We start from the raw sequence: 48,317 nt of genomic DNA on the forward strand, positions 1-48,317 counted from the left end.
TCGCAGCTAACCAGACCGAAGCCGACCACATATGCCTGCAGATCCCTCGACCCTCACCGCCTCAGAGCGCGCGCAATACTACGTCTCGAACCTGTTTCTGCGCGGGGTGATCGGGGTTGTGCGGCTGATCCCCTATCGCTGGCGCATCCCGACGATGGGCTGGCTGGTCAGCCGGGTGGCGCCTTTGGTCGGCTGGACCAAGCGGATCCGCGACAACCTGAAGCTGGTCATGCCCGATCTGCCCGAGGCCGAGGTGGCGCGGCTGTGCCGGGCCGTGCCCGACAACGTGGGTCGGGCGGCGATGGAATTCTATTCCGGCCGGGCCTTTGCCGAACGCGCGCGCCGCGCGCCGCTCAAGGGCCCCGGTGTTCCCCTGTTCGAGGCCGCCCGCGCCGAGGGGCGGCCGGTGATCCTGATCACCGGGCATTTCGGCAATTACGACGCCGCCCGCGCCAATCTGATCGGCCGCGGCCACCCGCTGGGCGCGCTCTATCGCCGAATGGCCAACCCCTATTTCAACGACCATTACGTCAAGGCGATGCTCAGCGTCGGCACCCCGATGTTCGAACAGGGCCGCCGCGGCATGATGGAGATGGTGCGCTATCTCAAGGGCGGCGGCGTCATCGCCATCGTCAGCGACCTGCATGCCCATGGCGGCGAGAATATCGACTTTTTCGGCGAACCCGCCGTCACCTCGCTGGTGCCGGCCGAGCTGGCGCTCAAGTACAACGCCGCGCTGATCCCGACCTATGCGATCCGCCGCCCCAACGGGCTGGATTTCGACATCGTGATGCACGATCCGATCCGCCACAGCGATCCGGTCACCATGATGCAGGCGGTCAACGACGATCTGGAAACCTTGGTGCGCGACCATATGGAACAGTGGTTCTGGATCCACCGCCGCTGGAAGCCCTATCTGCCGGAACGCGCCGAACAGGCCGCCGCCGCCGCCGACGAGGCCGCCCAGCCCAAGGGCTGATCCATCCGCCCCGATCGTTACTGGCGGCTCACCCGCGCGGCGCCGACGATCGGCCCGAACCCTTCGCGCTGCACCAGCACCGCCCCCGGCCGATCGCCATCCAGCACGCCCTGAAAGCTCGCCTCGGAAGTGCCGTCCCAGCGGCCCAGGATCTGCCAGCCGTCGACCACATTGACGTAATCGAGACTTTGCCCGGCGTTCTCGCCCCGGGCGATCTGCACGTGATGCACCGGGGTATAACGCACCAGTTGCACGTCATAGACGCCGGGGGGCAGCATGATCGGCCGCAGCCGCACCTGCACCGCGCCGGCGCTCGCCTCGGCGGTGATCGCCAGTTGCGCCGGCCGGTGCATATGGCCCATGATCAGCTCGGCCAGATCCATCGCATGGGCGCCGACGACATCCTCCTGCCCCATCACGATGATCTGCGGGGTATAGATCATCTTGCGCCCCGCAGTCCGGGCATAGCCCTTCTGCCGCGCGGTGAAGAGCGGTTCGGCAAAGGTGTCTTCCCAGCCGATGTAATCCCAGTAATCCACATGCAGCGCCAGCGGCAGCACATCCTCGCGCCCGGTGAGCTGCTGCAACAGCCTGTCGGCCGGCGGACAGGACGAACACCCCTGGGAGGTAAAGAGTTCCACCACCACGGGTCCGCTCTTCTCCTGCGCGCTCAAAGGCGCGGCAAAAGCAATCAAGAACGCGATCAGACTCGCGGTAAAGCGTATCATTGGCTCAGCAATTCCCCCTGTCGCTCTGTTAAGATGTAGCCATGCCGACGCGCAAGAACCAATCAATGTTTCTTGAAACCGCTGCGAGCTGGACGGCAGATCGAAAAAACTGTGTGCAATGGTATACAAAAACGCCGCAGCCCCGATGATCACTATTGAATGCCAGGGCCTCCTGATGCAGAACGCAGCCAGCGAATTCCCGTTTTCCACGACTCTCTGAGGGAGGCCAGAATGCCTATCACCGTCGGACAGGATACAGCCAAGACACGCAAGACGCTGAGCGTGAACGGTCAATCCATTTCTTATTACTCGATCCCCGCGGCGACCGAAGCCGGCCTGGGCGATTTCTCGAAGCTGCCGGCTTCGCTGAAGGTCGTTCTGGAAAACATGCTGCGGTTCGAAGACGGCGGCTTCACCGTCTCGGTCGATGACATCAAAGCCTTCGCCGAATGGGCGCAAAAAGGCGGCAAGAACCCGCGCGAGATCGCCTATCGCCCGGCCCGCGTGCTGATGCAGGACTTCACCGGCGTTCCCGCCGTGGTCGACCTCGCCGCCATGCGCGACGGCATCAAGGCCCTTGGCGGCGACGCCGAGAAGATCAACCCGCTGGTTCCCGTCGACCTGGTCATCGACCACTCGGTCATGATCGACGAATTCGGCAACCCGCGCGCCTTCCAGAAGAACGTGGACCTGGAATACGAGCGCAACATGGAGCGCTACCAGTTCCTGAAATGGGGCCAGGGCGCCTTTGAAAACTTCCGCGTGGTCCCGCCCGGCACCGGCATCTGCCACCAGGTGAACCTGGAATACCTGGCCCAGACCGTCTGGACCGACAAGGACCAGAACGGCGACATGGTCGCCTATCCCGACACTCTGGTCGGCACCGACAGCCACACCACCATGGTGAACGGCGCTGCCGTTCTGGGCTGGGGTGTGGGTGGCATCGAGGCCGAGGCCGCGATGCTGGGCCAGCCGATCTCGATGCTGATCCCCGAGGTCGTGGGCTTCAAGCTGACCGGCAAGATGGTCGAAGGCACCACCGGCACCGACCTGGTGCTGAAGGTCGTCGAAATGCTGCGCAAGCACGGCGTGGTCGGCAAATTCGTCGAATTCTACGGCCCGGGCCTCGACAACCTGCCGCTGGCGCAACGCGCCACCATCGCCAACATGGCCCCCGAATACGGCGCCACCTGCGGCTTCTTCCCGGTCGACGCCGAAACCCTGCGTTACCTGCGCCAGACCGGCCGCGACGAGGACCGTATCGCCCTGGTCGAAGCCTATGCCAAGGAAAACGGCTTCTGGCGCGCCGCCGATTACGCGCCGGTCTATTCCTCGACGCTGGAACTCGACATGGGCTCCATCGTGCCGGCGATCTCCGGCCCGAAACGCCCGCAGGACTATCTGCCGCTGACCACCGCCTCGCGTGCCTTCACGAAGGTCGTCGCCGACTACCGTGGCATCGACATCTCCGCCGCCGCCTCGGACATGGTCGAGGAAGGCAATGTCAACACCAAGCCGGTCGACATCTGCAAATCCGCCGCCGTCGATGGCGAGGACTACAAACTGCACGACGGCTCGGTGGTGATCGCCTCGATCACCTCCTGCACCAACACCTCGAACCCCTATGTACTGATCGGTGCCGGTCTGGTGGCGCGCAAGGCGCGCGCGCTGGGTCTGAACCGCAAGCCCTGGGTCAAGACCTCGCTGGCGCCGGGCTCGCAAGTGGTTCAGGAATACCTGGCCGCGGCCAACCTGCAGGACGATCTGGACGCCATCGGCTTCAACATCGTCGGTTTCGGCTGCACCACCTGCATCGGCAACTCCGGCCCGCTGCAACCGGAAATCTCGAAGGCGATCAACGACAACGATCTGATCGCCACCGCGGTGCTCTCGGGCAACCGCAACTTCGAAGGCCGGATCAGCCCCGATGTGCGCGCCAACTACCTGGCCTCGCCGCCGCTGGTGGTCGCCTATGCGCTGGCCGGTGACATGAACATCGACCTGACCACCGAACCGCTGGCGCAGACGCCGGAGGGCAAGGACGTCTATCTCAAGGACATCTGGCCGACCGACGCCGAAATCGCCGAGCTGGTGGAAAAGGTCGTCACCCGCGAGGCGTTCCAGGCGAAATACGCCGACGTCTTCAAGGGCGACGAGAAATGGCAGGGCGTGGAGACCTCGGAAGGGGAAACCTACGATTGGCCGGCACAGTCGACCTATATCCAGAACCCGCCCTACTTCCGCGGCATGTCCAAAGAACCGGGCGTGATCTCGAACATCACCTCGGCCCGCGTGCTGGCCGTGCTGGGCGACATGATCACCACCGACCACATCAGCCCCGCGGGCTCGTTCAAGCCGACCACCCCGGCCGGCAAGTACCTGACCGAGCGCCAGGTCGCGCCGAAGGACTTCAACAGCTACGGCTCGCGCCGCGGCAACCACGAAGTCATGATGCGCGGCACCTTCGCCAACATCCGCATCAAGAACGAGATGCTGGATGGTGTCGAGGGCGGCTATACCAAGGGCCCGAATGGTGAACAGACGACGATCTTCGACGCCTCGATGGAATATCAGGCGGCGGGCACGCCCCTGGTGATCTTCGGCGGCATCGAATACGGCGCCGGCTCCTCGCGGGACTGGGCGGCCAAGGGCACCAACCTCTTGGGCGTCAAGGGCGTGATCGCCGAGAGCTTTGAGCGGATCCACCGCTCGAACCTGATCGGCATGGGCGTCATTCCCTTCGAGTTCACCGCCGGCGACACCCGCAAGACGCTGGGCCTGACCGGCGACGAGGTGGTCACCATCGAAGGTCTCGAAGGCGACATCAAACCGCTGAGCTTGGTGCCCTGCACCATCGAGTACAAGGACGGCACCACCAAGACGATCCAGCTCAAGGCCCGGATCGATACCGAGGTGGAGATCGAATACCTGAAGAACGGCGGCGTGCTGCACTACGTGCTGCGCAACCTGGCCAAGTCGTAAGACCGGCCCGACAGGTCAGAAACAGGAAAGCCCCGCCATCTCGCGGGGCTTTTCACGTTCTGGGGCGCTGAGGTCTTCTTCTCGGCGCAAATACGGTCGGGGGTGAATTGGGCCAAAGGCCCAAGAGGGGGCAGACAGCCCCCTGTCCCTCTCCCCCTCAGCGCGCCGCCAGCTCCGCCTGCGCGCGGGTCTCATACTCCATGATCGGCACGGTGCCGACCTGCGCCACCACCCGCGCCACCCAGTCACGCACCACAGGCACATCCGGGGTGTACTCCGGCGCCGCCCATTGGAAGGCCGAGGCCATGATCAGATCTGCGATGGTGAAGCGATCCCCAAGCAGGAAGGGTGCCTCCCCCAACCCCGCCGCAATCTGCGCGCCGACCTCCGTCAGGCCGCGGAAGGTGGCGGTCATGGCCGGATGGTCCACCCCGGCCATGCTGCAGACCAGCGCCGGCTCCACCACGCCGCCGTAATAGACCATCCAGGACAGCAGCGCGCCGCGCCCGGGCTGCCCCGGTGCCACCCCAAGCGGATAGCCGAAAATCTCGTCGAGATAGAGCATGATGGCGGCGGATTCGCGCACCGCCTCACCGCTGTCGGTGATCAGATAGGGCACCTTGCCCTCGGGATGCGGATTGGCGGCATCGCGCGCGCCCGAGCCATCCAGGCGCGGAATGGTGACAAGGCGGATATCGACAGCATCGAGCTTGTCCATCAGCATCAGCTGGGTAATGACCCGGGTCGAACGGCTCATCGGGGAATGATAGAGGATCGGCATCGTCGTTTTCCTTGGCTAGTGTCGATGCCCCGGATATGGCAGATTCCTCCTGACAGAATCCGTCAAGAGCGATCCGTGATGCTGGCCCCATGGCAAAATCCGACCGTCTGTTCCGTCTGCTGCATCTGATCCGGGGCCTCAGCCCGCCGGTCACCGCCGCACGGCTGGCCGCGGCAATGGAGGTCTCGGAGCGCACCATCTACCGCGATATCGAGGCGCTGCGCGCGGCCGGCGCCCGGATCGAGGGGGCGGCGGGCCTGGGCTATACGATGACCGAGGATCCGGCGCTGCCGCCGCAAACCTTCACCCAGCTCGAGATCGAGGCGCTGGTGCTCGGCCTCTCCGAGGTCGAGGCGCGCGGCGATGCGGCCCTGGCCGGCGCCGCCGCCGACGCGCTGATCAAGATCACCGCCACCCTGCCCGAACGCCAGCAAAGGCAGGCGGTGCAGGCGATCAACCTGGTGCACCGCTTCGCCCAGCCCGCCGCCGCCGCCGTCGACATGACCCTCCTGCGCGAGGCAAGCTGGGCCGAGGAGGCGCTGGAGATCACCTATCGGGACAATGCCGGCGCGATCACCACGCGGTGCATCTACCCGCTGGCGCTGGCCTATCTCGACAATGTGGTGATGCTGCTGAGCTGGTGCTGCCTCAGGCAGGACTTCCGCCAGTTCAAGATCGGCTCGATCCTCGACGCCCGGCGCAGCGGCGACAGCTTCCGGCCGCGCCGGGTGCCGCTGCTGCGGCAGTTCGTGGCCCGGCTGCGCGCCCGGCACCACGAGATGGCACAGCGCGACTGACACCGTGGATCGCCGCCGTGAATGCCTCCGGGCGCCTCCGGCGGGCGCATTGGGAGCGAGCAAACTGAATGAGAAAGGCCGCATTGGTGACCGGTGGCGCGACAGGAGCCGGGCGCACCATCGTCGAGGATCTGGCCCGCGATCGCGCGGAGGCCTTCACCTGCCCCCCGCCCAGGGTGCGGCCGGGGCGCGATCTGGTGCGGGACGAGGCGGCCGAGGCGGCGGTCCCCGAAACGCTGGCGCGCAACGGGCGCTCCTGGATCTGAACCTGCTGCGCAGGGCAAGCTGACCGAGGAGGTGCCGGAGATCACCTATCGCGACAATCACGGTGTCGATATCTATCCGCTGGCGCCGGCCTATCTGGATCCCGTGGTGGCGCTGCCGTCTCGGACAGGACTTTCGCCAGTTCAAGGTCACCTCGATCCGTGCTGCCAGGCGCTGCGGCGAAAGCTTCCGACCCCGCCGGGTGCCGCTCTTGCGCGACTTCGTGGTCCGGCTGCGGGCGGGCCGTCAACCCGATGGCTGACGGCCCTGCTTCTTCTCGGCAGAAATACGGTCGGGGGTGAATTGGGCCAAAGGCCCAAGAGGGGGCAGACAGCCCCCTGTCCCCGCCCGTCGCCAGATGGAGCATTGACAGCCAGGCACCAAGTCGAAACGCTCGCCGCGACGGCGCTGCACGGGGAGAGACAGGATGCGGAAAGTGGCACTGGTAACCGGCGGCGCCAGGGGGATCGGCCGCGCCATTGTCGAGGATCTGGCGCAGGATCATGCCCTGGCCTTCACCTGGCACAGCACCCCGCCCTCTGCGCTGCAGGAGAACTGCCCCGAGGCGGTGGCGATCCGCGCCGATCTGGCCGAGGATGCCGCGGCCGAGGCGGTGGTGGCGCAGACGCTGGCCCGCTTCGGCCGGATCGACGTGATCATCAACAATGCCGGCGTGGTGGCCAGCACCCCGAAGGAGCATATCGACCGCGCCGCGCAACGGGCGCTCCTTGATGTGAACCTGCTGGCCCCGGTCGCGCTGCTGGCCGCCGCCCTGCCGCATCTGCAGCCGGGGGCGGCGATCGTCAGCATCTCCTCGGTCAATGCGGAGCTGCCGCCGCGCGACGCCGCGCTCTATGGCGCCAGCAAGGCGGCGCTGAACCTCTGGACCCGGGCGATGGCAAAGGAGTTGGGACCGCAGGGCATCCGCGTCAACGCGGTGGCGCCGGGGCCGGTCAATACCCCCGAGGCGCCGCGCGATGCGGAGCTGACCGCGGCCCTCGTCGCGCTGACGGCGCTTGGCCGGATCGGCCGGCCTGAGGATATCGCCAGGGCGGTGCGCTTTCTGGTCTCGGAGGCCTCAGCCTTCATCACCGGAGAGGTCCTGACCGTCTCCGGCGGGTATCGGCTCTGATCCGCTGGTGGCCTCGGCGGATTTCTCCGCCTTCTTCAGCAGCGGACGCAGCTTCTCGGCGATCACCCGCTGGGTGATCGGGCCGGCAAAGCGCATCAGGATGGTACCCTCGCCGTCGATCACATAGGTCTCGGGCACGCCATAGACCCCCCAGTCCAGCGCCATCTTGCCCTCGGGATCGCGGCCGAGCGCGGCATAGGGATCGCCCAGCTCCCTGAGGAACTTGACGGCGTTCGAGGTCTCGTCCTTGTAGTTCACCCCCAGCACCTCCACCCCTTCGGCGGCCAGCGCCGAGAGGTTGGGATGCTCGACCCGGCAGGGGGCGCACCAGCTGGCCCAGAAATTGACCAGCTTCACCCCCGAGGTCCTGAGCCGGGCGTCGTCGAAACTTTCGTGGCCGGGAAATTCGCTCAGCACCACCGGCGGCGCGCTTTGCCCCTCGCGGGCCGAGGGCAGCGCCTCGGGGTCGTCGCGGAACATGCCGACGGCGGCGAGCGCCACGAAGCCGGCGAAGATCACCGGCGGGATCAGCATGATCGGGGAAACCCTAGCCATCGCGGCGCATCCTTTTCTCAAGCGCATCCATCTCGGCCCGGACCCTGCGGCCGCGCCAGAGGCTGATCGCCACCAGCCCGATCAGCAGCAGGATCGAGGCGGCATAGGCCGACAGCACCGTATCGGCGTATTTTCCAAGATCAGGCATCAGGCCCCCGCCCTTTCGCGCGCTTCCAGCGCCCGGATGCGGCGGGCGCGGATTTCGGTGCCGGTCCGATAGAAGACCAGCGCGATGAACAGCAGCACAAAGCCCGCGATGCAGACCAGCAGCGGGATGTAGAAGACATTCGCCACATTCTCTTTCTTGTCGAGGCTGAGAGAGGCGCCCTGATGCAGCCCCTGATTCCAGAAGTTCACCGCATAGCGGCTGAGCAGCGCGAAGACCGAACCGACGAGGCAAAGGACCGAGGTCAGATCGGCCGCCGTATCCGGATCCTCGATCGCCGACCACAGCGCCATATAGCCGAGGTAGAACAGGAACAGGATCAGAAAGGAGGTCAGCCGCGGATCCCAGGCCCACCAGGTGCCCCACATCGGTTGGCCCCAGATGGCACCGGTGACCAGGGCGATCACCGTCATGGTGGCCCCCACCGGCGCCGCCGCGCGGGCTGCCAGCGCACTGACGTGGTGGCGGCGGATCAACCAGATCAGCGAGGTGACCAGCATCATCAGCCAGCCATTGATTGCCATCAGGGCAGCCGGCACATGCAGATAGATGATCTTGACGGTGGCCCCCTGGCGGTAATCGTCAGGGGTGAAGAAGAACCCCCAGATCAGCCCGACGATCAGACAGCCCGCCGACAGGGTCCAGAGCCAGGGTATCATCCGCTCGGTCACCGCCAGGAATTTTCTGGGGTTGGCATAGGACCACAGGCTGTTCAGTTTCTCGCTCGCCGACATGATGCTTCTCTAGCCCCTCCTCCGGTCCGGCTCAACTCACAACACATTCAGCGCAGATTGACACGCAGCACCGCAGCGCTGGCGAAGGGCAGCAGCGCGATCGCCCCGGCGCTGATGCCGGCCAGCAACAAAAGCGGGGTGGTCAGCTGCAACCCCAGCGCGCCGCGGCGGGCGACCTCGGCTCCGAAGATCAGGCTGGGCACATAGAGCGGCAGCACCAGAAGCGACAGCAGCAGCCCGCCGCGTTTCAGCCCCACGGTCAGCGCCGCGCCGAAGGTGCCCAGCACCGAGAGCGCCGGGGTGCCGAGCGCCAGCGAGATCAGCAGCCACAGATATCCCTGCGGCGCCAGGTTCAAAAGCACCCCCAGAAGCGGCGCCACCAGCACCAGCGGCAGACCGGTGGTCAGCCAATGGGCCAGAGCCTTGACGCTCACCACCGCCTCGAGCGGCAGCGGCGCGGTGGCCAGCAGGTCGAGCGTGCCATCCTCCCAGTCCAGCGCGAAGATACGATCGAGCGACAGCAGGCAGGCCAGCAGCGCGCCGAGCCAGAGGATGCCCGGCGCGATGGAGGACAGGAGCGCGGTTTCGGGGCCGACGCCGAAGGGCACCAGAATGGTGACGATCAGGAAAAAAGCCAGCCCCAGGCCAAAGCCGCCGCCCGCCCGCACCGCCAGCCGCAAATCCCTGAGCAGAAGCGCGATCACAAAAAGGCCTCGTCGAATTCGTCGGTGACCGGGGCGAGCACCGCCTTGAACGGAGCGAGGTCCAGCACCGCGGCCTCGGAGAGGCCGAGGTCGATATGGGTGGCGATCAGCGCCAGGCCGCCCCAGGCCAGATGGGCGCGCACCGCCTCGGCAAACAGCCCCACCGCATGGGTATCGAGCGAGACGGTGGGTTCGTCCAGCACCCAGACCGGCCGTCTCGTCACCAGGAGCCGCGCCAGCCCGAGCCGGCGCTTTTGCCCGGCCGAGAGGCTGCCGGCGGCGCGATGGGCCAATGCGCCCAGCTCGAAGGCGTCAAGCGCCGGGGCGATGTCGCCGGCGCCGAAGACCGATCCCCAGAAGCGCAGGTTCTCCGCAACGGTCAGGGTCGGTTTCAGCCCGTCGGCATGGGCGGCATAGGCGACGCGATCCTCCGCCCCCTCGATCCGGCCCGCGACCGGAGGCTGCAGCCCGGCCAGCGTGCGCAACAGCGTGGTCTTGCCGATGCCGTTCGGCCCGCGCAGGATCAGCGCCCGGCCAGGCTCCAGCACGAAGCTGAGCCCGGAGAGCACCGGCAGCCCGCCCCGGGCCACGGTCAGATCGGAAACACGCAAATCCATGACGCTCCGCTTAGCCGATTGCGCCCGTTCGAGAAAGACGCTTTGCGGCGCTGCCGCGTCGCAGCCGATGGCTCAGACCGGCAGCAGCGCCATGGCGATGCGGCGGCCTTCGGACAGGAGCACGTTGTAGGTGCGGCAGGCGGCGGGCGAGGCCATGGCCTCGACCCCAATCCCCGCCTCTTCCAGCGGCGCGCGCAGGGCGTCTGGAATATGACCGATCTCGGCGCCGGTGCCGATAAAGATCACGTCGACCTCGGCGGCGAGCGCGATAAGCGGGGCGCGGTCGTCATAGCCGCCCCAGGCGGTGGTGCCCTTCGGCCCGGTCAGCACCGCGCCGTGAAAGACCGTCCCGCCGATGCGGAAGAACCCCGGGCCATAGCCGTCGATCGGATTCGAGTCGTTATAGACAACTTCGGTGACACGCATGTGCTGTTCCCCAGAGTTAGCCCCAGATCGGCAGCCCGGTCAGGGCGGATCCGGCGATGATGGTATAGGCGGCGGTGCGATAGGTCTTTTCCAGCCCGGGCCGGAACATCTGCCCGCCGACCACGTTGCCCGCCAGATTGGGCAGCCCCAGCACGAGCCCCAGCCAGACCGGAACGCCGCTCAGCAGCCCCTGCCAGGCCAGAAAGCCGATCAGCAGGATGTTGTAGAGAAAGAGATAGGACAGCGTCGAGGCACGGACAACCGGCGCCGGATTCGGGCTCGCCATATAGAGCAGGATCACCGGCGGCCCCGGCAGGCCGGCGGCCCCGCCCAGAAAGCCCGACATGCCGCCGGTGCCGAAGATCAGCCCCGGCCCCAGCCGGCCGTGATAGCGCAGTCCGGCGATCAGGCAGGTCAGCATCGCCAGCGCCAGGAAGGAGACCCCGAAGCGAAAGACCTCGGGAGCCACCGCCTGCAGGACCCAGAGCCCCAGCGGCAACCCAAGAACCGTGGCGATCAACATCCGCAGCAGATCGCGCCGGTCGGCCTGGCGCAGCGCCCCGGGCAGGTTCGGCAGCGGGCCGAAGGCATCCATCAGCGCCACGGTGACGATGGCCCAGACCGGCGGCAGCACCAGGGCCGCCACCGGCATGAAGACCAGCGCGGTGCCAAAACCGGAAAAACCGCGCACGGTGCCGGCCAGAAAGGCGGCCAACACCAGCCAGCCAAGCCCCGGCGTCGCCAGGGCCTGAGCCAGCGCCTCAGGCATCAATATTGGCGAATTGATTGCCACCGGTCTTCGGGTCGGGCTTGGACCAGTCGCGCTTGACGCCAAGGAACAGAACGATGGTCGAGGCCACGAAGATCGACGAATAGGTGCCGACCACCACGCCCCAGGTCATCGCGAAGACGAAGCCGCGGATCACGTCGCCGCCCAAGACGAGAAGCGCGATCAGCGCCAGCAGCGTGGTGAGCGAGGTCATCAGCGTCCGGCTCAGGGTTTCGTTGATCGACAGGTTCAGCAATTCGGCCAGCGGCATCTGCTTGTACTTGCGCAGGTTTTCCCGCACCCGGTCGAATACGACCACGGTATCGTTCAGCGAATAGCCGACGATGGTCAGCAGCGCCGCGATGATCGACAGGTCGAACTTGATCTGCAGCTCGGAAAAGATGCCGATGGTGAGCAGCACGTCGTGGATCAGCGCGATCACCGCGCCCATGGCGAATTGCCATTCGAAGCGCAGCCAGATGTAGATCAGCACCGCCCCGATCGCCAGCGCGACCGCCAAAAACGCGGTCTGGATCAGCTCGCCCGAGACCTTGGGCCCGACGGATTCGACCGAGACGAACTTGATGTCCGGCGCCACGCCCTTCAGCGCCGCCTCGACCTTTTCGATCATCGCGGCCGAGACCGCCTCTTGCTCGTCCTGCGCCTGGATGCGGATCATCGCCACATGCTGATCGGCGCGGAAGTTGGGATCGAAGACTTCGGAGATCAGCACATCGCCCAACCCCAGCGGGTTGAGCGCGTCACGATAGACGCCGACATCCACGGCCTGGGGGCTTTCGGTGCGGATGGTCGTGCCGCCCCGGAAGTCGATGCCGTAGTTCAGCCCCTGCATCAGGAAGGAGGCGAGGGCAATCACCATCATGGTGCCGGAGAACCCCAGCCACAGCTTCCAGTGCTTGAAAAAGTTGAAGGCGGTATGATCGGGAACCAGTCGCAGTCGCATCTTACACCTCGATCGTTTTGGGCCGGCGGCGATCATACCACGAGGAGATCAGCAGCCGGGTGACGTAGATGGCCGTGAAGACCGAGGTGATCAGCCCCAGCCCCAGCGTGATGGCAAAGCCACGCACCGGGCCGGAGCCGATGGCGAACAGGATCACGGCGGTGATGAAAGTGGTGATATTGGCGTCGAGAATGGCGCTCAGCGCTTTCTCATAGCCAAGCTCGATCGCCCGCGCCGGGCCCTTGGCTGTCTTCAGCTCCTCGCGGATACGTTCGAAGATCAGCACATTCGCGTCGACCGCCATGCCGACCGTCAGCACGATGCCGGCGATGCCGGGCAACGTCAGGGTCGCCCCCACCAGGGACAGGAACCCGAACAAAAGGGTGACGTTCAGGATCAGTGCGATATTGGCGAAGATGCCGAACAGCCCATAGGCCGCGGTCATGAAGATCAGCACCCCGGCAAAGGCCACGCCCGTCGCCAGCTTGCCGGCGTCGATGCTGTCCTGGCCGAGTTCCGGGCCGATGGTGCGTTCTTCGAGGAAATCGAGCCCCGCAGGCAGGGCGCCGGCGCGCAGCAGCACCGCCAGATTGGTGCTTTCCTCGACGGTGAAATTCCCGGTGATGATGCCCGAACCGCCGGCGATATGGGCCTGGATCACCGGAGCGCTGATCACCTCGTTATCCAGCACGATGGCGAAGGGGCTGCCGATATTGTCGCGGGTGTAATCGCCGAACTTGCGCGCGCCCGAGGTATTGAAGCGGAAGCTGACCGCCGGACGACCGTTCTGATCGAAGCTCGGCTGTGCGTCCACCAGGTCCTCGCCGGTGACGACCGGCACGGATTCGATGGTGTAATAGACGCCCTTTTCAGTCTGAGCCGGCACGATCTTGTTGCCGACGCCCGGGGCGGCGTCCGGATTGGTGCCACGGCTGACCACCGGGTTGAAGGTCAGTTGCGCCGTGGTGCCGATCACCGCCTTCAGCTCGGCGGCGCTGCCGATGCCCGGCACCTGGATCAGGATGCGGTCGGTGCCCTGGCGCTGGATGGTGGGTTCACGGGTGCCGACCTCGTCGATGCGGCGGCGGATGATCTCCAGCGACTGGCGCACGGTGCGGTCGTCGGTGGCAAGCTTTTCGGCCTCCGACAGCTTGACGGTGATCTCGTCGCCCTGGCCCGAGGCCACGATATCGGTCGAGCCGACGCCAGACAGCGACTGGATCGGCCGCGACAGGCCGCGCACGATCTCCAGCGCCTTGGCCATGCCCTCGGGCTGGCTGATGCGGATCCGCAGCTCGTCATCCGGCGAGGGTTGCAGCCGGATGGTGCCGACGGCGGCGCGCTCGTTGCGCAGCGCGTCGCGGATTTCCGGCCAGAGCGCCTCCATCCGGGACTTGTAGACATCGGCGACCCGGACCTCGGCCAGCAGATGGGCGCCGCCCCGCAGGTCGAGCCCGAGGTTGACCAGATCGGAGGGCAGATAGGACGGCCAGCGCGCCGCCTGCGCCTCAAGCTCGGGGGTGGCGCCGGTCTTCTCGATCGCGGCGCGGGCGTCATTGGCCTGCTCGACCCGGGTATAGAAGGCGTTGGGCAGGGAGAGGATGATGCCGGCTGCGCAGACAGCCCAGATCAGCACCCGTTTCCAAAGTTCGAATTGCATCATAACCCGGCCTTTTCAGTGGGGTCGAAAAGCAGGATGCGACGAGAGCCGCAAGGCCCCCGCGCGCACAGGCGATTGCGGCGATTACTTCGCCGGCTCGGTCTTGCTCAGAACCTGGGCGATGGTCGACTTGACCACCCGCACGCGGACGTTCTCGGCGATCTCAAGCTCGATCTCGCCGTCTTCCTTGACCTTGGAGACCTTGCCGATCATCCCGCCCTGGGTGACGACCTGATCGCCCCGGCGCAGCGCCTCGACCATGGCCTGATGCTGTTTGACCTTCTTCTGCTGGGGACGGATCAGCAGCAGATACATGATCGCGAAGATCAGGATGAGCGGGAGAAACTGGGCGATTGCGCCACCTTGCATGGGGTGTTCCTTCTAACCGGAAAAGGCGGGGGCCAGCCCCGCGGATTGCCGGGAACCTATGTCGGGAGAGGGTCCATTGCAAGGCGGCGTATGTCACTGCTGCGGCGGCGTCACACGACATTTGCGTGAGGCGGGGAAAAGCGGTTGCAATCCGGGGCTTTGGATCGGTTTGCCTCGCCTCCATCGTCTCGCCAGCCGCCGCCGGACACCGGCACGGGCCTCAGCGCGGCGCCGCCACGAAACGCTTGGTCGCGCCGCCCCGACACGGCATGCTGCGCCGAACCGCAACCGGAGCGCGACATGAGCGATCAGACCACCACCCTGCCGATCCCGCCGGATGTCTTCTGGGCCATCGCCGGGATCGGCGGGCTTGCCCTGCTGACACTGGTGATCTTCGGCGCGATGGTCCCCGCCGGCTCCAACTCTGTCGCCCCATTGGAGCGGTTGAAGGACCGGCTGGGGCTCGCCAGCCTGAACTCCGGCCTGTTCCTGATCGTGCTCACGTTCTGGGGCGCGCTTTTCCTGACCCTCACGGTGGGGCTGATCTGGCTGATCTGGGATCTGATCTGGATGGGCATCCCCGACGATCCCGGCGGGGTCTGGGGCTTTTCCATCGCCCGCATCGCCGGACTGACGGCCACCCTGGGGGCAGTGGTGGCCCTGCCCTTCACGCTGATCAAGGTGCGGATGACTGGAGAACAAACTCGGACGGCACAGGAGGGGTTGATTACTGACCGGATCAACAAGGCGGTTGAGGGGCTGGGGGCGGAAAAAATCATCCATTTCCGCGGTCGAGTAGTATACTGGAAAAATAAAAATGGCGATCTAGAACTGAGAGACGGATTTACGCAATATTGGGGAGATGGTCCAGATATCAAACACCGTCTTCCTAGCTACATGCGCGGAATGAGCGAAGACGAAATGGACCAGCACCTACAGTTTGGCGACTGGACAAACATTTCAAAAACCGTACCGAACTTAGAAATCCGCATCGGCGCAATCTATGCCTTGGAACGCATCGCGCAGGACAGTGATCGGGACCACGTGCAGGTCATAGAAATCCTCTGCGCGTATATTCGCGAAAATTCACCAGCCCAAACGGGAGCTCGAAGCCCACATGAAATTTCCGAAAAATTGGCTGAAGGCACCGAGCACGGACCAGGGCTGAATCCAGAACAGATATACCTTCACCCTGACTATCGGGAAGCTAACACCGGAGGCTGGACCCCGCTCGAACTAAACGATGAAACACTCGATCATTGGGCAAGTTCCTTGCCAAGAATCCGACAGGACATTCAAACCGCCCTGTCAGTTTTGGGACGAAGGCCGGAGAAGGGTATTCAACTGGAACGTAATAGGAATCCAAAGGCCTTTCGCTTGGATTTGTCACATTCGAATCTGCAAAGAGCAAATCTGTCGGACTGCAACTTCACAAACGCTATTTTTATAGGAAGTTGCTTCGAGGGAGCCTATTGTGCCCGAGCTGATTTCTCCGGCGCTAGCTTCAAGAACTCAAAGCTCTGGGCGACAGTCTTCGAAAACGCTACATTTCGAGAATGCTATTTCCGTGGAAACCCTGGTTTCCTCAAAATACTTCTCGAAAATCAAGTTTCAGGCAGCTTGGTGAGAGACACCGACCTAACGGAGCAAAATATTTCAGCGGAGAAACTTCATACAATCCTCTGTGACTGCAGCGTCAAAAGCACAGAAGAACAAGAACAGCCACATTGGATCACCACGCCGTTGCCTTGGGGAGAACTAAAGAGGCGATGGCATGACTGGGCACGTAGAAACAACTGTAGCGCCTACTGACGTTCGTTCCCGTTAGATCAACTAAGACTTTGCACTAAGGCGAAGCCAATGCCCCCCTACCCCTCAGGGGCGACATGTTGCATAAGGCCCCCACGATTCACACCTTCCGAGGGAGCCTCCCCATGCATGACATCCGTGCCATCCGCGAGAACCCGCAGGCCTTTGACGCCGCGCTTGCACGCCGGGGAGTCTCGGCCCTCTCGTCGGAACTCCTGACGCTGGACGAGGCGCGGCGCGCCAAGATCCTGGCGGCCGAGACCGCGCAGGCGGATCAGAACAAGGCCGCCAAGGCCATCGGCGCCGCCAAGGCCAAGGGCAACGAGGCCGAATTCGAACGGCTGCGCGCCGAGGTGGCCGACAAGAAATCCGAAGTCGCCGCCATGCAGGCCGAGGCCAAGGAGCTCGACACCCGGCTGACCGAGATGCTGGCCGGCATCCCCAACCTGCCCTATGACGACATCCCCGATGGCGAAGATGAGGCCGACAATGTGGAAATCCACCGCTGGGGCACGCCGAAGACCTTCGCGTTCAAACCGAAGGAGCATTACGAGCTGTCGGGCGTGATCCCGGGCATGGATTTCGAGACCGCCGCGAAACTCTCGGGCGCGCGTTTCGTCGTGCTGAGGGGCGCGGTGGCACGTATCCACCGGGCCTTGGCGCAGTTCATGCTGAACACCCATGTCGACGAAAACGGCCTGACCGAGATGAACACCCCGGTTCTGGTCCGCGAAGAGGCGATGTATGGCACCGGCCAATTGCCGAAATTCGGCGAGGACAGCTATCTGATGCGGGAAGGGCTGTGGCTGATCCCGACTTCGGAGGTGACGCTCACCAATACGGTCGCCGGTGAAATCCTCGACGAGGCCGCCCTGCCCCGTCGGATGACCTCGCACACGCTCTGCTTCCGCTCGGAAGCCGGCTCCGCCGGCAAGGACACCGCCGGCATGCTGCGCCAGCACCAGTTCGAGAAGGTCGAGATGGTGTCGATCACCAAGCCCGACGAGAGCGACGCCGAACAGCAACGCATGCTGCGCTGCGCCGAGGGGATTCTTGAGAAACTGGGCATCCCCTATCGCACCATCGTGCTCTGCACCGGCGACATGGGCTTCGGCGCGCGGCGCACCTTCGATATCGAGGCCTGGCTGCCCGGGCAGGACACCTATCGCGAGATTTCCAGTGTCTCGACCTGCGGCGATTTCCAGGCGCGGCGGATGAACGCGCGGTTCCGCCCCGAGGGCGGCGGCAAGCCCGAGTTCGTGCATACGCTGAACGGCTCGGGCCTGGCGGTCGGGCGCTGCCTGATCGCGGTGCTGGAGAACGGCCAGAACGAAGACGGCTCGGTCACCCTGCCCGAGGTGCTGGTCCCCTATCTGGGCGGCAAGCTGACGCTGACCGCCACGGGCGAGCTGGCCTGATCAACGACGCCGGGCGGCAAACCGTCCGGCGCCGCACCCATATGCGTCAGCCCTTGGCCTTGGCCGCCTTCTTCTCGGCCTTGGCTTCCTTTTCCTTCTTCTTGGCCTTCTTGGCCTTTTTCTTCGCCTTCTTCTCGGCCGCCTCAAAGGCCTTGGCCAGCGCCTCGGCCTTTTTCAGGGCCTTGGCGGCCTTGGCGCGCACCTTTGCCTTCTTCAGCGCCCCCGGCTCATCCCCGGCCACGATCGTGGCCGGCGGCAATGGCACGTCTGGGACTGCGGGCGCCCCAGCCATGGCAGCGGCCGCCGGCTTGGCCCGCTTCTCGGCCTTGCGCAGACTGTCCGATCGCGGCTTGCGCTTGACCGCTCCGGCGCGACCACGCGCGGCACGAAGCTTGAGACCGGGGGCCGGCGCAACCACATGCGGCTTGCCCGCCTCTGCCTCGGGCGCCGGTGCGCTCTCCACCTTGCCGATCAGCGCCTTGGCCGCCTTGATCATGTCTTTCGCCAGGGGAAGGCCAATGCCGTTGATCGCGGCCAGTTCTTCAGGGCGGGCCTTTGCCAGCGCCTCCACCGACGTATAGCCGTTGCCGGCCAGCACGGCCGCCCGGGCCGGGCCAATCCCGCGTATGTCGGTCAGTTTGCTCATCTATCCTCCTTCCGGGATACGAACTCACGCGTCCCGTTCGCGGCTTTGTCCGGCTCCCACCGGCGCCGGACTGACCGGGAGACTAGCGCAGATCCGCCCGGAACATACACAGAAAAGTAAAAGGGTCATGGCCGTCGGGCAAGACGATGCCGGCCCTGCGGCCACCCCCGCCGGCGGGGCTCAGCCCGCCAGCGAGTGACGCTCGCCGCGACGGGCCTGACGCTTCGGGAAGGGCACCAACCGCTTGCCCTCCTCATCCCAGAGCTTGAGGTTCAGCGCCGCCACCGCCTCGGGAAACTTGATCCGCCGCAGCGTATATTCAGGCGGCAGGTTGTAATGGCAGGCGCGCAGCCGATAGGAGGGAATCCGCGCGTTGAAATGATGAATGTCATGCAGGTTGATGCAACCGACGATCAGGTCGAAGAACCAGCCGAAATCCAGCGCCGAAGACCCCTGCAGCGCTGCCACTTGCGGATCGAGATCGGGGCGGCGATCCCAATAGGTGTCCTCGAAATTGTGCTGCAGATAGACCAGGAACACACCGATCATCCCGCCGATCACCGAGAAGGTCAGATAGATACCCAGCCCCTGCCAGCCCGACAGCGCCCAGATCAGCCCCAGCCAGGCGAAGACGGCGACATTGTGCAAAAGCACGCCGCGCACGCCGTATTTCACCGTGTTGCGCGGCCAGCGATAGCGGATGAAATAGGTGTAGAGCGAGCCCAGGGGAATCAGCACGAAGGGATTGCGATAGAGCCGGTAAAACAGCCGCTGGCCAAATCCGGCCTGGTTCCACTCCCTCAGGGTCATCGTATAGATTTCCCCGGTCTCGCGGTGATCCAGATTGCCGACCCCGGTGTGATGGTCGTTGTGATTCTGCTTCATCACCTGGAAGGGCGAGAAGGTGAAGGGCGACAGCACCTCGCCCGCCAGTTCGTTCTGCCGACGGGTTTCGAACAGCGAATGATGGCCGCAGTCGTGCTGCAGCACGTAAAGCCGCACCGCGCAAAGCGAATGCACCAGCCCCGCCGGCAGCATCACATACCACAGGCTGGCATAGGCGATCATCACGTAGAGCGATGAGAAATAGACCGCGAAGGTTCCGAAATAGCTAAGCGCCGCAAGACGGTTGTCCTGCTTGGCGTATTGGCGGGTGTAGGCGCGAAGATCCATGATCATCCCGTTTCTGCATTGGTCCCGGTTTCTCCCGCAAACTAATCGGTTCAGTTGCAGCCCACAACCCATCTTGCTCGTCATGCGCGAAAAGGATGCGGTTCCGCCGCCTTCCCTGCCCAAGACGGGCGCGGCCCGGGTTCGGAGCGCCGAAGCCTCTCATTCCCCAAAAGAACGAATAAAGAACGAATAAAGAACACCTCTAATCTGAAAATCTAAAAAACAACCTTAAGATATATGTTAACCGACGGGGATCATCCCTGAGGAGAACATTCACCGCGCTTATCGCAGGAGCATCCCGATGGCAAACTTCACCCTCTATTCCAACCTGTACGGCTGGAGCGTCAACGATCTCTGGTCCGTTGATTTCGGCGCAGCCCCCCTCCTCAAGATCTCTGAGACGACGATTGCCGGTTACCTGGACGGGGTCTTCGTCGCGGCGCAGGGACGCTTCACCCTGGAGGCCGGCGAGCTGACTGGCGGCACCCTCGCCAACCTCAGCTTCACGACCGGAGGCGACAGCATGGCAGTCTTCTCCGGTCTGTCGCTCGACATCGACGATCTCGCCTCTGGCGCGGTGGCGAGCATGTTTCAGAAATCCGATATCCTGACCTCCTCCTGGGACGGGGACGGCAGCTATGCCACCGGCGGCGGCGATGATCGGATCACGTTGGGGGCCGGCGACGATACGGTGGACGGCGGCTCCGGGCGGGACACTTTCGTGCTGGATCTTGCCTATGATCCGCAAAGCATCGAAACCGAAGGCGGCGCGGTGCTGGTCGACAGCGCCTGGGGTCACGACAGGCTGACCCGGATCGAGCGGATCGAGTTCACCGACCGCAGCGTCGCGCTGCAGGTCGGTGGGGACGGCAGGGATATCCTGCGTGGTGACAGCGATCCGATCACCTCCTGGGATATCCTCTTCGGCGGCGCCGGCGATGACCGCCTGATCGGTCGCCGAGGGGCCGACCGGCTGTTCGGCGGCGAGGGCGACGATCGGCTGTCGGGCAATGGCAATCGCGACTATCTTGACGGCGGGGCCGGCGACGACATCCTGCGCGGCGGCGGCGGCCGCGACACCTTCGTCTTCGCCACCGGCGCCGGCCATGACCGGATCGCCGATTTCCAGCTGGGGATCGACACCATCGCCATCGGCGACGGGGCGGCGGGTCTGTCCGATCTGACGTTCAGCCAGCAGGGCGCCGACGTGCTGATCAGCTTCGCCGACGTGACCATCCTGGTCCAGCATATGACGCTGGGCGAGTTGCAGGACGGGGGGAATTTCGATTTCTGATCGTTCTGCCGCGGCGGAAGGCATCATGTCCGAGCTTTCGGACTTGATCCCCTGCCCGGACCTGTGACTTCATTTCAGAACCTGTCCGACCACCGAGCGGGTTCTGAAATCCGCTAAGGCAGGCGACTTTCAATTATCGGTAATATAAAGGCCGCTTCCGTCATGACGACTTTGACGATTTCCTCTTCCCTGAACGGTTGGAGCTATGACGACTTCCTGAACATCGATTTCGATGCCGTCTCCGCCCCCTCGCTTACGTCCTCGGCCATTTCCGGTTACGTGGAGGGGATCTATTTCCTTGCCCGCGGCTATTTCACCTATAATTCCGGCGAGCTCACCGGCGGACGGCTCGACAGCATCCATATCAGCTATAGCGGGTCCTCACTGGCGTCGATCACGGATCTGGGGCTCGACCTGAACAAGGTCGCCTATGCCTCAGATGCCGAAATCGAGCGGATGATCTTCGGCGGCAACGATGTGTTTTTCTCCGACTGGACGGAGGGGGCCACCTATGCCACCGGCGGTGGCAATGACCGGATCACCCTGGGCGCAGGCGACGATTTCGTCGATGGCGGTGACGGCGTCGACACCTTCGTTCTGCGCACGGCCTATAATCCGGCCAGCATCCTCATGGAAAGCGGCCAGTTGGTGATCAAAGGCGCCATGGGGCGCGATGTGCTGAACAACGTCGAAATCCTTGAATTCTCGAACAAGAGCGTCGCCGTCAAGGTTGGCAGCATGCGCGATGACGTGCTGACCGGCGATGCCCAGGACGGCGTGCTGGCGGATATCCTGTTCGGCGATTTCGGCAACGACCGGATCAGCGGCGGCAAGCAGGGCGACCGGCTGTTCGGCAACGGCGGTGCCGACAAGCTGTTCGGCGGCGCCGGCAGCGACATGCTGAACGGGGGCGCCGGCAAGGATGTGCTCAAGGGCGGCAGCGGGGCCGACATCCTGCGCGGCGGCGACAGCGACGATCGACTGCTGGGCGGCACTGGCGATGACACGCTGACCGGCGGCAGCGGGCGGGACAAGTTCATCTTCACCCGCGGCGATGGCCATGACCGCATCACCGATTTCCAGATCGGCCGCGACACCATCGTGATCGACCGCGGCGCCTCCGACCTCTCCGATCTGGAGTTCACCCGCAAGGGCGCCGACGTGCTGGTCCATTTCGCCAATGTGACGATCCTGGTCGAAGACGTGACCGTCGCCGACCTGAAGGACGCGACGAATTTCGATTTCTGATCGCCGGTCGCCTTTCGACGCCCCGGAGAGGGAGGCTCGACCGGCCCAGCCGGCATGAGCGCCCCATCCCCAGACATGAGAAAGGCGGGCCGAGCCCGCCTTTCCTTTGACGACCAAGACGAAACCCCGCCTCAGGCGTTCCAGGGATGATCGCCGCGTGCGTCCTTCACCCGGGTCGGCAGGCCGATCTTGTCGAGAATGGTGAAGAAGGGCTTCGGGTCCAGCTCCTCGACGTTCTTCATGGTCTTGGCATCCCACTCACCGGAGGCCACCAGCATGGCGGCCGCCACGGGGGGCACACCGGCGGTATAGGAAATGCCCTGGCTGCCCACCTCGTCATAGGCTTCCTTGTGATCGGCGACGTTATAGACGAAAAGCTCGACCTCTTCGCCATCCTTCACGCCCTTCACCAGATCGCCGATGCAGGTCTTGCCAGTATAATTCGGCGCCAGCGAGGCAGGGTCGGGCAGCACCGCCTTGACCACCTTCAGCGGCACCACTTCCAGCCCCTCGGCGGTTTTCACCGGCTGTTCGCTCAGCAGGCCGAGGTTCTGCAGTACGGTGAAGACGTTGATGTAATGCTCGCCGAAGCCCATCCAGAACCGCACGTCAGCCTGGGGATAGTTGGCGGCGAGGCTGTGCACCTCGTCATGGCCCGACTGATAGGCGCGCTGGGTGCCGACCACCGGCAGATCCCAGTCGCGACCGGAAGCGAACATCGAGGTTTCCTTCCACTGCTGGTCTTCCCAGTAGTAGACGGTGCCGGTGAATTCGCGGAAATTGATCTCCGGATCGAAGTTGGTGGCGAAATACTTGCCGTGGGAGCCCGCGTTGATATCGACGATGTCGATCGACTTCACCTCATCCATCTGGTCGATGGCGAAACGGGCAAAGGCGTTGACCACGCCCGGGTCGAAGCCGGCGCCAAGGATCGCGGTCACGCCCTTCTCGGCGCAGAGATCGCGTTTCTTCCATTCATAGTTGGCATACCAAGGCGGCGTCTCGCAGATCTTGGCCGGGTCCTCGTGAATGGCGGTATCGATATAGGCCGCCCCGGTCTCGATGCAGGCATCGAGCACATACATGTTGACGAAGGCGGAGCCGACATTGATGACGATCTGCGCACCGGTTTGGCGGATCAGATCGGCCACCGCCTTGGTGTCCATCGCGTCCACCTGATGGGCCGTCAAGACGCCCTCTTGTTTCATCGAGCCCTTTTCGCGGACTGACTCAAGGATCGCCTCACATTTGGAAAGCGTCCGGCTGGCGATATGGATATTGCCAAGCACATCGTTGTTTTGCGCGCATTTATGCGCCACGACCTGAGCGACGCCGCCAGCGCCGATGATGAGAACGTCTCGTTTCAACTCAAGGGACCTCCTTCGTGTTCCTGTAGTTTGGGGTAAAGCCTCAGTTTCAAGGTTTCACGACAAAGCGGCCGTAAAATCCTCATAGGTGAAATCGCGCACCAGCCGGACGGAGCCGTCCAGCTCGCGAATGGCAATGGCCGGCATCTTGACGCCATTGAACCAGTTCTTCTTGACCATCGTGTAACCGGCGGCATCCTGAATGCTCAGCCGGTCACCGGCCTTGAGCGGGGCAGGAAAGCGGAATTCGCCGAAGATATCGCCCGCCAGACAGGACTTGCCGCAGACCATCCATTGCTGGTCGCCGCTTTCCTCCATCTTGGCGTTTTCGCGATAGATCAGCAAATCGAGCATATGCGCCTCGATCGAGCTGTCGACGATCGCCAGGTTCTTGCCGTTGAACAGCGTGTCCAGAACGGTGACTTCCAGCGTGGTCGACTTGGTGATCGCCGCCTCGCCCGGTTCCAGATAGACCTGCACCTGGTTCTGGTCGGAAAAGCGTTTCAGCCGATCGGCCAACTTGTCGAGCGGATAGCCTTCGCCGGTGAAATGGATGCCGCCGCCAAGGCTGATCCAATCCATCCGGCGGATCAGATGGCCAAAGCGCTGTTCGATCGACCCCAGCATGGCGTCGAAACGGTCAAAATCGGCGTTCTCGCAATTGTTGTGGAACATGAAGCCGGTGATCAGATCGGCCACCGGCTCGATATTGACCGGATCATGTTCGCCCAGCCGCGAAAACGGCCGCGCCGGATCGGCCAGATCGAACCCCGAGGTCGAGACGCCGGGGTTGACGCGCAGGCCGCGGATATGGCCACGGCTGATCTCTTCGAACCGGGTCAGTTGCCCCACGGTGTTGAAGATGATCTTGTCGGAATTGGCCAACACCTCGTCGATCTCGTGATCGGCCCAGGCCACCGAATAGGCGTGGGTCTCGCCGGGGAACTTTTCGCGCCCCAGCTTCACCTCGAACAGCGAGGACGAGGTGGTGCCATCCATGTATTCGCTCATCAGGTCGAAGACCGACCAGGTGGCGAAGCATTTCAGCGCCAGGAGCGCCTTGGCGCCGGAATTCTCCCGCAGCCAGGCGATCTTTTCCATGTTGGGGAGCAGTCGCGCCTTGTCGATCAGATAATAGGGCGTTTGCATCGGGGGTTCGCCTCCAGCCAAAGGGGACCACGTCAGAGACCCGGCTGATAGAAACTTTGGCCCCTGCAAACAAGTCCTGATTTTGGTGGAGGCGAATTTTACCAGGCCTTGCCGGGATTTTGGGTCGCCGTCCCGCAATCTCCGCCCCTCCCCCCTTTTCGAGGGGGGAAGGATAGAACAGGCAAACGCCCCTATTTGTCTTTCAGGTGCTTTCTCAGCGCGCTGGGACCAGCCTTCTTGCGCCCCTTATAGGGGTTCTTGTCGTTTTGACCGCGCATGTACAGGCGGATCGGCGTGCCGGGCATGTTGAAGTCCTGCCGCAGCCCGTTGACCAGATAACGCGTATAGCTGTCGGGCATCTTGTCGGGATGGCTGCACATCACCACGAACCCTGGCGGCCGGGTCTTGGCCTGGGTCATGTACCGCAGCTTGATCCGCTTGCCCTGCGGCGCGGGGGGCGGGTGCTGCTCCAGCATGCCAATCAGCCAGCGGTTCAGCTTGGCGGTCGAGATCCGGCGGTTCCACACGTCATAGGCCCGCAGGATCGCATCATGCAGCCGGTCCAGCCCCTTGCCCGTCTTGGCCGAAACCGTGACCAGCGGCGCGCCGCGCAACTGCGGCAACAGCCGGTCGAAGGCCTCTTTCAGCTCGCGCAGCTTGTCCTGCTTGTTCTCCTCGACGTCCCATTTATTGACGGCGACGACCACCGCACGACCTTCGCGTTCGGCCAGATCGGCGATGCGCAGATCCTGCTGCTCAAAGGGAATCGCGGCATCCAGCAACACCACCACGACCTCGGCGAATTTCACCGCGCGCAGACCGTCCGAGACCGAGAGCTTTTCCAGCTTCTCCTGCACCTTGGCCTTCTTGCGCATGCCGGCGGTGTCGAAGATCCGCATCGGCGTGCCGTCCCAGTCGATACGCAGCGAAATGGCGTCGCGGGTGATCCCCGCCTCGGGCCCGGTCAGCAGCCGGTCCTCGCCGAGGATCTTGTTGATCAGCGTCGACTTGCCGGCATTCGGGCGCCCCACCACCGCCACTTGCAGCGGCTTGGCCGCCGTCGGCACCGGCGTGGCGGCGATCTCTTCACCGTCATCGTCGAAATCGACATCCTCGTCGATCTCCACCTCGATCTCCGGCGCATCCTGGGCGGCCCGCTCGGCGAATTCGTCGGAAATCGGCATCAGCTGGGAATAGAGGTCGTTCAGACCTTCGCCATGCTCGCCCGACAGGCGAATCGGCTCGCCCAACCCCAGGCCATAGGCCTCAAGCACACCGGCGTCGGCGGCGGCGCCTTCGGCCTTGTTGGCGGCGAGGATCACATGGGCAGAGCGTTTGCGCAGGATCTCGGCGAAGATCTCGTCCGTAGGGGTCACCCCGACACGGGCGTCGATCAGGAACAGGCAGACATCGGCCATGTCCACCGCGCGCTCGGTCAACCGCCGCATCCGCCCTTGCAGGCTGTCGTCGGTGGCATCCTCAAGGCCGGCGGTGTCGATCACGGTAAAGCGCAAATCGCCCAGCCGCGCCTCGCCCTCGCGCAGGTCACGGGTCACACCGGGCTGGTCATCGACCAGCGCCAGCCGCTTGCCGACGAGACGGTTGAACAATGTGGACTTGCCGACATTCGGCCGACCCACGATGGCGAGGGAGAAACTCATGCGAACGGACTTTCGAAAACCTGAATGCGCCCTTTAGCGCATCCGGGCCTCAACGGAAAGCGTAGAGTGTTCCCTTGGTGCTGACGACGTAAAGGGTGCGCCCCGCTACCACCGGCGCCGAGGCCGCGCCTGCGGGCACGGAAAGCGAGGACAGCCGACGTCCGTCCTTCGGATCGAAGAAGCCCACGGTGCCGTCGGTCGAGGCGACGACGATCCGCCCACCGGCCAGGATCGGCCCATAGTTGGCATAGGACGGGCCCCGCTTGCGCGCGGTGTCGCGTTTGAAATCGCTCAGCTGCACCGACCAGATGGTGCTGCCGTCGCGGCTGTCCAGCCGGGTCAGCCGGTTTTCGTCGCTGATCAGGAAGATGCTGCCGCCGGCAGGGACCACCGGCCCCAGCGCCCCTTCGGTCGCGGTCCAGATGCGCTCACCGCTATTCAGATCATAGGCGACGGTACGTCCCGACTGGTTGCCGGCATAAACCCGGTTGCCGTCGATCACCGGGCTGCCGGTGACATCCATGATCATCGCCCGCGCCCAGCCCTTGCGCTTGCCGGCGATCGAAGCATACCAGCGCCGGAAGCCGCCCTTGCGGAAGGTCGCCGTCAGGTCGCCGGAGCCGAAGGCGAAGACCGCCAGCTCGTTGCTCAGCGCCGGCGCCGGGGCGCCCAGCACATTGGCAACGCTCGGGGTGGCGGAAATCTGCCAGGCGATGCGCCCGTCCGAGGCCTTCACCGCCCAGCCGGTATCGTCACCGGCGACCAGATAGACCAGCCCGTCATAGACCGTCGGCTGCCCTGAACCGGTCGCGTCCAGCTTCTGCTGCCAGCGCTGCGCGCCGGTGGCCGCGTCCAGCGCGGTCAGCCGGCCATAGCCGGAGGAAACATAGATGGTGCCCTGATGATAGGCCAGACCGCCGCCGGTGGCTTGCCCGTCCTTATCCGAGGAGGGAATCAGATCGACGCTCCAGGCCACGGCCCCGTTCTGGCTGACGGCGGTGACCCGGGCCGAGGAATCGAGCGTATAGATCATCCCGTTCGCCACCACCGGCGCTGCGGTGATGCGCTGGCGCAGGCTGTTGCCCTCGCCGATCGGGGCGGTCCAGGCCAGCGCCGGCGCCGCGGCCAAGGCCGCGTTGCCAACGCGATAGGCCGGGGTGCCCTGCCCCTGTTCCCAACTGGTGTTGGCCTTCTGGGCCGGCAGGTTGATGGCCAGGGATTCGTTGCCCCGCTTGGCGGCGGCAAGCTGTTCCTCGGTGGCGGGGCGGATCGCCTCGCGATCGCCCGGCAGGATCTCTTCCGGTTCGGAACAGGCGGATAGAACCAGCGCCGTGCTGCCCAGCAGGGCCAGACCGATACGCGAAAGAGAAAACGCTCTGCTCATGGAAAACTGCCTGTCGTTAGTCTGTCGTCACATCGCTCTGGGCACGCCATTGCGACCCCGGTTTCAGCCCTGCTGCACGCCGCTCACCGCCGCGGGCTTGCCACCCAGCGCCACGATGACCTGATAAACGCGCTGCCGCAAGGTGGCATTGATTTCAGCGTCCTGCAGGATCGCCTGCAGCTTTTCGATCGCCGCGTCACGCTGACCTTCGGCCACATCAATCAGGGCAAGTTGCTCCTCGGCCAGAAGCCGCAGCGGCGCGCCCGGCTGGGCCAGAGCCTCGAACCCCTGGCGGCGCTGATCGGCCGGCAGCGTGTCGGCCTGCAGGGTCAGCGCCTTGAAGCTGGCGATCTGGCGGTAAATCTCGGGCAGTTCGCCATTGCGGGCCACCTCCTCCAGATCGGCGACCGCCGCAGCGGTATCCCCCGCCTCGGCCTGTGCGGCGGCCGAGAGGAACCCCAGCACAGCCTCACCACCCGGAGTGGAGGCCTCGATCTTCGACAGCGCCGTGGCCCGCTCGGCCGGCGCGTCGAGCTCGAGCGCGGCCAGCATCGCCTCGCCCAGCCCCTGGGCGGTGGCCGTGGCCTGCGCCTTGCGATATTCGTTATAGCCCGCGCCGCCCACCACAGCGACGATCACCACCACGGCGATCCAGCCATAGCGGCGTATCAAGGTGAAAAGCCGGTCGCGGCGGACCTCTTCGGTGACCTCGTCGATGAAACTGTCGGCGTCGCTCATGCCTTGCCCCGCCCCGGTTCTGGCGGCCTCCTGTTGACGGCCCCGGATGGCATCCGGGCGGCCCGCTTTCGATCACCCGAGATACCGGCCGCGCGACCGGCACGCAAGGCCGCACCGCCAACCGCCGGAGATCTGGCGCATTTCCCCCTCTTACCGCGCATCCCCGGCCAAGCCAAGGGTCGCTACCGGCGGAAAATCCCCCGGCACCGCAGGAGCGGGGGGACGAGACGACAAAATCTCATCTTGAGCATATGTCATTTCAATCGCCGAGTTTGTATATCTGCCGACGCAATTCTCTCATTTCCATAAGTATCGTTTCTACGGATACGGCCTCCAAGGATGCTCCTCATGCGACCGATCCCATTTCTGACTGCGCTTCTGGTGGCAGCCCTGTTGTTTCTCGCTGTCTTCAAACGTGACGACCTGCTGGCTTTCGCCCAGGGCACCGCGGCGACCGAAGCCCCTTCTCCCGCGGCTCCCCAGCCCGCCGAGCCGATCCCGGCTGAGACGAGACCCGCCATTCGGGTGGTGGTCCTGCGCTCGATCGCGCGCACCATCGACAGCGCCGTGGTGCTGCGCGGCGAGACCCGCGCCGCCCGCCAGGTCGAGGTGAAGGCCGAGACCACCGGCGCGGTGATCTCGGAGCCGCGCCGCAAAGGCAATTTCGTCGCCGCCGGTGATCTGCTCTGCAAGCTCGATCCCGGCACCCGCGCCGCCAATCTGGCCGAGGCGCGCGCGGCCCTGACCGAGGCGCGCGCCCATGTCCCCGAGGCCGAAGCCAAGCTGGCCGAGGCGCAAGCGGTATTGGCCGAGGCGCAGATCAACCACACTGCCGCCAAGCAGCTCAGCGAGGGTGGATATACCGCGCAGACCACGCTGTTGGCCCGTGCCGCCGCCGTCCGCGCCGCCGAGGCCGCCATCGCCTCGGCCGAGGCCGGTCTCGAAGCCAGCCAGGCCGGAATCGAGGCCGCCCAGGCCGCCGTCGCCGCCGCCGAGCGCGAGATCGCACTCTTGACCATCACCGCCCCCTTCGACGGGTTGCTGGAATCCGATGCCGCCGAACTGGGCAGCTTGATGCAGGCCGGCAGCCTCTGCGCCGAGGTGATCCAGCTCGATCCGATCAAGGTGGTGGGCTATGTCCCCGAGACCGAGGTGACGCGCGTTGCCCTTGGCGCGCAGGCGCAGGCCGATCTGGCCACCGGCGAGACGGTCACCGGCCAGGTCACCTTTCTCAGCCGCTCGGCCGATCCGACCACCCGCACCTTCGAGGTCGAGATCACCGTGCCGAACCCCGATCTGGCGATCCGCGACGGCCAGACCGCCAGCATCGCCATCGCCGCCCAGGGCGCGCTGGCCCATAAGCTGCCGCAATCGGCGCTGACGCTGAACAACGAAGGCCAGCTTGGCGTCCGGGTGGTCGAACCCGGCGATATCGTCGGTTTCCGCCCCGTCCGCGTGCTGCGGGACGAGGCCGACGGGCTCTGGGTCGGCGGCCTGCCCGATGCGGCCGATGTGATCGTGGTGGGCCAGGATTTCGTCACCGCCGGCGTCACGGTGCTGCCCACCTACCGGGAGATCACCCGATGACCGGAATGATCGACTGGGCCGCCGCGCGGGCGCGGATGGTCCTGGCCTTCATCGCCCTGTCGCTGCTGGTCGGCGGCTATGCCTATGTCTCGCTCCCGAAGGAGGGCGAGCCGGATATCGAAATCCCCGTGCTCTTCGTCTCGGTTCAATTCCCCGGCATCTCGGCCGAGGATTCCGAAAAGCTGCTGGTCAAGCCGATGGAATCCGAGCTTGCCGATCTCGACGGGCTCGACAAGATGAACTCGACCGCCGCCGAGGGCTATGCCGGGGTCGTGCTGCAGTTCGAGTTCGGCTGGGACAAGACCGCGACCACCGCCGACGTGCGCGACGCGATGAACGCCGCCCAGGCCAAATTCCCCGCCGGGGCGGAACAATATACCATCACCGAGATCAACTTCTCGGAATTCCCGATCGTCATCGTCAACCTGACCGGCGCCGTGCCCGAACGAACGATGGCCCGAATTGCCAAGGACTTGCAGGACGATCTTGAAGCACTGGACGCAGTGCTTCAGGCCGGGATCGCCGGCAGCCGCGACGAGATGCTCGAAGTCATCATCGACCCCTTGCGGCTGGAATCCTATAACGTCACCGCTGCCGAACTGATCAACGTGGTGCAGAACAACAACCAGCTCATCGCCGCCGGCGAGGTGCAGAGCGATCAGGGCACATTCTCGGTCAAGATCCCGTCGTCCTTCAGCAGCCCGCAGGATGTCTATCGCCTGCCGGTGAAGACCAACGGCGACCGGGTGGTGACGCTGGGGGAACTGGCGCAGATCAACTATACCTTCGAGGACCGCCAGGGCACCGCCCGCTTTGATGGTGAGAACACCGTGGCGCTGCAGGTGGTCAAGCGCAAGGGCTATAACCTGATCGACACCGTGACCGAGGTGAAGCAGGCGCTGGAGAAGGCGCGTGCCAAATGGCCGCCCGAACTGCGGGCCGCCGTCACGCTGGGCACCTCGAACGACCAGAGCCGCATCGTCGCCTCCATGGTCAATCAGCTCGAAGGGTCGGTGCTGACCGCCATCGCGCTGGTGATGATCGTGGTCCTCGCCAGCCTCGGCAGCCGGGCCGCGCTGCTGGTGGGCTTCTCGATCCCCACCTCCTTCCTGCTGTGTTTCGCGCTGCTGGCGGCGATGGGGGTGTCGATTTCCAACATCGTGATGTTCGGCCTGATCCTGGCCGTCGGCATGCTGGTCGATGGCGCCATCGTGGTGGTGGAATATGCCGACAAGCGCATCGCCGAAGGGGCCGGTCCGATGCACGCCTATGTCGAGGCCGCCAAGCGGATGTTCTGGCCGATCGTCAGTTCGACCGCGACGACACTCTGCGCCTTTCTGCCGATGCTGTTCTGGCCCGGGGTCTCGGGCCAGTTCATGGGGATGCTGCCGGTCACGCTGATCTTCGTTCTGTCCGCCTCGCTGGTGGTGGCGCTGATCTATCTGCCGGTGATGGGCGGCGTGACCGGGCGGATTTCGCGCGTCTTCTCGCGGATCTCCGACGCGCTGCGGGCACATCTGCCCTGGCTGGCGCGGGCGGCGCTGGTGCCGGTCGCGCTCTATTCCATGTTCCTGGCGGCGATGCAGGTGCTGAACCCCGCTTATCTCTTGCCGCAGGACACGCCGCCGACGCTGGGGTCGCTGATCGGCGGACTGCTGTTCCTGCTCGCCGCCTTCGCCGGTTCCATCACGCTCAGCGCCGCGCGGATCGAAAGCGCCCCGCGCGGGCTGCGCCCGACCCGGCGCCACACGCTGTTCGGCTGGGCGATCCACCTGATCACCGGGAACCCGGTCACCCCCTTGATCGCCGTGGCGACGGTCTTCGCCGGCGTCTTCTATATCACCTTCGTCCTCTTCCCCGCCAAGTCGAAAGGGGTGGAGTTCTTTGTCGAATCCGAACCCGAACAGGCCAGCATCTATGTCCGGGCGCGCGGCAACCTGTCGCTGGCGGAAACCGATGCCATGGTGAAACAGGCCGAAAACGTGGTGCTGGCGCATCCGGCAGTGACCAATGTGTTCTCCTTCGCCGGTGACGGCGGGCTGACCCAGGACAACGGCGGCGCCGAGCTTCCCGCCGATACCGTCGGCCAGATCCAGTTCGAGATCATCCCCTGGGAGGATCGCCCGACGCTGGAGCAGCCCTGGTTCGGCGGCCGGCTGGAGCGGCAGATCTCCGATCCCGCCTATGACGGCGATCTGGTGCTTGAGCAGATTTCCGCCGCGCTCTCCGCCCTGCCCGGCTTTCAGACCGAGGTGACCGCGCTGGGGCGCGGCCCGGCCTCGGCCAAGCCGGTGCATCTGCGGCTGAAGGGCGACGATTGGGAAGAGCTGCAGCAGGCGGTGGCCATCGCCCGCGCCCAGTTCGACGCCACGCCCGGGCTGATCAAGACCGAAGACACCCTGCCCCTGCCGGGGATCGACTGGCAGATCGACGTCGATGTGGAAAAGGCCGGCCGCTTCGGCGCCGATGTGGCGACGGTCGGGGCGATGGTGCAACTTGTCACCCGCGGCATCCTGCTGGACACCATGCGGGTGGACAGTTCCGATGACGAGATCGACATTCGCGTCCGCCTGCCGCGCGAGGATCGGGTGCTCTCCACCCTCGACACGCTGAAGCTGCGCACCCCCGACGGGCTGGTACCGCTGTCGAACTTCATCACCCGCAAGCCGGTCGAGAAACTGGCAACCATCTCGCGCGTGGATCAGCAGCGCTATTTCGACGTGAAGGCGGATGTGCAACCGGGGCTGGTCAAGGTGGTTACCCCGAAGGACGGCGCGACGCTCGCCACCCTGCGCCCGCAACCCGAGGGCACGGCGGGCGAGATCTTGGGGGCCGACGGCGCCGCATATGGGATCGCGGCCCTTGCCCAAGGCGTCGATGTCACGGCCGTGCAGCGCGCGCTTGACGACGGCGCCCGGCTGGCCCCGATCAACGCCAACGAACGCATCGGGCTGTTGACCGACTGGTTGACCAGCGATCCCTTCCCCGCCGGCATCGACTGGGAATGGACCGGCGATCAGGAGGAGCAGGCCGACAGCCAAGCCTTTCTGACCAAGGCCTTCGCCGCCGCGCTGGGGCTGATGTTCCTGATCCTGCTGGCGCAGTTCAACAGCTTCTACAACTCGGTGCTGGTGTTGCTGGCCGTGGTGCTGTCGACCACCGGCGTGCTGATCGGCATGATGGTGATGGATCAGCCGTTTTCGATCATCATGACCGGCACCGGCATCGTGGCGCTCGCCGGGATCGTGGTGAACAACAACATCGTGCTGATCGACACCTATCAGGAGTTCAGCCAGTACATGCCACGGATCGAGGCGATCACCCGCACCGCCGAGGCGCGGATTCGTCCGGTGCTCTTGACCACGATCACCACCATGGCCGGGCTGATGCCGATGATGTTTGGCCTGTCGCTCGATTTCATCGGCGGCGGCTATTCGATCGACAGTCCGACGGCGCTCTGGTGGAAACAATTGGCCACCGCCGTCGTCTTCGGTCTGGGCATAGCCACGGTCCTCACGCTGGTGGTCACCCCCTCGCTCCTGGCGATCCGGGTCTGGTTCGGCACCTATCTGCGCTGGATCGGTCTGCTGCTGGCGCGGCTCGGCGCCGGCGGTTCCAGTCGGCAGGCGCGAGACATGCGGCTACATCGCGACGTGCGCCGGCTTAAGTCGATCGAAATCCTCTGGGACGAGGACCCGGCCGCGCCGCCCCCCTCCCGCGCCGCCCCCGACGCCCCGCAATAGGCGCAATGAAACAACCCGGAGCCGGGGCGGGGCCAACGCCTCGGCACCGGTCGTCCTCGGACAAGAAACGCGAATCGATTCGCCCCATTCCCGGCATGGAATTCTGGCAATTTTGGACAGCAAAATGTGCAACCAGTAGGCGATCCTGGGGCTGAGTGAGACAATTGGCGAACCGACCCGCCATTGTCCCCCACGAATGACCAATGCGAATACAAATTTTGCGAAAATTGTTTCTATCTGCCAGAGTCCGAGGAGTTCACTTGGGAGTACTTTTATGCTGCGTAAACTGACCATCATCGGGGCTTCCGTCCCCGCTCTTCTCGCCACGACTCTGAGCGCCTCGGCGCAGACCTCGGCCGCCACCCTCGGTTCCTACTGGGACTGGTGCTGGGGCGGCAGTGGTTCCGGTTCCTCCTCGCAGGTGCCGGAAATCGATGCCTCGACCGGGCTGCTGGCGCTCGCCGCCATCGGTGCCGCGCTTGCGCTGTCCTGGGAACTGAAACGCCGCCGCGCCTAAGCGCGGGACGATCCCCGGACCATCCGATCAGGCCCGCAGAAGCCAGCCTGATCGGTGCGCTCTCAGATCAAAGACCAGTCGCCGCTCAGCACCGCTGCAGCGGCGACAATCGTATTGGCGACTGCGTGGGAAACAATCGCATCCGCCAACCGGCCACGCCGCAACATCACCAGCGCGAAAATCACCCCGGCCACCCCGGCCTCGAGAATGCGGCCATGCAGCAGGGCGAAGGCCGCAGTCGATACCGCGATCGCGGCAATCCGCATCGGCCAGCCACCCGTATCGAGCCGCGCCAGCAGATAGCCGCGAAAGAACCCCTCTTCGATCACCGGCACCAGCAGCGAAGTGCCCAGCATCCGCAGCAGCGCCCACCCGGCCAGCCCAGCCGCCCCCAGCGTCCCGAGCCCCGGCAACGGAGCCGTGGCCCGCTCGGCCAGCAAGACCCAGCCCAGGCCCACCAGCGCGCCAGCCCCCAGGGCCACCGGATCGAGCCGCCAGTCGAGCCGCAAAAAGGGCTTGCGAAAGACCCAGAGCGCCAGCGCCATCATCGCCGCCTGCAGCGGAAAGCCCAAGGCCGGGGTCTGCCAGAAGCTATGGGCGACCAGGCCCGAGAACATGAAGACGATGAAGGGAACGATAAGGGCGGCGGTGTCGTCCTCGGTCAGCAGGCCAGCGGCCGCGCGCGCCTCCGGCGCGACCTTGGCCGCCCGCGCCTCGGGGGCCCGCTGCAACCAGCGCATGTTCTGCACCACCGCGAGGATTCCCAGCGCCAGCAGGGTGAAGAACAGCCAGCCGGCAAAGCTGTGAAAGCCGTTCACCGCCAGCTCCGGCGACACATAGGTGCCCAGCAGGATCAGCACCGCGATCCTGAGATTGTTGAACAGCCAGCTCACCACCAGCGCCAGCGGCAGCATGATCAGCCAGTACCGCCCGGGCCGCAGCGCCCCCCGCATCAGCAGCGCATAGATCACCATGAAACCGGTGATCAGCGCAAAGCCCTCGATGCCCGAACAGGCGGCAGAGATCTCGACCTGGAAATGCTCGGTGCCGATGGTGGGCGGAGTGAGGTCCAGAAACACCCGCTGACGCGCGAGCGACAACAGCACGGCGACGGCGTAGAAGGTCGAGATTTGCAGCACATAGACGCTCCAGGCGGCGCTCAGCACCTCGGCGAGGTCGGGGATCAGCGCGGCAAGCGCCGCCAGCGCCAGCACCAGCCCCCCGCCGGCTCGCAACCAGCGCCCCCAGTCGCGCGGCCCCATCAGCCAGAACACGCCGCCGAGCGCCGCCAGCAGCGCCCCGCCGGCGAGAAGCATCATATACCAGGCAAACCCGGCCTCGTGACTGCCGGCATCGGCCACCAGCCAGGGCAGGAAGATCACCGCGATCCCCGCCACATGCAGCGCCGCCCAGCCCAGCCGGCCGCGGATCGTCGCGGTCAGCGCCGCGAGCCGGCCCCGCAGATCGGCCCTGAGCGCCAGCACCAATGCCAGTGACGCCACCACGCAGAGCCCGCGCAGCGCGCCGCCCCTGAGCGCGCGGCAAGCCGCCTCGATCCCGGTCTGCCGGCATTCGAAACTGGTGAACACCTGGAACACCAGCACGATCGCCACCAGCTCTGCCATCAGGATCGCCAGACCCAGTCCCGCGCGTCTGCCCATATTTTTCCCTGCCGGCGCGCGCCGGTCCCTCTGTCATTGTCTCCTTTCCCTGACCACAGCATCAGGTCGGGAAAATGGCGAAAATCGGGACTTATTCGGATCAGGTCATCAAAAGCGCCCGGAATCAGGCGGCGTGACCCTCCGAAAGCTGCCGCCGCCACAGCGTGGCATAGCGCCCGCCCTTGGCCAGCAGCCCGTCATGAGTGCCCGCTTCCACCACTTCGCCGTGGTCGAGCACGACGATCTTGTCGGCCTCGGCGATGGTCGAGAGGCGGTGCGCGATGGTGATCACCGTACGCCCCTGGCCCGCGCGTTCCAAAGCGCCCTTGATCTCCTGCTCGGTATGGCTGTCGAGCGCCGAGGTGGCCTCGTCCAGCAGCAGGATCGGCGGGTTCTTCAGCAGGGTACGGGCGATGCCCACCCGCTGTTTCTCCCCGCCCGAGAGCTTCAGGCCGCGTTCGCCCACCTGCGTTTCATACCCCTCGGGCAAGGAGGCGATGAAATCGTGGATCTGCGCGGCGCGCGCGGCCTCGACGATCTCCGCCTCGGTGGCGCCGTCTCGGCCATAGGCGATGTTATAGCGGATGGTATCGTTGAACAGCACGGTGTCCTGCGGCACCACCCCGATGGCGGCATGCAGGCTGGTCTGCGTCACATCGCGGATATCCTGCCCGTCGATCCGGATGGCGCCGCCGGTGACATCGTAAAAGCGGAACAGCAAGCGCCCGATGGTCGACTTGCCCGAACCGGTGGCGCCGACGATGGCGACCGACTGGCCGGCGGGCACCTCGAGGCTCACCCCCTTCAGGATCTCGCGATCCGGATTATAGGAGAAATGCACATCGTCGAACTCGATCCGCCCGCCCGAGACTTTCAGCGCCGGCGCACCGGGCTTGTCGCAGACCTCCTGCGGCTGCTCCAGCAGATCGAACATCTCGCCCATGTCCACCAGCGCCTGACGGATTTCCCGATAGACGGTGCCGAGGAAGTTCAGCGGGATGGTGATCTGGATCATATAGGCGTTGACCATGACGAAATCGCCCACCGTCAGGGTGCCCTTCTGCACCCCCAGCGCCGCCAGAACCATCACCCCGATCAGCCCCAGGGTGATCAGGAAGGACTGGCCGAAGTTCAGGAAGGACAACGAATAGGCGGTCTTCAGCGCCGCCTGCTCATAGCCGCGCATGGCCACGTCATAGCGGGCGGCCTCGCGCGCCTCGGCGCCGAAATACTTCACCGTCTCATAGTTCAGCAGGCTGTCGATCGCCTTCTGATTGGCGTCGGTATCCTGATCGTTCATCTCGCGGCGCAATTGCACCCGCCATTCGGTGACCTTGAAGGTGAACCAGACATAGATGGCGATGGTCACCGCCACGATCAGCAAATACCAGACGTCGAACATCACCGTCAGGATGATGGCGACCAGCGACAGCTCAAGGATCAGCGGCCCGACGCTGAACAGCAGGAAGCGCAGCAGGAACTCGACCCCCTTCACCCCGCGCTCGATGATCCGGCTCAGCCCGCCGGTCTTGCGGCCGATGTGATAGCGCATCGACAGCCGGTGGATGTGATTGAAGGTCTGCAACGCCAGCCGCCTGAGCGCCCGCTGCGCCACCGGCGCGAAGATCGCGTCGCGCAGCTGCTGCAGGCCGGAGTTGAGCATCCGCGCCACCCCATAGGCCACCGTCAACCCGACCGCTCCGAGCGCCAGCGCCGGCACCCCGTCCTTCGCCAGGGAATCCACCGCATCCCGGTAGAGGATCGGCGTATAGACCGCGATCAGCTTTGAGATCACCAGCGCCGCCATCGCCAGAACGACGCGGCGCTTGACCCAGGGCTGGTCCCGGGGCCAGAGATCGGGGGCGACTTTGCGGATGGTCCGCCAGCCCGAGGCGCGCTCGGTCCGGACGGGGGGATCAATTGGTTGGGTCATGTGTCTTCCTTGCCTGCGCCCCAAATAGGGCGACACCGACGGAATGACCAGAGCCAGGCGCATCACGACAGGCCCGGGCGCCGTCTGCTCTGCCCGAATAGGCGCGCCGTAGACACACCCCAGGGGGGCGGCCCCGGCCTGCGGCGCCCCGCTATTCCGGCAGGGTAAAGACCTGGCCGGGATAGATCAGATCAGGGTCGCGGATGCGGTCGCGGTTGGCCTCAAACACCCGCACGAAAAGCGGCCCCTCGCCATAGCGGGCCTGCGAGATCGCCCAGAGCGTATCGCCCTTCTGCACCGTCACCGCCCGCACCGCCGCCGTGCTGGCAGGCGCCCCGGTTCCGGAGGCCACCGGCGCCAGCACCTCCGGCGCCTCGCGCTTGAACGGGGTTTCCAGCCGGTTCAGCACCTTGCCACCAGCGTCGATCTCGTCGAGCCGCAGCGTATAGACCCCCGGCCGGATGCCCGAAAGCCGCCCCTGCCAGCGACCGTCCGCCGCCACCTTCAGATCGCTCACCGCCGCATTGTCGAGATAGACCCGCACCCGCGCCGGCGCCGCAGCCAGGCCGGACAGCAGCACGTCCCCCTCGGCGCTGTAGCTGATGGTGTCGAGCGTGAAGCCCCCCGCCCCGGCAGCCGGCACGGCAGCGGGCTGCAACAGCTCCACCCCATCGGCACCCGCCCGCAGCACCGCAACAGGCGCGGGCTCCGCCACCGCGGCAGTCTGCACCTGCGCCTCGGGGCGAGCGACGGCAGCAGGCACAGCGGCGTCGCTCTGCGGCACGGCGCCACCGGCGGCCGCAGCCACGGTTTGGTCGACCGGCCCCTCCGTCTTGGCCGGCGCCGTCTCGGCGGACAGCGGCGCCAGGATGATCTGATCCTCGGAGAGCGCGCTCTCCGTGCCGAGCACCGCCCGCAGGGTCAGGACCCGCGGCGCCTCGCTCGGCGCAAGGCTCAGGAAACTGACGAAGGCACCGTCGTCCCCGGCCGTCAGGCTCTGCTGCTCGACCCCGTCGAGCAGCAAGATCACCTGCGCTCCCGCCGCCGCGCGCCCGGCGATCACCGCGGTGCCGTCGGCCTCGACCCGGACCAGATCGAACCGCGGCGCGCTCATCGCCGCCAGGGCAGCGACCGGCGCAGTTGCCGGGGTCGGTTCCGTCGCGACCGCTGGCTGCGTTTCAGACTTGGATGTGGCCGTCTCGGGCGCGGCTGTCGCCCCGATGGCCTGTGGTGCCGGCGGCGCGATCACCTCCTGCGGCGGCCGCACCGGCGCCGGAGTGAACACCCGCGCGTAATAAAGCGCCGCAGCCCCTGCTGCCACCACCGCGATCCCGGCGGCGGCCCCCAGAACCCAACCCGGCCCTGCATGTCCCGTTTCAGCAGCCATCTCCGTCCATCCCCGATCCGTCCCTGATCCGATGCTCCTGCCCCCGTTGTCCGGGGATCCGGCCGCATCGCAATTTTTCATCGCTTTTCACCGCCCGCGCTCCGCTCCCTCCCCAGGGAAGCGGCGCCGGCCCGCCCGAGGTTGAGCCAGCCTAGCAATGGGGCTATCAGGGGTCAAAACACGTATTCCCTCCCCCTGGCAAGAGAATGAAAGGCGCGCATATGAGCAGGAAATCCGTCTGTGTCTATTGTGGCTCACGCCCGGGCGTCCGGCCCGGCTATGTGACCGCCGCCCGAGACCTCGGCGCGGCACTCGCGGCCGAGGACTGGCGGCTGGTCTATGGCGCCGGCGACGTCGGCCTGATGGGAGAGGTCGCCCGCGCCGCCCAATCCGGGGGCGCCGATACCTTTGGAGTGATCCCCGAGCATCTGGTCCGCCGCGAGGTCGGCAAAAGCGACCTGAACCGCTATGTCGTCACCCAGACCATGCACGAGCGCAAGAAGGTCATGTTCATGAACGCCGACGCGGTGGTGGTGCTGCCCGGCGGCGCCGGATCGCTGGACGAGTTGTTCGAGGTGCTGACCTGGCGCCAGCTCGATCTGCACCGCAAGCCGATCGTCATCCTCAATACCGAAGGCTACTGGGAGCCGCTCAAGGCGCTGATCGACCAGATCGTCGCCGAGGGTTTCGCCGAGGCCTCGCTCGCCGGGCTGCTGACCTGGGCCACCACCCCGCAAGAGGCGATGGCCCGGCTGCGCGACGCGCTGCACTGACCCCCGGTCTTCTTATCTGCAAAAATACTCCCGCCGGAGGCGTCGTACCCTTGGCGCCGCACTTGCAGTTTACGCCGGAGACGGTGCGTATTCGGGCAGAGAAGACGGCGGACCGGACCGCCCGGATCATCACCCTCTCGTCCCGCGAAGGACACGCCAGACATGCAAACGCCCGACCAATCGGCCGGGCGTTGCGAATTTGGATGGGGCGCGTGATTACTTCAGGCGCGACGCCACGTTTTCCCAGTTGACCAGATTGTCCAGGAAGTTGGTCAGATAGGCGGGGCGCTTGTTGCGGAAGTCGATGTAATAGGAATGTTCCCACACATCGCAGCCCAGCAGCGCGGTCTGATCGAAGCAGAGCGGGTTCACGCCATTCTCGGTCTTGGTCACGGCCAGCGAACCATCGGCGTTCTGCACCAGCCAGGCCCAGCCCGAGCCGAATTGCCCGGCACCGGCGGCGGCGAAGTCTTCCTTGAACTTCTCGACCGAGCCGAAGGATTCGACCAGCGCCTTTTCCAGCGCGCCCGGCATGGCGGCGCCGCCCGGGCCCATCATTTCCCAGAACTGGGTGTGGTTCCAGTGCTGCGAGGCATTGTTGAAGATACCGTTCTGGGCGACAGCGCCAGCGGCATAGGTGCCCTTGACGATCTCTTCGACCGACTTGCCTTCCCATTCGGTGCCGGCGATCAGCTTGTTGCCGTTGTCGACATAGGCCTTGTGGTGCAGGTCGTGGTGATATTCCAGCGTTTCAGCCGACATGCCCTTGGATGCCAGCGCGTCATGTGCATAAGGAAGATCGGGTAATTCAAAAGCCATCTGAGACCCCTGCTGATAAAGTTGCGTTTCCCTAGAAGTACATGCGGCGCAGCCACCGGCAGGTCAAGGGTAATGAAGGCAAAAGCCGCTTGGCCGGCCAGGATGGGCCGAGGCCAGCGCAGAGGACAAGACGGAAGGCAAGACACCATGCTCACGCGGATGCGCAAGGCGATCTATCGAATGCGCGGCGCCTATCAGGGCGCCCTGGGCGGGATGCCGTTCCAGCTCGATCCCTATCACAGCAAGTTCTGGCGCCAGACCACCGCAGGACGATGGGAGCCCGAGACCTTCGCGGTGCTCGACGCCCATCTGGCGGCGGATCGGGACTATCTGGATATCGGCGCCTGGATCGGGCCGACGGTGCTTTATGCGGCGAAGAAGGCGCGCCATGTCTGGGCCTTCGAACCCGATGCCACCGCCTTTCGCCATCTGGCCTGGAATATCGAGCTGAACGGGATCACCAATGTCTCCGCCCTGCCCGTCGCCCTGTCGGACCGCACCGGTCTCGCCCGGATGGCGAGCTTTGGTGGCGAGGCGGGCGACAGCATGACCAGCCTGCTGAACGCCGAGGCCTCGGGCGGGAGCGATGTGGTCACGCTCGACTGGCAGGCCTTCGCGGCCGACACCGATCTCTCCGCCGTCTCGCTGGTGAAGATGGATGTGGAGGGGGCCGAGTTCGGCCTGTTGCACGCGCTCCTGCCCTGGCTCAAGACGGCGCGGCCGGCGCTTTATCTGTCGACCCACGCCCCCTATCTGCCCGAGGATCAGCGGGCGGCGCGGATGGGCAAGCTGGCGCGTCAACTGTCCTTCTATGGCAGTTGCCGCGATACCGCCGGCATGCCCGTCACCGCGGCGGATTTCACCGCGCCGGAGGCGCTCAGCCGGTTCCGAAGTTTCCTCTTCACCGGCTGAGATCGCGGATCATTTCTTTTTCGCCTTCGGCGGCGTCAGGACACAGGTTCCGGCGCCCTTGATTTCATTGTCATAGCCTTTCAGCGTGCCCTCGAACCCGACCCGCATCCGCACGGTGTCGAGATAGATCGAGCTTGAGGTCTTGAGGCTCTTGTTCCGGATCTTGATATTATCCAGCTCCCAATTCATCCGGTATTTCCCGGCGCTCATCTGTCTCGGGATCACCTTGATCGGGGTTCCGAGACTGTAGCGAATGAAATCATCATAGACATAGGCCGTCTTGAAATCGTCTTCGGAAACGACAATCAGCGTTTGCGGAACCCAGCCACCTTTCGCCTGCTGAACCAGATGGCATTCATAGATCTTGCTGACTGTGTCGGCGGCGGTCGCGGCGCTGGCGGCAAGGCTCATCCCGACGCCAAGGGCGAGAGCATGAAAAATGTTTTTTTGGCAAAGCCTTACGCACCGAAGGACAAGGCAATCGCCGCTTGAGGGAAAACGCAGGCATATTCAAAACCTCCTGATAGATAAGGTTTTGTAGCGATGCCCGCGCCCGGATAACAACCCGGGGATGATCCAGATTACCTCAGGTCATTTCTCGAGGTCAATAAACTCCTACAGCCGATCCCGGCATCGCGGCCTCTTTCAAAAGCTCGAATGCGAAATCTGCAACGGACCTGAAACAGATCATTCCGAAACTGCCGTCCTCTTCCATCCAGGCCGCTGCAGCGATCTGGCCCATGCGGCTGCGGCGGAAATGGCCGGCCTCGAACTGACCCGGCGCGAAGTCCACCGGGAAAAGCTTGCCCATCACCTCGCGCGCGGCAGGACCCTCGACACGGAAGATCGCGCGGGCGTCGGAGACATCGACAGCCAGGGCATGGACCGTCCCCAGCGCTGCCTCGGCCCGTTCCAGAAGCTCCGGCACCTCGGCATAGGGGCAGACGAGCAGCAGCTCGTCCGGCGACATCCAGGCAGCGGCCCCCGTCTTGCCAAAGCTGATCTGACCTGGCCCCGGCAGCTTGGCGCCGGTGACGGCCGTAACCGCCGCCTTCACCGGCCGCGTCGCCAGATCGCCGCGCAGGGTGATCATGCCGGTCGGGCCTGCCGCCTCGATCCGGGCGATGCCGTCATAGCGGGCGCCGCCGAGCGCGCTGATCGGTTCAGACATTCTGCTTCTCCCCCTCCTTGTCGAAGACCACCGGATCGACGATCTTGGCCTTATAGGTCTTGCCGTCGATGCCCGGGAAGTCCAGCACCTCGCCCATCCGGTCGGGGCCATGCAGCACCAGCCCCATGGCGATGCCGCGCCCCAGCGTCGGCGAGTAATAGGTCGAGGTCACCCGCCCCTGGGTGTTGCGCTGACCATTGGCGTTCACCCCCTCGGCCACCGCATAGGCGCCATCGGGCAGCACGCTGCCGTCGGGCGTTTCCAGCCCCACCAGCTTCCAGCGGGTCGGATCGGTCATGTGGCTGCGCGCCTGCGCGCGCTTGCCGATGAAATCCTCTTTCTTCTTCGAGATCGCCCAGTCGAGCCCCAGATCCTGCGGGATCACCGTGCCGTCGGTCTCGTCCCCGATCATGATGAAGCCCTTCTCGGCCCGCATGACGTGCAGCGCCTCGGTGCCATAGGGCATCATGCCAAAGTCCTCTCCTGCGGCGATCAGCCGGTCCCACAGCGCCTTGCCCTGACCGGCCTTCACCGCGATCTCGAAGGACAGCTCGCCCGAGAAGGAGATGCGATAGACCCGCACCGGGAAACCGGCGAGGCTGCCCTCGGCCCAGGTCATGAAGGGCAGCGCCTCCTTCGACACATCCATGCCACCCAGCTTGTCCAGCACGGCGCGCGCCTTGGGGCCCACGACGGCGATCTGGGCGAATTGTTCGGTCAGATTGGCAGTATAGACCTTCCAGTCCCACCATTCGGTCTGCAGCCATTCCTCCATATGCGCATGGATACGATCGGTGCCGCCGGTGGTGGTGTGGCACAGGAAGGTCTGATCGTCGATCCGCGCCACCACACCGTCGTCGATCAGAAAGCCGTTCTCCGAGCACATCAGCCCGTAACGGCATTTGCCCGGCGCCAGCGTCGACATCATGTTGGTATAGATCATGTCGAGGAACCGGCCCGCGTCCGGCCCCTTGACCAAAATCTTGCCCAGGGTCGACGCATCAAGAATGCCAACGGCTTGCCGGGTGTTCTTTACCTCGCGCGCCACCGCGTCATGCACGGTTTCGCCGGACCTCGGATAGGCATAGGGACGTCGCCAGGCGCCGACCGGTTCGAACTCGGCCCCGTGGGGGGCATGCCAGTCCTGCATCGGCGTGCGACGTATTGGCTGGAACAGCGGCCCGCGGGCATCGCCCGCCATGGCGCCGAAGCTGATCGGCGTATAGGGCGGCCGGAAGGTGGTGGTGCCCACCTGCGGGATCGCCTGCCCCAGCGCTTCGGAAAGCACCGCCAGACCGTTGATATTGCTGAGCTTACCCTGATCCGTCGCCATCCCCAGCGTGGTATAGCGCTTGGTGTGCTCGACGCTCTCATAGCCCTCGCGGGCCGCAAGCTGCACGTCGGCAACCTTGACGTCGTTCTGGAAATCCAGCCAGGCCTTGGCGCGCAGCTCGTCCGGCGCGTTGGCGGGCATCATCCAGACCGGCGCGATCGGCGCCTCGGTCAGATCGCGAACCTCGGGCAGCTTGCCCTTCTTCAGCTTGAAGCCGCAGGCCTTGGCCGCCATCTTGCCGGCCTCGGCGGCATCGGCCAGCCCTTCGGAGAGGCTGAGCGCGCCGCTCGCCGCGCCGGCGGTCAGCACGAAGCCCGCGCCATCGGCCCCGATCGGCGGCCGCGTCGCATCCGGGCGGAACAGCGCCGCCGCCTCGTCCCAGTCAAGCTTGCCGCCGCAATGGGACCAGAGATGCACCACCGGCGACCAGCCGCCCGACATGGCGACGGCATCGCAGGCGATCTCCTCCAAGGCGGCACCGCTGCCCTCCTGCGCGCAGATGGCCAGCTTCGCCACCCGCTTGCCGCCCGAAACCTCGGCCACCGCCCGGCCGCAATCGACCCTGAGGCCGAGGCCGCGAGCCTCGGCCATCAGATCGCCGCCACCGGTGGCGCGGGCGTCGAGAATGCGCAGCACATCGACACCCGCCTGTTTCAGCGTGATCGCGGTGCGATAGGCATCGTCGTTATTGGTGACCACGACAACCTTTTGCCCGGGCGTCACACCGTAGTTCACCACGTAATCCCGCATCGCCGAGGCCAGCATGACCCCGGGCACATCGTTGCCGGCGAAGGACAGCGGCCGCTCCAAGGCGCCGGTGGCGGTGATGATCTGGCGGGCGCGGATGCGCCACAGCCGATGGCGCGGGCCTTCGGTGCCCGGCCGGTGATCCGTCAGCCGTTCATAGCCCAGCGCATAGCCATGGTCATAGACCCCCGCCCCCATGCAGCGGCGGCGCAGGGTGACATTGGGCATGGATTTCAGGCCCGAGACGGTGGCGGCGATCCAATCTTCCGCCGCCATGCCGTCGATCTCGCCGCCATCGACCGGGGCGCGCCCGCCCCAGTGGCGCGACTGCTCCAGCAGCAGCACGCGGGCGCCGGCCTCGGCGGCGGTCTTCGCCGCCATCAGCCCGGCGACGCCGCCACCGATCACCAGGACATCGGCGAAGGCATAGAAATGCTCATAGCGATCGGCGTCCTCCTCCTTCGGCGGTTTGCCCAAGCCGGCGGACTGGCGGATGATCGGTTCGTAGATATATTTCCAGAAGGCGCGCGGGTGAATGAAGGTCTTGTAATAGAAGCCGGCCGGAAAGAAGCGGGCCAGCGCCGTGTTCACCGCGCCGATGTCGAACTCCAGACTGGGCCAGTGGTTCTGGCTGATGGCGCTGAGCCCATCAAACAGCTCGGTGGTGGTAACGCGCTGGTTCGGTTCGAACCTGGCCCCGACGCCCAGCCCCACCAGCGCGTTGGGTTCCTCCACCCCGCTCGCCATGATGCCGCGCGGGCGGTGGAATTTGAACGACCGGCCGACCAGCATCTGATCATTGGCCAAGAGCGCCGAGGCCAGGCTATCGCCGGCGAAGCCCTTCATCGGCTTGCCGTTGAAGGTGAAGGTGACGGGGCGGGAGCGGTCGATCAGACGGCCCAGCTTGGCGATGCGGCGGCTCATCCGGCGGGCCTTTCACTTGGGGCGCGGGACGCGATGGGAGGGTTTTGGCGAGGACGACGGCTCATTCCACGGCGCTCCAACTCCAGCCGGGGCGCCTGGCGGCGATGGCGTCGCGGATCGCCTGCGGCGGCTCGGTGGTCTGGGCGGGATAGGTGCCGAAGACCTCGAGCGTGACGGTGCAGCGGGCGGCGTGGAACCACTTGCCGCAGCCATAGGCATGGCGCCAGCGTTCGAAATGCACGCCCTTGGGGTTTTCCCGGGCAAAGAGGTAATCGCGAAATTCCTCGTCGGAGGAGCCAGGGCCGAAACGCTTGATATGCGCCTCGCCACCGGCGGCGAATTCGGTTTCCTCGGCGGAGACGCCGCAATAGGGGCAGTGAAGGATCAGCATTGGGTCATCCTTTCGGCGACGGATTTCCAGGCCTCGCGCCCGGCCCGAAGGGTGGGTGCGGAACGCGCCCGCCCTTGGGGGGCGGGTCGGGCGCGGCGCAGGCCTGTGGCCTGCGCAAAGGGGGGAAAGCCCATCAATGCGCCACCCCCGCCGCGACGCTCTCGTCGATGAAGCGGCCTTCGGTGAAGCGGTCGAGAGAAAATTCCTCGGCCAGCGGTGACTGACCCTTGGCCATCAGCTCGGCAAAGGCCCAGCCCGATCCCGGGATCGCCTTGAAGCCCCCCGTCCCCCAGCCGCAGTTGATGAAGATATTCTCGACCGGCGTCTTCGACAGGATCGGCGAGCGGTCACCGGTCATGTCGACGATCCCGCCCCATTGCCGCAGCATCTTGAGCCGCGAGATGATCGGGAAGGTCTCGATCAGCGCCGCCATCGTGTGTTCGATATGATGAAAGCTGCCGCGCTGGGTATAGTTGTTGAAGGCGTCGGTGCCGCCGCCGATCACCAGCTCGCCCTTGTCGGATTGCGACATATAGCCGTGCACGGTATTGGCCATCACCACCACGTCGATGCAGGGTTTCACCGGCTCCGAAACCAGCGCCTGCAGCGCCACGCTTTCGATCGGCAGCCGGAAGCCCGCCATCTCGGCCAGCACGCCGGAATGGCCGGCCACCACCAGCCCCAGCTTGTCACAATCGATCTCTCCCCTGGTGGTGGAGACGCCGACGACCTTGCCAGCATCGCGGCGGATGCCGGTGACCTCGCAATTCTGGATGATATCCATCCCCATGTCGGAGCAGGCGCGGGCATAGCCCCAGGCCACCGCATCGTGCCGCGCGGTGCCCGCCCGCGCCTGCCAGAGCGCGCCCAGCACCGGATAGCGCGGCCCGTTGATATTGATGATCGGCACCAGTTCCTTGACCCGCTCCGGCCCGATCCATTCGGTCTCCACCCCCTGCAGGGCATTGGCGTGGGCGGTGCGCTGATAGCCGCGAATCTCGGCCTGGGTCTGCGCCAGCATCAGGCAGCCGCGGGGGCTGAACATGACGTTATAGTTCAGCTCCTGGCTCAGCCCCTCGTAGAGCGCGCGCGCCTTCTCGAAGATCGCCGAGGAGGAATCCTGCAGATAGTTCGACCGGATGATGGTGGTGTTGCGGCCAGTATTGCCGCCCCCCAGCCAGCCCTTTTCCAGGATCGCGACATTGGTGATGCCGAAGTTCCGGCCCAGGTAATAGGCGGTGGCGAGCCCGTGGCCGCCGGCCCCGACGATGATCACGTCATAGCGTTTCTTCGGCTCCGGCGCGCGCCAGGCCCTGCCCCAGCCCTTGTGATGGCTCAGGGCCTCTCGGACGACGGCAAAGGCGGAATAGCGTGTCATGGGCGAATCCGATCAGGTCTTGGTCCAAGACATTGATGCGTCTTCCAGCCTATCCGTCCACGCCGTAAATCGCCACTCTAAGTCACAGTTGCGACATGAGGCCCCGCGGTAGCGATTTGCCCTTTTTCCAAGCGCCCCCGCCCTATAGATCATGCTGAAACGGGAGACGGCATGACATTCTGGATCGTGATTTCGGGAATGGCGCTGGCGGCGGCGGCGCTGCTGGTTCTGGCGCTGATGCGCGGGCGGGCCGAGGCCGGCGCGGCGGCGGCCTATGATCTCAAGGTCTATCGCGACCAACTGAAGGAGGTCGACCGCGATCTGGACCGCGGGGTGATCGGAGAAGCCGATGCCGACCGCATCCGCGCCGAGGTGTCGCGCCGCATTCTCGCCGCCGATTCCGCCGCCTCCCGGGCCGATACCGGCGCCGGCGGGCCCCCACCCGGGGGGGCCGCGGGGGGGGCGGGGGGGGGTGGGGGGCGGGGGGGCGGGGGGGCGGTGGTGCCTTTCCCCGGTGGGGGGGGCGC

General features: G+C 65.3%; 44 protein-coding genes (1 of these 44 running past the window's edge). 16 read left to right on the forward strand and 28 right to left on the reverse strand.

From position 1 onward, the window contains the following. Together ACN0V4_RS13450 and ACN0V4_RS13455 are read left to right on the forward strand one after the other, a co-directional pair. Positions 1-10, forward strand: partial view of a DMT family transporter gene (locus ACN0V4_RS13450; protein WP_417676891.1) — the final stretch only. 860 nt of this gene lie to the left of the window's left edge; 10 of the gene's 870 nt are visible here — the last part of the coding sequence; its start codon lies beyond the left edge, outside the window; it ends in the stop codon at positions 8-10. Positions 11-31: 21 nt separating this feature from the next. Beyond that, positions 32-979: a lysophospholipid acyltransferase family protein gene (locus ACN0V4_RS13455; RefSeq protein ID WP_417676893.1), complete on the forward strand. Its 948-nt coding sequence runs from the start codon at positions 32-34 to the stop codon at positions 977-979. A 17-nt stretch (positions 980-996) separates the two neighbouring features. Here the strand turns inward: ACN0V4_RS13455 and ACN0V4_RS13460 are convergent, their stop codons facing one another. Beyond that, positions 997-1,626, reverse strand: a complete 630-nt coding sequence (locus tag ACN0V4_RS13460) for a DUF1223 domain-containing protein (RefSeq protein WP_417676895.1) — start codon at positions 1,624-1,626, stop codon at positions 997-999. Positions 1,627-1,938: 312 nt separating this feature from the next. On the opposite strand from ACN0V4_RS13460, the gene acnA reads away from it, so the two are divergent. After that, a complete protein-coding gene (gene acnA, locus ACN0V4_RS13465) occupies positions 1,939-4,689 on the forward strand; it encodes an aconitate hydratase AcnA (RefSeq protein ID WP_417676897.1) in 2,751 nt (916 codons plus the stop codon). A gap of 157 nt (positions 4,690-4,846) precedes the next feature. Here the strand turns inward: acnA and ACN0V4_RS13470 are convergent, their stop codons facing one another. Further along, positions 4,847-5,470, reverse strand: a complete 624-nt coding sequence (locus tag ACN0V4_RS13470) for a glutathione S-transferase family protein (protein WP_417676899.1) — start codon at positions 5,468-5,470, stop codon at positions 4,847-4,849. Positions 5,471-5,559: 89 nt separating this feature from the next. Between ACN0V4_RS13470 and ACN0V4_RS13475 the strand changes: the two genes are divergently transcribed. From ACN0V4_RS13475 to ACN0V4_RS13485, 3 genes are all read left to right on the forward strand, one after another. Next, positions 5,560-6,267, forward strand: coding sequence for a helix-turn-helix transcriptional regulator (locus ACN0V4_RS13475; RefSeq protein ID WP_417676901.1), 708 nt, complete (start codon positions 5,560-5,562; stop codon positions 6,265-6,267). 68 nt (positions 6,268-6,335) lie between these two features. Then, positions 6,336-6,533 (forward strand): hypothetical protein, encoded by a 198-nt coding sequence (locus ACN0V4_RS13480; protein WP_417676903.1) that lies wholly within the window; start codon positions 6,336-6,338, stop codon positions 6,531-6,533. Positions 6,534-6,958: 425 nt separating this feature from the next. Beyond that, positions 6,959-7,663 (forward strand): SDR family NAD(P)-dependent oxidoreductase, encoded by a 705-nt coding sequence (locus ACN0V4_RS13485; protein WP_417676905.1) that lies wholly within the window; start codon positions 6,959-6,961, stop codon positions 7,661-7,663. On the opposite strand, the gene ACN0V4_RS13490 is transcribed toward ACN0V4_RS13485, so the two are convergent. The 10 genes from ACN0V4_RS13490 to yajC form a co-directional block, all read right to left on the reverse strand. Beyond that, positions 7,610-8,218, reverse strand: coding sequence for a DsbE family thiol:disulfide interchange protein (locus tag ACN0V4_RS13490; protein WP_417676907.1), 609 nt, complete (start codon positions 8,216-8,218; stop codon positions 7,610-7,612). The genes ACN0V4_RS13485 and ACN0V4_RS13490 overlap by 54 nt on opposite strands. Next, complete coding sequence (ccmD, locus tag ACN0V4_RS13495; RefSeq protein ID WP_417676909.1) at positions 8,211-8,366, reverse strand: heme exporter protein CcmD; 156 nt, start codon at positions 8,364-8,366, stop codon at positions 8,211-8,213. Before ccmD ends, ACN0V4_RS13490 begins: the two co-directional genes overlap by 8 nt. Further along, positions 8,366-9,118, reverse strand: a complete 753-nt coding sequence (locus tag ACN0V4_RS13500) for a heme ABC transporter permease (protein ID WP_417676911.1) — start codon at positions 9,116-9,118, stop codon at positions 8,366-8,368. The genes ccmD and ACN0V4_RS13500 overlap by 1 nt, the downstream gene beginning before the upstream one ends. Before the next feature lie 47 nt (positions 9,119-9,165). Further along, positions 9,166-9,822, reverse strand: a complete 657-nt coding sequence (gene ccmB, locus ACN0V4_RS13505; protein WP_417676913.1) for a heme exporter protein CcmB — start codon at positions 9,820-9,822, stop codon at positions 9,166-9,168. Further along, complete coding sequence (ccmA, locus tag ACN0V4_RS13510; protein ID WP_417676915.1) at positions 9,819-10,439, reverse strand: heme ABC exporter ATP-binding protein CcmA; 621 nt, start codon at positions 10,437-10,439, stop codon at positions 9,819-9,821. Before ccmA ends, ccmB begins: the two co-directional genes overlap by 4 nt. A gap of 72 nt (positions 10,440-10,511) precedes the next feature. Then, positions 10,512-10,865, reverse strand: coding sequence for an Mth938-like domain-containing protein (locus tag ACN0V4_RS13515; RefSeq protein WP_417676917.1), 354 nt, complete (start codon positions 10,863-10,865; stop codon positions 10,512-10,514). A gap of 16 nt (positions 10,866-10,881) precedes the next feature. After that, on the reverse strand, positions 10,882-11,634 hold the full coding sequence (locus ACN0V4_RS13520) for a sulfite exporter TauE/SafE family protein (protein ID WP_417676919.1): 753 nt from the start codon (positions 11,632-11,634) through the stop codon (positions 10,882-10,884). Next, a complete protein-coding gene (gene secF, locus ACN0V4_RS13525) occupies positions 11,627-12,598 on the reverse strand; it encodes a protein translocase subunit SecF (protein ID WP_417676920.1) in 972 nt (323 codons plus the stop codon). The genes ACN0V4_RS13520 and secF overlap by 8 nt, the downstream gene beginning before the upstream one ends. Position 12,599: 1 nt before the next feature. Beyond that, entirely contained in the window at positions 12,600-14,261 is a 1,662-nt protein-coding gene (gene secD, locus ACN0V4_RS13530; RefSeq protein ID WP_417676922.1) for a protein translocase subunit SecD, read from the reverse strand. A gap of 81 nt (positions 14,262-14,342) precedes the next feature. Next, complete coding sequence (yajC, locus tag ACN0V4_RS13535) at positions 14,343-14,627, reverse strand: preprotein translocase subunit YajC (RefSeq protein ID WP_417676924.1); 285 nt, start codon at positions 14,625-14,627, stop codon at positions 14,343-14,345. Positions 14,628-14,927: 300 nt separating this feature from the next. Between yajC and ACN0V4_RS13540 the strand changes: the two genes are divergently transcribed. After that, positions 14,928-16,439: a pentapeptide repeat-containing protein gene (locus ACN0V4_RS13540; RefSeq protein ID WP_417676926.1), complete on the forward strand. Its 1,512-nt coding sequence runs from the start codon at positions 14,928-14,930 to the stop codon at positions 16,437-16,439. 122 nt (positions 16,440-16,561) lie between these two features. Next, on the forward strand, positions 16,562-17,854 hold the full coding sequence (gene serS, locus ACN0V4_RS13545; protein ID WP_417676928.1) for a serine--tRNA ligase: 1,293 nt from the start codon (positions 16,562-16,564) through the stop codon (positions 17,852-17,854). 46 nt (positions 17,855-17,900) lie between these two features. Here serS and ACN0V4_RS13550 read toward each other — a convergent pair whose 3' ends face one another. Both ACN0V4_RS13550 and ACN0V4_RS13555 read right to left on the reverse strand, forming a co-directional pair. Further along, positions 17,901-18,500, reverse strand: a complete 600-nt coding sequence (locus ACN0V4_RS13550) for a helix-hairpin-helix domain-containing protein (protein WP_417676930.1) — start codon at positions 18,498-18,500, stop codon at positions 17,901-17,903. Between the two features lie 180 nt (positions 18,501-18,680). Continuing rightward, positions 18,681-19,673: a fatty acid desaturase gene (locus ACN0V4_RS13555; RefSeq protein WP_417676997.1), complete on the reverse strand. Its 993-nt coding sequence runs from the start codon at positions 19,671-19,673 to the stop codon at positions 18,681-18,683. A 301-nt stretch (positions 19,674-19,974) separates the two neighbouring features. Between ACN0V4_RS13555 and ACN0V4_RS13560 the strand changes: the two genes are divergently transcribed. Continuing rightward, positions 19,975-20,967 carry a calcium-binding protein gene (locus ACN0V4_RS13560; protein WP_417676932.1) on the forward strand — a complete coding sequence of 331 codons (993 nt, stop codon included), beginning with the start codon at positions 19,975-19,977 and terminating at the stop codon, positions 20,965-20,967. Between the two features lie 162 nt (positions 20,968-21,129). Next, positions 21,130-22,215, forward strand: a complete 1,086-nt coding sequence (locus ACN0V4_RS13565) for a calcium-binding protein (protein WP_417676934.1) — start codon at positions 21,130-21,132, stop codon at positions 22,213-22,215. A 131-nt stretch (positions 22,216-22,346) separates the two neighbouring features. On the opposite strand, the gene ACN0V4_RS13570 is transcribed toward ACN0V4_RS13565, so the two are convergent. The 5 genes from ACN0V4_RS13570 to ACN0V4_RS13590 all read right to left on the reverse strand — a co-directional run bounded on the left by ACN0V4_RS13570 (position 22,347) and on the right by ACN0V4_RS13590 (position 28,514). Beyond that, positions 22,347-23,582 carry a saccharopine dehydrogenase family protein gene (locus ACN0V4_RS13570; protein WP_417676936.1) on the reverse strand — a complete coding sequence of 412 codons (1,236 nt, stop codon included), beginning with the start codon at positions 23,580-23,582 and terminating at the stop codon, positions 22,347-22,349. 57 nt (positions 23,583-23,639) lie between these two features. Continuing rightward, positions 23,640-24,731, reverse strand: a complete 1,092-nt coding sequence (locus tag ACN0V4_RS13575; protein ID WP_417676938.1) for a carboxynorspermidine decarboxylase — start codon at positions 24,729-24,731, stop codon at positions 23,640-23,642. A gap of 191 nt (positions 24,732-24,922) precedes the next feature. Then, complete coding sequence (gene der, locus ACN0V4_RS13580) at positions 24,923-26,392, reverse strand: ribosome biogenesis GTPase Der (protein WP_417676940.1); 1,470 nt, start codon at positions 26,390-26,392, stop codon at positions 24,923-24,925. 49 nt (positions 26,393-26,441) lie between these two features. Further along, on the reverse strand, positions 26,442-27,776 hold the full coding sequence (locus tag ACN0V4_RS13585) for a PQQ-binding-like beta-propeller repeat protein (protein WP_417676942.1): 1,335 nt from the start codon (positions 27,774-27,776) through the stop codon (positions 26,442-26,444). 63 nt (positions 27,777-27,839) lie between these two features. Continuing rightward, a complete protein-coding gene (locus ACN0V4_RS13590) occupies positions 27,840-28,514 on the reverse strand; it encodes a tetratricopeptide repeat protein (protein WP_417676944.1) in 675 nt (224 codons plus the stop codon). A gap of 348 nt (positions 28,515-28,862) precedes the next feature. Between ACN0V4_RS13590 and ACN0V4_RS13595 the strand changes: the two genes are divergently transcribed. From ACN0V4_RS13595 to ACN0V4_RS13605, 3 genes are all read left to right on the forward strand, one after another. Next, complete coding sequence (locus ACN0V4_RS13595; RefSeq protein ID WP_417676946.1) at positions 28,863-30,101, forward strand: efflux RND transporter periplasmic adaptor subunit; 1,239 nt, start codon at positions 28,863-28,865, stop codon at positions 30,099-30,101. Then, positions 30,098-33,844: an efflux RND transporter permease subunit gene (locus ACN0V4_RS13600; protein WP_417676948.1), complete on the forward strand. Its 3,747-nt coding sequence runs from the start codon at positions 30,098-30,100 to the stop codon at positions 33,842-33,844. Before ACN0V4_RS13595 ends, ACN0V4_RS13600 begins: the two co-directional genes overlap by 4 nt. Before the next feature lie 274 nt (positions 33,845-34,118). Next, on the forward strand, positions 34,119-34,361 hold the full coding sequence (locus tag ACN0V4_RS13605; RefSeq protein ID WP_417676950.1) for a VPEID-CTERM sorting domain-containing protein: 243 nt from the start codon (positions 34,119-34,121) through the stop codon (positions 34,359-34,361). Positions 34,362-34,423: 62 nt separating this feature from the next. Here ACN0V4_RS13605 and xrtE read toward each other — a convergent pair whose 3' ends face one another. From xrtE to ACN0V4_RS13620, 3 genes are all read right to left on the reverse strand, one after another. Next, positions 34,424-36,022: an exosortase E/protease, VPEID-CTERM system gene (gene xrtE, locus ACN0V4_RS13610; RefSeq protein WP_417676952.1), complete on the reverse strand. Its 1,599-nt coding sequence runs from the start codon at positions 36,020-36,022 to the stop codon at positions 34,424-34,426. Positions 36,023-36,146: 124 nt separating this feature from the next. Further along, positions 36,147-37,955: an ABCB family ABC transporter ATP-binding protein/permease gene (locus tag ACN0V4_RS13615; protein ID WP_417676954.1), complete on the reverse strand. Its 1,809-nt coding sequence runs from the start codon at positions 37,953-37,955 to the stop codon at positions 36,147-36,149. 151 nt (positions 37,956-38,106) lie between these two features. After that, the gene (locus tag ACN0V4_RS13620; RefSeq protein WP_417676956.1) at positions 38,107-39,342 is read right to left on the reverse strand and encodes a LysM peptidoglycan-binding domain-containing protein; all 1,236 of its coding nucleotides are present in this window, start codon (positions 39,340-39,342) and stop codon (positions 38,107-38,109) included. Positions 39,343-39,563: 221 nt separating this feature from the next. On the opposite strand from ACN0V4_RS13620, the gene ACN0V4_RS13625 reads away from it, so the two are divergent. After that, a complete protein-coding gene (locus ACN0V4_RS13625) occupies positions 39,564-40,115 on the forward strand; it encodes a TIGR00730 family Rossman fold protein (RefSeq protein ID WP_417676958.1) in 552 nt (183 codons plus the stop codon). Between the two features lie 216 nt (positions 40,116-40,331). Here ACN0V4_RS13625 and ACN0V4_RS13630 read toward each other — a convergent pair whose 3' ends face one another. After that, positions 40,332-40,934, reverse strand: a complete 603-nt coding sequence (locus tag ACN0V4_RS13630) for a superoxide dismutase (protein ID WP_417676960.1) — start codon at positions 40,932-40,934, stop codon at positions 40,332-40,334. 147 nt (positions 40,935-41,081) lie between these two features. Here ACN0V4_RS13630 and ACN0V4_RS13635 point away from each other — a divergent pair, with 147 nt between their 5' ends. Beyond that, positions 41,082-41,846, forward strand: coding sequence for an FkbM family methyltransferase (locus ACN0V4_RS13635; protein WP_417676962.1), 765 nt, complete (start codon positions 41,082-41,084; stop codon positions 41,844-41,846). Positions 41,847-41,855: 9 nt separating this feature from the next. Here the strand turns inward: ACN0V4_RS13635 and ACN0V4_RS13640 are convergent, their stop codons facing one another. From ACN0V4_RS13640 to ACN0V4_RS13660, 5 genes are all read right to left on the reverse strand, one after another. Beyond that, positions 41,856-42,257, reverse strand: a complete 402-nt coding sequence (locus ACN0V4_RS13640; RefSeq protein WP_417676964.1) for a hypothetical protein — start codon at positions 42,255-42,257, stop codon at positions 41,856-41,858. A 193-nt stretch (positions 42,258-42,450) separates the two neighbouring features. Then, positions 42,451-43,017: a sarcosine oxidase subunit gamma gene (locus tag ACN0V4_RS13645; protein WP_417676966.1), complete on the reverse strand. Its 567-nt coding sequence runs from the start codon at positions 43,015-43,017 to the stop codon at positions 42,451-42,453. Next, on the reverse strand, positions 43,010-46,021 hold the full coding sequence (locus ACN0V4_RS13650; RefSeq protein WP_417676968.1) for a sarcosine oxidase subunit alpha family protein: 3,012 nt from the start codon (positions 46,019-46,021) through the stop codon (positions 43,010-43,012). Before ACN0V4_RS13650 ends, ACN0V4_RS13645 begins: the two co-directional genes overlap by 8 nt. Positions 46,022-46,082: 61 nt before the next feature. Then, positions 46,083-46,412, reverse strand: coding sequence for a sarcosine oxidase subunit delta (locus tag ACN0V4_RS13655; RefSeq protein ID WP_417676970.1), 330 nt, complete (start codon positions 46,410-46,412; stop codon positions 46,083-46,085). A gap of 133 nt (positions 46,413-46,545) precedes the next feature. Next, positions 46,546-47,790, reverse strand: a complete 1,245-nt coding sequence (locus tag ACN0V4_RS13660) for a sarcosine oxidase subunit beta family protein (protein ID WP_417676972.1) — start codon at positions 47,788-47,790, stop codon at positions 46,546-46,548. A 171-nt stretch (positions 47,791-47,961) separates the two neighbouring features. On the opposite strand from ACN0V4_RS13660, the gene ccmI reads away from it, so the two are divergent. Next, positions 47,962-48,317: c-type cytochrome biogenesis protein CcmI (gene ccmI / locus ACN0V4_RS13665; RefSeq protein ID WP_417676974.1), on the forward strand; the 356-nt coding region annotated here is incomplete at its 3' end.

Origin of the sequence: Pseudodonghicola sp., from assembly GCF_048268305.1 — a bacterium.
In the GTDB taxonomy this organism is placed as follows: domain Bacteria; phylum Pseudomonadota; class Alphaproteobacteria; order Rhodobacterales; family Rhodobacteraceae; genus Pseudodonghicola.

Bases quoted from the DNA above. Each gene is read 5' to 3' on its own strand.
- ccmD (WP_417676909.1), bottom strand. From the start codon at position 8,366: ATGCCTGATCTTGGAAAATACGCCGATACGGTGCTGTCGGCCTATGCC.
- ACN0V4_RS13620 (WP_417676956.1), bottom strand. From the start codon at position 39,342: ATGGCTGCTGAAACGGGACATGCAGGGCCGGGTTGGGTTCTGGGGGCC.
- ACN0V4_RS13575 (WP_417676938.1), bottom strand. From the start codon at position 24,731: ATGCAAACGCCCTATTATCTGATCGACAAGGCGCGACTGCTCCCCAAC.
- der (WP_417676940.1), bottom strand. From the start codon at position 26,392: ATGAGTTTCTCCCTCGCCATCGTGGGTCGGCCGAATGTCGGCAAGTCC.
- secF (WP_417676920.1), bottom strand. From the start codon at position 12,598: ATGCGACTGCGACTGGTTCCCGATCATACCGCCTTCAACTTTTTCAAG.
- ACN0V4_RS13540 (WP_417676926.1), top strand. From the start codon at position 14,928: ATGAGCGATCAGACCACCACCCTGCCGATCCCGCCGGATGTCTTCTGG.
- ACN0V4_RS13490 (WP_417676907.1), bottom strand. From the start codon at position 8,218: ATGGCTAGGGTTTCCCCGATCATGCTGATCCCGCCGGTGATCTTCGCC.
- ACN0V4_RS13555 (WP_417676997.1), bottom strand. From the start codon at position 19,673: ATGGATCTTCGCGCCTACACCCGCCAATACGCCAAGCAGGACAACCGT.
- ACN0V4_RS13625 (WP_417676958.1), top strand. From the start codon at position 39,564: ATGAGCAGGAAATCCGTCTGTGTCTATTGTGGCTCACGCCCGGGCGTC.
- ACN0V4_RS13585 (WP_417676942.1), bottom strand. From the start codon at position 27,776: ATGAGCAGAGCGTTTTCTCTTTCGCGTATCGGTCTGGCCCTGCTGGGC.
- serS (WP_417676928.1), top strand. From the start codon at position 16,562: ATGCATGACATCCGTGCCATCCGCGAGAACCCGCAGGCCTTTGACGCC.
- ACN0V4_RS13630 (WP_417676960.1), bottom strand. From the start codon at position 40,934: ATGGCTTTTGAATTACCCGATCTTCCTTATGCACATGACGCGCTGGCA.
- ACN0V4_RS13500 (WP_417676911.1), bottom strand. From the start codon at position 9,118: ATGTCGGCGAGCGAGAAACTGAACAGCCTGTGGTCCTATGCCAACCCC.
- ccmA (WP_417676915.1), bottom strand. From the start codon at position 10,439: ATGGATTTGCGTGTTTCCGATCTGACCGTGGCCCGGGGCGGGCTGCCG.
- ACN0V4_RS13650 (WP_417676968.1), bottom strand. From the start codon at position 46,021: ATGAGCCGCCGCATCGCCAAGCTGGGCCGTCTGATCGACCGCTCCCGC.
- ACN0V4_RS13645 (WP_417676966.1), bottom strand. From the start codon at position 43,017: ATGTCTGAACCGATCAGCGCGCTCGGCGGCGCCCGCTATGACGGCATC.
- acnA (WP_417676897.1), top strand. From the start codon at position 1,939: ATGCCTATCACCGTCGGACAGGATACAGCCAAGACACGCAAGACGCTG.
- xrtE (WP_417676952.1), bottom strand. From the start codon at position 36,022: ATGGGCAGACGCGCGGGACTGGGTCTGGCGATCCTGATGGCAGAGCTG.
- ACN0V4_RS13485 (WP_417676905.1), top strand. From the start codon at position 6,959: ATGCGGAAAGTGGCACTGGTAACCGGCGGCGCCAGGGGGATCGGCCGC.
- ACN0V4_RS13655 (WP_417676970.1), bottom strand. From the start codon at position 46,412: ATGCTGATCCTTCACTGCCCCTATTGCGGCGTCTCCGCCGAGGAAACC.
- yajC (WP_417676924.1), bottom strand. From the start codon at position 14,627: ATGCAAGGTGGCGCAATCGCCCAGTTTCTCCCGCTCATCCTGATCTTC.
- ACN0V4_RS13590 (WP_417676944.1), bottom strand. From the start codon at position 28,514: ATGAGCGACGCCGACAGTTTCATCGACGAGGTCACCGAAGAGGTCCGC.
- ACN0V4_RS13565 (WP_417676934.1), top strand. From the start codon at position 21,130: ATGACGACTTTGACGATTTCCTCTTCCCTGAACGGTTGGAGCTATGAC.
- ACN0V4_RS13600 (WP_417676948.1), top strand. From the start codon at position 30,098: ATGACCGGAATGATCGACTGGGCCGCCGCGCGGGCGCGGATGGTCCTG.
- ACN0V4_RS13640 (WP_417676964.1), bottom strand. From the start codon at position 42,257: ATGAGCCTTGCCGCCAGCGCCGCGACCGCCGCCGACACAGTCAGCAAG.
- ACN0V4_RS13475 (WP_417676901.1), top strand. From the start codon at position 5,560: ATGGCAAAATCCGACCGTCTGTTCCGTCTGCTGCATCTGATCCGGGGC.
- ACN0V4_RS13550 (WP_417676930.1), bottom strand. From the start codon at position 18,500: ATGAGCAAACTGACCGACATACGCGGGATTGGCCCGGCCCGGGCGGCC.
- ACN0V4_RS13605 (WP_417676950.1), top strand. From the start codon at position 34,119: ATGCTGCGTAAACTGACCATCATCGGGGCTTCCGTCCCCGCTCTTCTC.
- ACN0V4_RS13660 (WP_417676972.1), bottom strand. From the start codon at position 47,790: ATGACACGCTATTCCGCCTTTGCCGTCGTCCGAGAGGCCCTGAGCCAT.
- secD (WP_417676922.1), bottom strand. From the start codon at position 14,261: ATGATGCAATTCGAACTTTGGAAACGGGTGCTGATCTGGGCTGTCTGC.
- ACN0V4_RS13560 (WP_417676932.1), top strand. From the start codon at position 19,975: ATGGCAAACTTCACCCTCTATTCCAACCTGTACGGCTGGAGCGTCAAC.
- ACN0V4_RS13595 (WP_417676946.1), top strand. From the start codon at position 28,863: ATGCGACCGATCCCATTTCTGACTGCGCTTCTGGTGGCAGCCCTGTTG.
- ACN0V4_RS13515 (WP_417676917.1), bottom strand. From the start codon at position 10,865: ATGCGTGTCACCGAAGTTGTCTATAACGACTCGAATCCGATCGACGGC.
- ACN0V4_RS13615 (WP_417676954.1), bottom strand. From the start codon at position 37,955: ATGACCCAACCAATTGATCCCCCCGTCCGGACCGAGCGCGCCTCGGGC.
- ACN0V4_RS13470 (WP_417676899.1), bottom strand. From the start codon at position 5,470: ATGCCGATCCTCTATCATTCCCCGATGAGCCGTTCGACCCGGGTCATT.
- ACN0V4_RS13520 (WP_417676919.1), bottom strand. From the start codon at position 11,634: ATGCCTGAGGCGCTGGCTCAGGCCCTGGCGACGCCGGGGCTTGGCTGG.
- ACN0V4_RS13455 (WP_417676893.1), top strand. From the start codon at position 32: ATGCCTGCAGATCCCTCGACCCTCACCGCCTCAGAGCGCGCGCAATAC.
- ACN0V4_RS13635 (WP_417676962.1), top strand. From the start codon at position 41,082: ATGCTCACGCGGATGCGCAAGGCGATCTATCGAATGCGCGGCGCCTAT.
- ACN0V4_RS13480 (WP_417676903.1), top strand. From the start codon at position 6,336: ATGAGAAAGGCCGCATTGGTGACCGGTGGCGCGACAGGAGCCGGGCGC.